This is a genomic window from Maricaulis virginensis (assembly GCF_027922185.1).
Lineage (GTDB): Bacteria > Pseudomonadota > Alphaproteobacteria > Caulobacterales > Maricaulaceae > Maricaulis > Maricaulis virginensis.
This window is the reverse complement of sequence record NZ_BSFE01000001.1, coordinates 617979-675649: the sequence shown is the minus strand read 5'-3', so window position 1 is coordinate 675649 and position 57671 is coordinate 617979. Positions and strand designations below refer to the sequence as shown.

The window sequence follows — 57671 nt, the reverse complement described above, 5'->3', positions numbered from 1 at the left end:
CCTCGGAATTGCGCGAGGAGACGCCCTGCCCGATCGCCCGTCCCTTCTCCAGCACGATCGTCTCGAAACCGCGCTGCACCAGGGCATAGGCACAGGCCAGCCCGACAGCCCCGGCCCCGATGATGATGGCGTCCGTATCGTGGGTCATGTCCTCTCGCCTCCCGCTGCGAAGGCCATGATCGGTGTTCCCGGCGACCGCGTAAATGGCCGGGCGTGACCGGCATCAGGCAAAGAAAAAGGCCGCCCCGCTCTTGCGCAGGGCGGCCTCATTCCTTTGCCGACGCGGGCGGTCAGCCTTCGGCGGCGCTGACCGGCGGGAAGATGCGGCCGAGGGGGCCGTCCTGCGGGATGGGCAGAAGCAGGAGCCGGCGCACCGGGTTCCACGCCGCGCCCAGCAGGACAACAATCCCGCCCAGCACCAGCAGCGTCACGGCGACAACCACGCCGGCACCCAGATCGGTCGAATTGACGATGACGCCGATCGACACGCCCGCGGTCACCAGGCCGGAGACGATCAGCGCGCGCCGGTTGATCAGCAGCGAGACCAGCGCAAACAGGCCGATCACCACCAGGGCTGTCACGGCGAGGCGCATCGCCTCGGCACTATCTGTCGCCAGGGCTGCAAACAAATTGATCGCGTCAGGATTCGCGAAATCGCTCTCGCCGAGCGTGAGGCCGACCTGCGCCATGTTGAGCACCGCGCCCAGCAGGATCGGGGCGGCAAAGAAATGCAGCCAGAAGGCCGTGCCGGACAGGCGCGTTTCGCGGCCCGGGTCGCGAGCATCGAACATGATCCCCGCCAGCAGCAGGGCAGCACCGGCGGCGACATTGATCGTCGGCATCCAGACAATGGCCGTATAGGGCTCGATGACGAGCAGGGTCAGCACGGCCGTCATCACCGTGCCGGCGCCGACCAGACCGCCGGCAAACGGCAGGCGATAGACGCGGTAATAGGCGATCATCGGCAGCACGAAGGCGAGGCCGAACACGACCGGCATGACGCGCACGGAAAGCGGGATCTGCGACACCACCGCCATCACCGCGTCGCGGCCGAAGGCCATGTTTTCGGCGCTCTCGCTGCCCAGCTCGAAACTGCTTTCGGAAATGCCCGTGACGTGGATCAGGAACTGGGCATAGCCCCAGACCAGCACGATGGCTGTCGCGACACCGAACACACCCGACAGCACGATGCCGGGCAGGATGCGGCGCTGCTTGCCGACCAGCAGGGCGGACAGGAACCAGGCGAACACGGCGATACCGCCGATCAGCGCCATCAATATGTTCTGCCAGGCCTGGCTGCCCTCGGCCATGTCGAGCCCGGCCATCACCTGGCCGGCGCCGGCGCCGAGCCCGCCCAGCAGGATCAGCACGCCGAGCGTGGTGAAGATGTCGTGGAAATTATTGAGGAAGGGCAGCATCTCGTCGGAAGGACGAGCGCTGCTGGCGCGCATTTCGCTGGTATCCGTCATATCGGTCCCCTGTGTCACCGTTACCCGTGTGATGCCCCCAAGCGATCATTCGGATGCAGAACTTCGCCGCAAGGGCGAAACTGCCGGACAATACTAGCGCCATTCGGGCAAAGGGGCAGCGGGAAACCGATGGCGCCCGTCCCGCAGTACGGTGCTTTCTTCCCCACTCGCGTGGGGAGGAACGTCAGATCACGCCCATCGCCTTGCCCACCTTGGTGAAGGCGGCGACGGCGCGGTCGATCATCTCCGGCGTGTGGGCGGCGGACATCTGGGTGCGGATGCGGGCCTTGCCCTTGGGCACCACCGGATAGAAGAAGCCGATCACATAAACGCCCTCATCCATCAGTTTCGCCGCCATTTCCTGGGCCAGTTTCGCATCGCCCAGCATCACCGGAATGATCGGATGCTCGCCCGGCAGGAGGTCGAAACCGGCCTCGCTCATGCCGGCGCGGAAGCGCTTGGCATTGTCGAACAGGCGCGCGCGCAGATCGTCGCCTTCGGCCACCATATCCAGCGCCTTCAGCGATGCGCCTGCAATGGCCGGCGCCAGCGAATTGGAGAAGAGATAGGGCCGCGAGCGCTGGCGCAACATGTCGACGATTTCCTTGCGCGCCGCGGTGAAGCCGCCCATCGCCCCGCCCAGCGCCTTGCCCAGCGTGCCGGTGATGATGTCGATCTCGCCGAAAACGCCGCAATGTTCCGGCGTGCCGCGCCCCTTCGCGCCCATGAAGCCGTGCGCGTGGCAATCGTCCACCATGGTCAGCGCGTCATACTGTTTCGCCAGCCGCACGATCTCCGGCAGATTGGCGATATAGCCGTCCATGGAAAACACGCCGTCGGTGACGATCAGTATGTGGCGCGCGCCGTCGGCCCGGGCCTGTTTCAGCTGGGTCTCCAGATCGGCCATGTCCGAATTGGCGTAGCGATAGCGCTTCGCCTTGCACAGGCGCACACCGTCGATGATCGAGGCGTGGTTGAGCGCGTCGGAGATGATCGCATCCTCCGGCCCCAGCAGCGGTTCGAACACGCCGCCATTCGCGTCGAAGGCGGCGGCGTAGAGGATGGCGTCCTCGCAGCCGGTGAATTCGGCGATCTTCGCCTCCAGCTGCTTGTGCAGGTCCTGCGTGCCGCAGATGAAGCGCACCGAGGCCACGCCGAAACCATGACTGTCCAGGGTCGCCTTGGCGGCCTCGATCAGTTCCGGCCGGTTGGCCAGGCCGAGATAGTTGTTGGCGCAGAAATTGATGACATGGCTCTCATCGCCATTCGCCCGCACATCGATCTCGGAGAATTGCTGCGAGGTGATGATCCGCTCACGCTTGTAGAGCCCGTCCGCCTCGATATTTTCCAGCTCGGCACGAAGATCGGCAAAAAAGGCGTCGGACATGGCGGGGCTCCTCGGGGATTCGTTGCCATGTTTCTATTGCTCCCGATTTCCATTGTCATCCCGGCGCAACGCCACCTCTCTCCCGCCGGGGAGAGGTCCGAGCGCAGCGAGGGGTAAGGGGCGCGCGTCAGCGGAGCGGGGGACAGGCGGCTTTTCCATCGAGCAGACGGCGCTTACCGTCCCGGTCTACGGGTCGTCACCCTGATGAAAGTCAGGGCCCAGATCACAAAGCGGGATCGTGCCAATCAGGTTCCGACCGAGTTCTGCGATCTGGGTTCCGGCTTTCGCCGGAATGACGATGGTGGAGGCGGGATTATTCTACCACTTCCCCCGGACGTGTTCCGGGGTCTGGCGTTGTCGACAACTTCGCACCACGGCCCGCGCCGCCAGGCCCCGGAATTCGCTCCGCTCCTCCGGGGAAAGCAGCTGCGAAAGTCCTACACCACGCTCGGCAGATCCAGCCCCTGCTCCCGCGCGCAATCCTTCGCGATCTCGTACCCGGCATCCGCATGGCGCATCACGCCGGTGCCAGGATCGTTCCACAGGACGCGGCCGACGCGTTTGGCAGCTTCCGGTGTGCCGTCGGCCATGACGACCTGGCCGGAGTGCAGGGAATAGCCCATGCCGACCCCGCCGCCATGATGCAGCGAGACCCAGGTGGCGCCGGAGGCGGTGTTGAGCAGCGCGTTGAGGAGCGGCCAGTCGGCGACGGCGTCGGACCCGTCCATCATGCCTTCGGTTTCCCGGTTGGGGCTGGCGACCGAGCCTGAATCGAGGTGATCGCGGCCGATCACGACGGGCGCCGAAAGCTCGCCCTTCGCCACCATCTCGTTGAAGGCGAGGCCCAGCTTGTGCCGTTCGCCCAGCCCGACCCAGCAGATCCGCGCCGGCAGGCCCTGGAACCGGATGCGCTCGCGCGCCATGTCGAGCCAGCGATGCAGGTGCGGGTTGTCCGGGATGAGTTCCTTCACCTTTGCGTCGGTCTTGTAGATATCCTCCGGATCGCCCGACAGCGCCGCCCAGCGGAAGGGGCCGATGCCGCGGCAGAAGAGCGGGCGGATATAGGCCGGCACGAAACCGGGGAAATCGAAGGCGTTCGCAACGCCCTCATCCTGGGCCATCTGGCGGATATTATTGCCATAGTCGAGCGTCGGGATGCCCATCTCCCAGAAGTCGAGCATCGCCTTTACCTGCACGGCCATCGAGGCCTTGGCGGCTTTTTCGACGGCAGCGGGATCGCTCTCGCGCTTCTCGTCCCATTCGGCCAGGCTCCAGCCGGCGGGCAGATAGCCATTGACCGGGTCGTGCGCCGAGGTCTGGTCGGTGACCATGTCCGGCTTGATGCCGCGCTTCACCAGCTCCGGGAACACCTCGGCCGCATTGCCCAGCAGGCCGACCGAGACGGCTTCCTTCTTCGCCACGGCGTCGTTGATGATGTCCATCGCCTCGTCGAGCGTGTCGGCCCTGCGGTCCAGATAGCCGGTCTTCAGGCGCATCTCGATCCGGCTCGGCTGGCATTCCACGGCCAGCATGGAGGCGCCCGCCATGGTCGCGGCCAGCGGCTGGGCGCCGCCCATCCCGCCCAGGCCGCCGGTCAGGATCCAGCGGCCGGCCAGATCGCCGTCATAATGCTGGCGCCCGGCTTCGACGAAGGTCTCGTACGTGCCCTGAACGATGCCCTGCGAGCCGATATAGATCCAGGACCCGGCCGTCATCTGGCCGTACATCATGAGCCCCTTCCTATCGAGCTCGCGGAAATGGTCCCAGTTTGCCCAGTGGGGCACGAGATTGGAGTTGGCGATCAGCACGCGCGGCGCGTCCTTGTGGGTGCGGAACACGCCCACCGGCTTGCCGGACTGGACCAGCAGCGTCTCGTCTTCCTTCAACCGTTTCAGGGTCGCAACGATCCGGTCGAAACTCTCCCAGTCGCGCGCGGCCCGGCCGATCCCGCCATAGACGACCAGTTCTTCCGGCTTCTCGGCCACTTCGGGGTCGAGATTGTTCATCAGCATGCGCAGCGGCGCCTCGGCCGCCCAGTGGGTGGCGTCGAGTTCACTGCCATGCCTGGCGCGGATGATGCGGGAATTGTCGCGGCGGGTATTCATAAGAGACTTTCCTTCAAAACGGGCCGTGGCGAATAAAGCGCGATAGCGGAGCGCCATCCTCCCCCTTGATGGGGGAGGAGGACCGCAGCTCTGCTGCGGTGGAGGGGGTGGGGGCGAGGTTTCTGCAAGCTATCGAGCACCGGGATTCACCCCTTCCGACCCAGCGCTGCGCGCTGGGCCACCTTCCCCATCAAGGGGAAGGATGACGCGCTCGCACCGTTTCGCTTGCCTTTCACCCATCGGAGAACATTCTTGCCCACAGCCCGGCGCCAACTACTTCACCTCTCCGGAATAGAGCATCGCGGCCGCCTTCAGGGCCGCCTTCATTGTGTCCTTGAGCGCCAGGCGCAGCCTGCCCGCCTTGTCTTCGCTGAATGTCCAGGGCTCGCCCTCGTCCATGTAGGCCGACTGGGCGAGTTCCATCTGCAGGGCATGCACGTTGAGCCCCGGGCGGCCATAGGCGCGCGTGATCCAGCCGCCCTTGAAACGGCCATTGACGATCGAGGCATAATCCTCGTGATCCATCATCGCCTTCACCGCCCAGCGCTCGATGGTCCGGTCACAGCTCTCCCCGCCATTCGTGCCCAGATTGAGATCCGGCAGCACGCCCTCGAACAGGCGCGGCACTTCATCGAGGATGGAATGGGCGTCCCACAGCACGACATAGCCGTGCTCCATGCGCACCTTGACGATCATCTCGGTCAGGGCGCGGTGGTAGGGATCGTAATAATCCGTGCGGCGCCGCTCGATCTCGTCCTCGTCCGGTTCCTCGCCCGGCCGGTAGACCGGCGATCCGTCGAACAGCGTTGTCGGCACCAGTTCCGTCGTCGCCTGGCCGGGATAGAGCGAGGCGCCTGTCGGGTCGCGATTGAGATCGATGACATAGCGCGAATGGGTGGCGCGGATCATGCTGGCGCCGAGCTCGCCGAGAAAATCGTAGAGCTCCGGCACATGCCAGTCCGTGTCCGGCAGGCCGCGTGCCGCCTCGGTCATCCGCTCGGCCATCCCGTCGGGCAGATGGGTTCCCGAATGCGGCATGGACACGATCAGCGGCGAGCTTCCGCGTTTCTCGAAGAAGACGTTCATCTAGGCAATCCCGGGCAATTCACCCGCTGCCGCGACGAGCCCCCTGCCCGTCACCAGGCGACGGGCGCTGGCGATATCGGGCGCAAAATAGCGGTCGTCGCCGTAGGCGGGAACCGCCTCGCGCAAACATCCCCGCACGGCCTCGAGCCGCGGCGATGAGGTCAGCCCGTCGTGGAACTCCATCCCCTGCACGGCGGACAACGTCTCGATCGCCACCACATTGTGCAGGTTCTCCGCCATTTTCAGGAGGCGGAAGGCGCCATGCGTCGCCATGGAGACATGGTCTTCCTGGTTGGCCGAGGTGGGAATGCTGTCGACCGAGGCCGGATACGCCTTCTGCTTGTTCTCCGAGACCAGCGCCGCGGCCGTGACATGGGCGATCATGAAGCCGGAATTGATGCCCGGATTGGGCGTCAGGAAGGCTGGCAGGCCGGAAACGGCCGGATCGGTCAAAAGCGCGATGCGGCGCTCGCAGATCGAGCCGATCTCGCAGGCGGCCATGGCGATCTGGTCGGCCGCGAAGGCGACCGGTTCGGCGTGGAAATTGCCGCCGGAGATGGCTTCGCCGGTATCGGTGAAGACCAGCGGATTGTCGGTGACGGCATTGGCTTCGCGTTCCAGCACCTGGCCGGCCTGGCGCAGAAGGTCCAGCACCGCGCCCATCACCTGCGGCTGGCAGCGCAGGCAGTACGGATCCTGGATCTTGTCGCAATTCTCGTGGCTGGCGAGGATGCCCGATCCCTCGAGCAAATCGCGCAAGCTCTGCGCCACATCGATCTGGCCGGGATGGCCGCGCAGCTGGTGGATGCGCGGATCGAAAGGCGCGACCGAGCCCTTGGCCGCCTCGACCGACAGTGCGCCGGACAGCAGCGCCGCCTGGAAACCGCTTTCCACCTCGAACAGGCCGGCCAGTGCCAGCGCTGTCGAAGCCTGCGTCCCGTTCAAGAGCGCCAGTCCCTCCTTGGGGCCCAGCCGGACCGGTTCCAGCCCGGCCTTTTTCAGCGCGTCCGCGGCCGGCAGGCGCTCGCCCTGGTACGTCGCCTCACCCGCCCCGATCAGGGCGGCAGACATGTGGGCCAGCGGCGCGAGATCGCCGGAGGCCCCGACCGAGCCCTGGGACGGGATCACCGGCAGCACGCCCGTGTCCAGCATCGCCTGGATCGCCACGATCGTCGTCCAGCGCACGCCGGAAGCACCGCGGGCCAGCGAGGCCATCTTCAGGGCCAGGATCAGGCGCACGACCGGTTCGGGCAGCGCATCGCCGACGCCGGCAGCATGCGACAGCACCAGCCTTTCCTGCAGCGTGGCCAGTTCCTCATTGGCGATGCGGGTCTGGGCCAGCTTGCCGAAACCGGTATTGAGCCCGTAGACCGCCCGGCCCGAGGCGATGAGGTCGTCGACAGTCTGCGCCGCGGCATCGACATCCGGCTTTGCGGCCGGGTCGATCGTCACGCCGGCACCGCGCCAGATTGCGGCCCAGTCGGCCAGGATCATCCTGCCGGGGGTTACGGTCACCGAACTCACAGCCATTCTCCTCCCAGGATACGGCCATGCAGGGGCCGTTTTCCGATCCATTGAACCAGTTCCGCCGGACGCTCGATGTCCCAGACGGCGAGATCCGCCATCTTGCCGGCCTCGATCGTGCCGATCTCGCCGGCCAGACCCAGCGCCCGGGCGCCCTCACGGGTAATGCCCGCGATCGCCTCCTCCACGGTCAGGTGGAAGAGCGTGCAGGCCATGTTGGCGGCCGTCAGCAGCGAGACGAGCGGCGAGGTGCCCGGATTGGCGTCGGTCGCCACGGCCATCGGCACACCGGCCGCGCGCATCGCCTCGACCGGCGGTCTTTGCGTTTCGCGCAGGGCATAGAAGGCGCCGGGCAGCAGCACGCCCACCGTGCCCGCCTTGCCCATCGCGGCAATGCCCGCCTCATTCGTGTATTCGATATGGTCCGCCGACAGGCCGCCGAACTCGGCGACCAGCTGGCCGCCGCCGGTATCGGAGAGCTGGTCGGCATGCAGCTTCACCGGCAGGCCGGCCGCCTTGGCGGCGATGAACAGACGGCGCGTCTCTTCCGGCGTGAAGGCAATGCCCTCGCAATAGGCATCGACCGCATCGGCCAGCCCTGTCCGTGCGGCCTCGCGCACCAGCGGGATGCAGACCTCGTCGATATAGGCGCCCGGGCGGCCCTCATACTCCACCGGCACGGTGTGCGCCGCCAGCAGGGTCGCGGAAATGCGCATGCCCGAGGCCAGACCAACCCCGCGCGCCGCCTTCAGCTGCGCCAGTTCGCTGTCGTGGGTGAGGCCATAGCCCGACTTGATCTCGACCGTGCCGGCGCCTTCCAGCGCGTAGGCATCGAGCCGCGACAGCGCTCCGGCGGCCAGCTCGGCCGCACCGGCCTTGCGCGTCGCCTCGACGGTCTTGCGGATCCCGCCGCCGGCGCGGGCAATGGCGGCATAATCCTCGCCCGCCAGCTTGCGCTCATACTCGTCCGAGCGGTCGCCGGCGAAGACGAGATGGGTGTGGCAATCGACCAGGGCCGGCGTGATCCAGCGCCCGTCCATATTCTCGGTGACGGCAGCTTCGCCCGGCACCTCGGCCACAGGGCCCGCCCAGGCGATCCGCTCGCCGGAAATCCCGATCGCGCCGTCCTCGATGGCGCCATAAGCGGTGCCGCCGGGCACCATTGTCGCCAGGCGCGCATTCGTGAGAAGACGGTCGAATTGCATGGGACGGCCTTTGCATGCGGCTAATTGTCTATACAATAAATTCCTCAAACCGAGTCTGTCCAGCGGGGTCATGCCGCCATGGCTGAATTTTACTGCCAGTCCGCCCTTCTGCCCGATGGCTGGGCCGATGGCGTCACCATCCGTGTCGACGACGCCGGCCTGATCGCCGGTATCGACACGGACACACAGCCCGCGAAGGAGGCGGCACGGCTGGGCACAGTCGTGCCGGGTCTCGCCAATCTGCACTCGCACAGCTTCCAGCGCGCCATGGCCGGCCTCACCGAGCGCCGCGGCGAGGGCGAGGACAGTTTCTGGTCCTGGCGGCAATTGATGTACGCTTTCAACGACCGCCTCACCCCCGACCATGTCGAGGCGATTGCCGCCTGGGTGCAGGTGGAGATGCTGGAGAGCGGCTTCACCTCTCTCGGCGAGTTCCACTATCTCCATCACGGTCCCGACGGCACGCCCTATGACGACCGCGCCGAGATGGCCGGACGGGTGTGCGCCGCCGCCGCTTCGACCGGGATCGCCCTCACCCTGCTGCCCGTGTATTACCGCTATGGCGGTTTCAACGCCGCCCCGGCCGGCCATGGCCAGCGCCGCTTTCTCAACGATCCGGACAGCTATGCCGCGCTTGTCGAAGCGGCGCAGGCGCATGTCGCAGCCCTGCCCCATGCCCGGCTGGGCCTGGCGCCGCACTCCCTGCGCGCCGCCCCCGTTAAGGATATTTCTGCCATTCTGCCACTTGTGGAAAACGCCCCGTTCCACATCCATATTGCCGAGCAGACACAAGAGGTTGAGGATTGTATCGCGGCGACGGGACGGCGCCCGGTCGCCCATCTGATGGACCATGTCGCGGTTAATGCCGACTGGTGCCTCGTGCACGCGACCCATATGGACGCCGGCGAAACAACCGCCCTCGCCCGCTCCGGCGCCGTGGCCGGCCTGTGCCCGCTGACCGAGGCCAATCTGGGCGACGGGCTGTTTCCGGCGCGCGATTATCTCGAGGCCGGCGGCCGGATCGGGATCGGCTCGGACAGCCATATCCGCATCGATCTCGCCGAGGAGCTGCGCCTGCTGGAATACGGCGTCCGCCTGACCGCCCGCCGCCGTAATGCGCTCGCCGCGCCTGGCCGCTCGACAGGCCGCACCCTGTTCGAAGCCGCCCTCGCCGGCGGGGCCCGGGCCCTGAAACAGCCCGCCGCCGGTCTCGCCCCCGGGCAGCGCGCCGATTTCGTCGAGCTGGACACCGAAAATCCGCACCTGACGGGACGATCTGCGGATGCTCTGCTGGACAGCTGGATATTCTGCGGCGACAAGGGGTGTGTCCGCTCGGTGCATGTCGGCGGACAGGCGCAGGTGACAGCAGGCCGCGCCCGGGCACGCGAAAGCGCACTGGCCGCCTATCGCACCGCCATTGCGGACCTGCTGCACGGAGGGGGCTGATGCCGCAGATCGAGGCCATCGAACTGGACGGGCGCGGGCCGGTCTACGACCAGATCAAGCGCGCCGTGACCGCGCAGATCCGGTCGGGTGCCTGGAAGCCGGGCGACCGCCTGCCCTCGGAAGCCGATCTCTCGCAATCGCTCGCCACGGCCCGCATGACGGTCAATCGCGCCCTGCGGGAACTGACCGAGGAAGGCCTGCTGGTCCGCCGCCGGCGCGCCGGGACCTTCGTGGCCCAGCCCGACGCGCCCGCCGCCCTGCTGAAAATCGTCGACATGGCCAAGGCCATTCCCGCCCGCGGCCAGGCCTATGGCTATGTCTGCGAGACCGACGACACCGTGCCCGCCTCGCCCGGGATCGCCCGGGCCATGCGCCTGCCGCCCGGCGCGCGTCTGCAGCATGTGGAGTGCCTGCACACGGCGGATGGCGAGATCGTCGAGTTCGAGGAACGCTGGATCAATCTCGCCCTTCTGCCCGGCGCCGCCCAGGCCGGTTTCCACACCGAAGGCCCCGGCGGCTGGCTGCTGCGCGCCGCGCCCTGGACCGAGGCCGAACACACGGTCTCCGCCATCAATGCCGATACGGAGCTGGCCCGCCGTCTCGGCGTCGAGCCCGGCGCGGCCTGCCTCGTGCTGGAGCGCCGCACCTTCCAGGGCCAGGACGTCGTCACCTATGCCCGCCTGACCCATCCCGGCTCGCGCCACTCGATGACCGAACGCTTCAGCCCGCAGGGTTAGACCGGCACTCAATCCCCGCTGGTCAGCGCGCCGAGGATTTCGGACCGCAACCGCGCAAACTCGTCCGCATCGATCATGCCGGCCTCGCGCAATTCCTCCAGCTCGCGCATGCGCTCGACCGTCGAACGCGGCATGGCGGGCGGCGCGGAGGCAGTCTGGACGGGCTGGCGCGCGGCAGCCTGTTCCGCAGCGGCGCCGCTCAGCCTTTCCTGCGGCGACGCGCCGGCCAGATAGGTCGCCAGCCGCCCGTCCGCACCGACAGCGATCCGGTCAGCGGCCTCGCCCAGAGCCAGGGCCAGCCCCTCCATCGCGATCACCGTCATGCTCTCGGAGTGATTGAAACCGAGCCCGCGATACCCGACATCGAACTCCCCGGTCCGGATCGTCGTGTCGAACAGCACCTCGCCCTCGAAACAGGCGGCCACGCCCAGCGCCAGCCGCGAGCGGATATTGGCGCCGAAACGGTGCGCATGTGTGAAGTCGACCCCGGTGACGGTCAGCGTCAGGGGCTGGGCCGCCGGATCGCCCGGCCCCACAGCCGCAACCGGTGCGAAATGCGCCGACAGCAATTGCGGTCCGGTGTCCAGCAGCGCCTTGCCGAAGGCGATATGTGCCGTGCGTCGCGACGCGGCGATAGAGGTCGGACGGCCCGACCAGATCGTGCCCAGCACTTCCGGCGAGAGCACCAGGCTCAAGGCCGCCGGCCGCGGCGTTCCGGCAGGCGGATTCTCCATCTCGGCCACATTGAAACGATAGGCGACATCTGTGATCAGGCCGGGCGAGATCCGGCTTGCCACCATCGTCTCGATCGCGGCCGCATCGACCCCGTGCGCCTCGGCCGCCGCATACAATTCGGTGCGGAAGGCACGAATGCCGGAATTGGCGCGGTCATCGTGCACCTCCCCGTCAAACCCGGCCTGGAAACCCGTCGCCGGGGGACAGGCGAGATGGATGTAGGGCTGCGGCGTGTTCTGCTCGGCCAGCGCGGCACGATAGGCATCGATCACCGCCTGCCGGCGCTCGCGCGCCCGGCGGCGCATATGCTCGGCCTCGACATATTCGTGCAGGTCGAAATAGGTCTGGAGATTCTGCCGCGTGGCGCGGTGGTAGAAATAATTGAACAACCGCCGCGGCTCGGGCTCATAGCCCAGGATCTCGCGCACCATCGCCGGATAGGAGCGGGTGTAGAGCCCGCCCACCCCGCCGCCATTGGAGGTGTAGTCGGTCGCGGTCAGCTCATCCATGAAGGGCTGTTGCATGAAGCGCTCGAACAGCTGCGCCTCGAAGGCCCGCGCCCGGATCTGGGCCTGCGACCCGACCGGCAGCGCATAGCTGGGCATGAAGGCATAGCTGTCATCGTCGATATAGCCGTAGAAGGGCTCGTTCAGCTGGTCGACCATCGGCGCGCGCAAGCGGGTGTATTCCGCTGCGACCTGCTCCTCCACCCAGCGATAGGAGTCGTGGTCGTAAAGCTGGGCAGCCCATTCATCGGTCACCCGGTCGATCTGCTGCGCGGCGCTCTGCACCAGTTCGATATACTGGCCGACGCCGGGCAGGTAGGCCGACAGGATTTCCGGCCCCGCCAGCTGTGCCGCCCCGCGCCAGTCGCGCTCCAGCGCCGCGGCGATGGTCTCGAACACCTTCTCGCCGGTCTCGCGCTCCAGCGCCGATCCGAAGACATGCTCGGTCGCCGCCTCGGCGGCCTCCCACAGCCCGTCCTCGACCGGCGAGCCGGACAGTGCCTTCAGCTCGTTCCACAACTCGTCGTCGGAGCGTTCCGCCGGCGCCGTTGCGGCCGGGACAGCCTGCCCGGCCGTCTGGGCCGCTGTCTGGGCCGAAACCTGATCCAGTCCTGCCGCGCCCAGGCACAGGGCCAGCGCCGTTGTCATCCACAAGCGATCCACGCCATCCCCCTGGCTCTGCCGTCATCGCAGCAGGTTGGGCGCAGCATGGCGCGATGCGCAATAGCACAAACGGACAGGTTGACCGGCGCTCGCCGCCTCTGACCCTACTCCTCCACCGCCGCCATCAGATGGCGGATGAATGCGCCGCGCTGGCCGGCATCGATCCAGCGGACGACGGCGACGATGTCGTGCTCTGGATCGATGAAGATCATGTTCGCGCCGGCACCCAGATAGGCAAAGCTTCCGGCCGGCGCCTCCTCCACGGCGATCGCCGCGCGCTCATCGCCGGGCGTGTTGAGGAAGAAGTTCATATAGCCGTAGGACGGCATCACATCGGTCGGCGTCAGCGAACGCTCATACCAGCTCTCGGACAGCAATTGCTCGCCATCCCAGTTGCCGCGATGGAGACCCAGCAGGCCGAAGCGCGCCTGGTCATAGGCCGAGATCATCATGCCGCCGCCCCAATGGCCGCCGCCGGAGACCGACCACATCTCTTCCCCGCCGATCTCGACATGACTGTTCTCATAGCCATGCCACTCCCAGGTGCCGGACGAGCCGATCGGATCCATGATCCGCTCGGCCAGCACATCCGGCAGCGGACGCTGCCAGACATGCAGTGCAGCCAGCGCCAGAGCATTCACGCGCACATCATTGTATTCCCATGCAGAACCTGGCTCCGGCGGACCCGCAACGAGATCGCGCGCAGGATTGTCGCGCGCCGGACGGTCGGCCCAGGCCGGCTTGCCGAACAGCGTGCCCCACCAGCCCGAAGTCTGGCGCAGCATCTGGTCCCAGGTGATCGGCGCATTGTGATCGGTATGAAAGCGCGAGTCCTCGACCGAGCCGGACACCGGCTCGTCGACGCTGGCGATCAGCCCGTCATCCACTGCCAGCCCCACCGTGTGCGACAGGAAGCTCTTGGAGATCGAGAAAGTCATGTCGACCCGCTCCGGATCGCCCCACTCGGCGACGATATAGCCGTCGCGCAGGATGATCCCCGCCGGGCCACCGCGCGGCCGCAGTTCGCCCACCGGGCTGGAAAAGGGTTCATAGGCCCAGGTCAGCGGCACCATGACGGACAGATCGCGCACATCGACCCCGGTCCAGCCTTCCGGCGGCGCCGTCTCGTTGGCGATGGCAAACTCCACGGCGGCCTGCAGGGCAACGGGGTCCAGCCCCATCTCCGCCGCCTCCCGCCGCTCCCAGTCCGCATCGCCCCGGGGCGGGAAATAGTCCTGGGCGGCAGCCGTGGCCGTGAGGGCCAGCGCGGCTGTGGCGGCGGTCAGAAAGTGTTTCATGCGGTTCTCCCGGTTGGCGACCTGATTGTGCCGGCACACGCCATCCTTCCCCTTGATGGGGAAGGGGGACCGCGCCGAAGGCGTGGTGGATGGGGTGGCGGCGAAGTGTCGGAGGTTTCCAGCAAACCTGTCGGCACCGGGATTCACCCCTTCCGGCCCCTCCTTCGCCAAGGCTACGGAGGGCCCACCTTCCCCATCAAGGGGAAGGATGGCGCGGTATCGCGTGGGTCTGCCTGTGTCGTGTCCGATGCCCCGAAATCCTACCCCGTCACCCGAATACCCACAGTGACATTACGCGGTTCGCCGGGGAAGTAGCGGGCATTGCCGAAGGCGTAGTCGGCGCGGTTGGCGTAGGCTTCGCCGGTGAGATTGCGGATGGCGCCGTAGAGGGTTGTGCGCTCGCTCACGCGGTATTGCGCGCGCAGGGTCAAAAGATCGTGGCCCTCATAGGTGTTGAGGTTGCCGGCATCGGTGAAATACGCGCCGACATGGGTCCATTCCAGCGACACATCCGCCTGCGGCAGGGGCGTCCAGGCCAGGCGGCCGGTCCACAGCCAGCGCGGTGCCGTGTCGACATCATTGCCCTTTGCGATGCCCTCGCTGGCCGCGCTGACGGGGCGGTCGAAGGCATAGGTGTGGCGGGCCCAGGTGCCGGTCAGGCCGGCTTCCAGCGTGCCGGTCAGCGGCCAGGCGATATCGAATTCGACACCGTGATGATCGGTGGCGCCGTCGGTGACGTTGAAACCGTCGGCATCGCGGAAGAAGACATTGGACTTTTCCATAGCAAAAGCCGTGATCTCGATCCGCCCGGCGCCGATATCCTGGCGCCAGCCCAGTTCCGCACTGTCCAGGGTTTCCGGCTCGATCCCGGCAAGCGTCTGGCCAGGCTGCAGCCGGTAGAGTTCGGCGGTCTGCGGCGCCCTCACCCCGCGTGCAACACGACCGAATAGTGAGGCATTTTCCGTAACTTCAAACAGAAATCCGAAGTCCGGTGCGAAGGTGGAAAAATCATCGCTGCGGTCGGCCAGGCGCAGATAGCGGCCCACCGATCCGTCCGGCAGACGGTTGTCGTAGTCAAAGCGCGTCGCCTCCCAGCGGGCGCCGGCGATCAGGCTCAGCCGCTCGCTCGCCTGCCAGCGGGTCCGGGCATAGAGCGCGGCCACCCGGGCGTCGACCGCATAGTCGTAATGATCGCCCTGGACGAAAGAGAAGCGGGTCGGGTTTTCCTGCGTTTCCGACAGCCAGCCGCGCGTCCATTCCAGATCGCTGCCCAGTGTGATCCGCCAGGCACCGCGCTCGCGATACAGCGCGCCCTGCACGCCCGCCGAACGGTGCCCGCTTTCCTCCAGAGGATCGGTCGGGAAGAAATGCATGCGAAAATCCATCGCATTGGCCCGCCAGTAGGGCGTCAGCGACCAGGTCCAGCCCTCCGGCGCCTGACCGCGCAGGGCCAGGCTCATCCGGCCGGCGAGGGCATCGCGGAAGGCTTCCGGATCGCCATTGGCCCGCGCCACGGCGCGGTCGCGATAATCCGCGGCATAACCGGCCGTCTCCTGATTCAGCTGCACCAGGGCGGCGGTAAAGCGCCAGTCGATGCCGCGCGCCTCGCCATCGGCCCGCACCAGGGCACGCACATGATCGAGACCGGCCGCCTCGCGCCAGCCATCCTCGTGACGGGCGGACACCGCGATGAGCGAGGACACCGTCTCGCCCGGCCGCGCCAGCACGACCTCGCCGCGATAGCGCCCGAAACGGCCCGCCTCGGCGACGAGACGCGAAGGCGTTGCGGCCGGGTCGGGCGTGCGTGTATTCACCAGACCGTGCAGGGCGTTGGAGCCGTAGAGCGACGGACCGGGACCGCGCAGCACTTCCACCGCACCGGCGAGCGGACCAATATCCTCGAACAGCCCGTTCACATTGGCAAAGCCCGGTGCGCGCAGGGCAATCCCGTCTTCCAGATAGAGAAAACCGCCCGCCCCGGCCCCGCCCGTCAGCACGGGCGAGCGGATCGCCGTGAGATGTTCCGCGCCATTGCCGCGATGAATGAAGACCCCGGCTTCCCGGTTGAGCAGTTCGGCCGGATGCTGCGCGGCAATCTCCGCGATCTCCGCCGCGCCGATCACGCCGAGCGACAGTGCCGCCGCGTCCCGCACCTCGCCGGCCCGGTCGCCGGTGACGACGATCACGTCCTGGGCGCTGGCGGGCACCGCTATGCCGATTGCAACGATCAGCGCAACAAGCCCGGTTCTGGCCATTTCACGCCTCCCCAAAGGTCAGACCCAAGGCTTCCCCTGCGTGAGCGGGGGAAGTGGCCGAGCCCGGCCTTTTGGGCCGGGTGAGGTCGAAGGGGGTGAGTCACAGGTGCGCGCTGGCACGCTCTGCGCCGCTTCGCGCCGCCCCCTCAGTCCGCTGTCGCGGACAGCTCCCCCGCAGGCGGGGTGAGCCCTTCCCGTCGCCCCGATCAGCTCCGCCCCGTCTTTTCCGCGCGCACGGCGTGGCGCTTGCGCAGCACGCCGACGACATCCTCGAGCGAGAGGTCGCGGCTTTCCAGCAGCACCATGAGATGGAAGAGCAGGTCGGCGGCCTCGGCCTTCAGTGCCGCCTTGCTTTCCGACACCGCGGCCATGGCCACTTCCACACCCTCTTCGCCGACCTTCTGGGCCGGGCGTTTCGGCGCCCGCGCCATCAGCCCGCCGACATAGGAGCCCTTGGGATTGTCCTTCTTGCGCTTGCGGATGATCGCGCGCAGATGCGCCAGGAAGCCCAGGCCCGGGGCCAGATCGTCGCCGAAACAGCTCACCGTGCCGGTGTGGCAGGCCGGGCCTTTCGGCTTCACCTCGACCAGCAGCGTGTCCTTGTCGCAATCGGCGGCAATCGAGATCAGCTTGAATGTGTGGCCCGAAGTCTCGCCCTTCTTCCACAGGCGCTGCTTGGAGCGCGAGAAGAAATGCACCTTGCCGGTCTCGACCGTCTTCGCCAGCGCCTCTTCATTCATATAGCCCAGCATGAGGACCTGGCGCGTGGCATGATCCTGGACAATGGCCGGAATAAGCCCGTCGGACTTCTGCCAGTCCAGGGAGTTCGCTTCAATCATGGTCTGACCCTGATTCCCTCGGCGGCAAGATAGGCTTTCAGATCGCCTATCTCCATGACCCCTTTGTGAAATACGCTGGCCGCCAGCGCGCCGTCGACATTGGCCAATTCGAACACGGATTTGAAGTGTTCTTTTCGGCCGGCCCCGCCCGACGCGATCAGGGGGGTCGAACAGATCGCCCTCACAGCAGCGAGCTGCTCGATATCATAACCGTCGCGAACGCCATCCATGTCCATGCAGTTGAGCACGACCTCGCCGGCACCGCGGTCGAGGCCCTCGGCGATCCAGTCCAGCGTACGGCGTTCGTCGGTGCGGGTCTTGTCCGGATCGCCGGTATACCGGTGCACCCGCCATTCGCCCTCGATCTTGCGGCTGTCCACGCCGAGAACGACACACTGGCTGCCGAATTCGTGCGCCAGGCGGTCGATCAGGTCCGGGCTTTCCAGCGCCGGGGAGTTGATCGAGATCTTGTCGGCCCCGGCGAACAGGCGCGCGCGGGCATCGTCGACACTGCGGATCCCCCCGGCGACGCAGAAGGGAATGTCGATCTCCCGCGCTACCCGGCTCACCCATTCCGGCTCCACGGTGGCTCCGCGGGCCGAGGCTGCGATGTCGTAGAAGACCAGCTCGTCGGCGCCGGCGGCGGAATAGCGGCGGGCCAGATCGACGATCGCGCCGACATCCTCGTGGTCGCGGAATTTCACGCCCTTGACGACGCGGCCATCGCGGACATCGAGGCAGGGGATTATCCGTCTTGCGAGCATATCAACGCCTCCGCAAGAGAAAACCGGCCTTCATACAAGGCCTTGCCGGAAATCGCCCCGGCAACACCCGCATCCCGCACCGCCGTGATATCCTCCAGGGATGAAATGCCACCGGAGGCCTGCCAGGCAATGTCAGGAAATTGAGCACTTATGTAGCAGTAAAGTCCCACATTCGGGCCAGAAAGGTCACCGTCACGTCCGATGTCCGTGACAAGTGCGTGGCGCAATTTCGCCCCGTCATACGCCCTGACGACATCGTCCAGCGTGGTGTCCGCCAGGTCCGTCCAGCCCTTCAGGGCCAGGCGATACTGCCCCCCGACCGCCCGCACATCCAGCGCCAGCGTGATGTGTTCGCTGCCATAGCGGGCCAGCCATCCGGACACTTTTTCCGGCTCCGTCACTGCCAGCGACCCGACGATCACCCGCTCGACATCCATCGCCAGGAGATCTTCCACATCCTCGGACGAACGCACCCCGCCGCCGGTCTGCACCCGCAATCCCGTGCGGCAGATATCGCGGATCGTATCGCTCTGCCGGCGCCGGCCGTCGCGGGCGCCGGACAGGTCGACGACATGGATCCAGCTGGCGCCGGCCTCGCCGAACTTTTCGGCCACGGCAACGGGGTCGTCGCCATAATCCGTGACGGCGTCGAATTCACCCTTGTGCAGCCGCACCACGCGGCCGTCGAGAAGGTCGATGGCTGGATAGAGGATCACGCCTTGATACCCGCAAAGTTGGAAAGGATACGCGCGCCCACGGCTCCGGAGCGCTCGGGATGGAATTGACAGCCGGAGACCTGCCCCTGACGCACAATCGCCGAGACCGGAACGCCGTAGTCGCACTGGGCCTGCGTCACCCGGCCGGCGGAAACGTAGTAGCCGTGCACGAAATAGGCATGGGATCCGGCCGAAATGCCGGTCAGCAACGGTTCCCCGACGGCGAACCCCTCAAGCGCATTCCAGCCCATGTGCGGCCAGACCAGCCCGTCCGGCCGTGGCAGGCGTTCGACCCGGCCCGGCAGCAGTCCGAGCCCGTCGACATCGCCCTCGGCCGAGTGTTCGAACAGGAGCTGCATGCCCAGGCATATACCCATCAGCGGCCGGCCGTCCTGCGGCAGCGTCTCGCTCCAGCCGCGCGCCTTGAGACGCTCCATGGCCGGTCCTGCCGCGCCGACACCGGGCAGGATGATGCGGTCGCAGTCCGCCGCACCGGCCGGTTCGGTGACCACGTCATGGTCCAACCCCGCCCGCTCCAGTGCAAACCGCACCGAGGCGATATTGGCACAGCCGGTATCGATCAGGGCGATGGTCATGCCAGCATTCCCTTGGTCGACGGCAGCGCATCGCCCTCGACCCGCACGGCCTTGCGCAGGGCGCGGCCGAAAGCCTTGAAACAGGCCTCGACCATGTGGTGGGCATTCTCGCCCTCGACTTTCACATGGATCGCCGCACCCAGGCTCTCCGCGATGGAGCGGAAGGCGTGCGCCGTCATCTCGACCGGGAATTCGCCAACGGTCTCGCCGGGGATCTCGCCCTCGAATTTGGCAAACGGCCGCCCTGAAAGATCGATCCAGACCGCAGCCCGCGTCTCGTCCATCGGCAGTTCGAACCCGAAGCGGGCAAGACCGCGCTTGTCCCGCAACGCCTCGCGCAAGGCCTCGCCGAACGTCAGGCAGACATCCTCGATCGTGTGGTGGGCATCGATGTGAAGATCGCCCTCCACCGCCACGTCCAGCGCGATCCCGCCATGACGGGCGACCTGTTCGAGCATGTGATCGAAATAACCCACACCGGTCGCAATCCGGCTGGGCCCGTCGCGATCGAGATTGACGGTCACGGTGACATCCGTCTCGGCTGTCTTGCGGCGTTTCGTGCCAGCGCGCGGACCGCCGGCCGCAGCCACACCCGGCTGGGCCCCGGCCCGTTCACGGCGCAGACGCATCGCTGTCGCGTGAGCCTCCAGCCCTTCCAGCGCTGCCAGACGCTCGACGGCGGGCGCCATCGCCGCCGCGCCCTCGGCCGTGGCACGCAGGATGGTCGTGGTCTTCTGGAAGGCCTCGACCGTCACGCCGCCATAGGCGCGCGCAGCTCCACTGGTCGGCAGGGTGTGATTGGGACCGGCGGCATAGTCTCCGGCCGCTTCCGGCGTGAAGGCACCGACAAAGATCGAACCGGCATGCCGCACCAGGCCGACCAGCCGCTCGGCCGCATCGGCCTGCAGGATCAGGTGTTCCGGTGCGTAGACATTGGCCACCTCGGCCGCCTCTTCCAGCGTGTCGCAGATCACCGTGCAGGAGCTTGCCAGCGCCGCCCGCGCGATTTCCGCCCGGGGCAATTGCGCCAGCTGGGCTTCGGTCGCCGCGATTACACGGTCGCGGGTCGCGCTATCGAAACACACCAGAACCACCTGGGCGGAGGGATCGTGCTCGGCCTGGCTGAGCAGGTCGCTGGCGACCAGTTCAGCGTCGGCGCGGTCGTCGGCAATCACCATCACCTCGCTCGGTCCGGCCGGCAGGTCGATCGCCGGCCCGCCCGGCAGTCCGGCGACATAGGATTTGGCAGCGGCCACATAGGCATTGCCGGGCCCGAAAATCTTGTCGGCGCGCGGCAAGCCTGCCGCACCCGTCGCCAGGGCGGCAATCGCCTGGGCCCCGCCGATCGCATAGACCTCGTCAATGCCGAGAATCTCCGCGGTGGCCAGAAGCGCCGGGTTCACCCCGCCCTCACCGGCCGGCGGCGCCACGACGACAATCCGCGGCACACCGGCCAGCTGGGCCGGCACAGCCAGCATGATCAGCGTCGAGACGAGCGGCGCACTGCCGGCGGGCACGTAAAGTGCCGCCACATCGACCGGCGTCGCCCGGCGCGAGGCCATGACACCAGGCCAGGTCTCGACGGAATAACCCGAATAACCCTGGCGGACGTGGAACCGCCGCACAGCGTCCGCAGCCGCTTTGACGGCTTCGATGTCGGCCGGGTCCATACCCTTTCGCGCTTCGCGCAGCGCTTCGGCCAGCACACGGAAATCGTCCGGCGCGTGGCCATCCAGACGGGCTGCGTAGGCGCGGACCGCCTCGTCGCCGCGCGCCCGCACGGCATCGACGATCTCGCGGGCCGCCGCGTCGGCGGTGCCGGTTTCGACCGGACGCGCCAGCGCCCGACGCCGTTGTGCCTCTGTGGCGTCTTTCCAGATCAGCGTGTCGAGCATGACGAACCTCAGGCGAGCATTTTCTCGATGGGCAGGACGAGGATGGCGCGCGCGCCCTCCGCTTCGAGCGCTTCCAGGGTTTCCCAGAACACCCGCTCGCGGCAGACCGCATGCATGGCCACGACATCGTCCCGGCCAGCGACCCGGGCGATGGTCGGCGCGTCGGCGCCCGGCAGGAGGTTGCGGATCGCTTCGAGCCTGTCCTTGGGCGCGTTGAGCATGATGTATTTGGTCTGCGAGCTGGCGATCACACCCTCGGCCCGGCGCATCAGCACGTTCGCCACCGCGTCGGTCCGGGGATCCCGGCCCGTGCTGCGCCGGATGAGAACGGCCTCGCTCTCCAGCACCGTCTCGAAGGCCGCCAGCCCGTTGGCCTGCAACGTCGCGCCGGAGGAGACAAGGTCGCAGATCGCATCGGCGATGCGCAGGCGGGGTGCCACTTCCACCGAGCCACGCATCTCGACGATTTCCGCCTCGATCCCCCGCTCGCGCAGATACTGTGCCGTCAGCGCCGGATAGGAGGTCGCGACCGCCTTGCCCGCCAGATCGGCAGACGAGCGGATGTCTCCGCCCTGGGCGGCTGCCAGTTTCAGCGTGCAGCCGGCGAACCCCAGGCGCAGCGCCACATCCAGCTCGCGGGCCCGGCCGCCGGCGGCCTGTTCCTCGCGCAGCACATTCTCGCCGACAATGCCGTAATCGCAGGCACCGGACGCCACGAAGTTGGGGATGTCATCATCGCGCACCAGCATCAGATCGACCGGCATGTTCTCGGCACGCTGGTGCAGCTTGTCCCGGCCATAGGCGAAACGAAGGCCGCAGCGCTTCAACAGGTCCATACCGCCCTCGGCGAGGCGGCCCTTGCTTTGAACGGCGATACGCAGACGCGGGGAGGTCACGATTTCGGCTCCTTGAGGCGGTCGAGAATGGTGCGGTAGCCCTGCCAGGGCTCCTGGCTGAGGAAACGGGCGACCCGGGTCACCGTCGTGGTGGAGGCGCCGGTCATTTCGGCAATCTCGCGATAGGAATGACCGCCCTCGTCCAGCAACCGCGCCACGCGCCAGCGTTCCACCAGCGTGCGGATCTCGCCCGGTGTCAGCAGGTCACGCAGGAAGCGGTCGGCCTCGCGCTCATCACGCAGGGCCAGCAGCGCCTCGCAAAGCGGCGCCAGATCCGGCGCCGAAGCGCGCGTGTTTTCAGACAGGTCGTCCATGGGTCCGGTCTCCTTGAGGGCCGATATAGCGTATTAGCGCGCTAACACAATAGCCCATTTCAGTTGATGGGCAGCTCGACGCAAGCCGCTTCTTCAATACGGCCAATACCTCGTCATCCCACGGTCACTGCGTCAGCAGGGATCCGGGGGACCTCCGCCAACCTGGCGAAGAGCCCGGTCATGACGTCGCGAAGCCAATGTCCAGCAGGAGGGTTGAGGTCCCCCGGACAAGCCGGCGGATGACGGTGTTTGGAGATGAACCTACTCCGGCCCCTTCCCCCACACCCCGCAATCACCTACACACCCCTGTAGCTACAAACTCCTGCAGGCACACCATGCAATACGACGACATGCGGCCGGTCGCCGAGGAGGTGTCCGAGATCATGAAGACCCTCGCCCACCCCAATCGTCTTCTCGCCATGTGCGCCATGGTGGAAAAGGAGCGATCGGTCGGCGAACTCGCCGAGGCGCTGGACATGCGGGCCCAGGCGATGTCGCAGCAATTGGCAATCCTGCGCAACAAGGGGCTGGTGCGGACGCGGCGCGACGGACAGACCATCTACTACGCCCTCGCCGACACGCGGCTGGAACACCTGATATCCACCCTCTACGACACCTATTGCCGGCCCGCCGGATAGGCTAGACAGTCGCCGCCTGCGACCGCGCGCCGCATAGCTTCATATTTGCATGAATATGCACATAACCTATATCGAGTCCGAGTAATCCGCCAGGAGCCCGCCACCATCATGACCCAGCTTGCCGTAAAGTCCTTCTTCGACCCGGATACTTTCACGATCTCCTATGTCGTGTCGGATCCCGAGACGGACCGCGCGGCGATCATCGACAGCGTGCTGGATTTCGATCAGGCCTCCGGCCGTACGGCGACCCATTCGGCGAACGCGATCATCGAGTATGTGAAAGCAGCGGGCCTGACGGTCGACTGGATCCTGGAAACCCATGTCCATGCCGATCACCTGTCAGCGGCGCCCTATATCCAGAGCCGGCTGGGTGGAAAGATCGGCATCGGCGGTCATGTGACGGACGTGCAGAAAGTGTTCGGCGACCTGTTCGATGCCGGTCCGGATTTCGCCCGCGACGGCTCGCAGTTCGGCCATCTCTTCCAGGACGGCGAGCGCTTCTCGATCGGCAATATCGAGGCCGAGGCCATCCACACGCCAGGCCACACCCCCGCCTGCATGGTCTATCATATCGGCGACGCCGCCTTTGTCGGCGACACGCTGTTCATGCCGGACTTCGGTACCGCGCGCTGCGACTTCCCGGGCGGCGATGCGCGCCAGCTCTACCACTCTGTGCAGAAGATCTACGCCCTGCCCGACGAGACCCGTCTTTTCATGTGCCACGACTACAAGGCGCCGGGCCGTGACTTCTTCGCCTGGGAGACCACGGTCGCCGAGGAAAAGGCCGGCAATATCCATCTCAATGCCCGGACCAGCGAAGACGAGTTCGTGGCCTGGCGGACCGAGCGCGATGCCACGCTGGACATGCCCCGTCTGATCCTGCCCTCGGTGCAGATCAATATGCGTGCCGGCAATCTGCCCGAACCGGCCGCCAACGGCCTACGCTACCTCAAACTGCCGATCGATGCGGTCTGACACACTCCTCGATCGCGCTGCCCGTTTCCTGCCGGGGCTCGGCTGGCTGAAAACCTATGACCGCGCGACGCTGGGCGCCGACGCGCTGGCGAGCGTGGTCACCGCAATCCTGCTGATCCCGCAGAGCCTCGCCTATGCGCTGCTGGCGGGGCTTCCGCCGCAGGCAGGCCTCTACGCGTCCATCGCTCCGCTGATCGCCTATGCCCTGTTCGGCTCCAGCCGCGTCCTGGCGGTCGGCCCTGTCGCCGTCGTTTCACTGATGACGGCAGCGGCTGTCGGCTCGCTCGGTCTGGACAATCCCGCCGACCAGATAGCGGCGGCCGGAGCGCTGGCCCTGCTGTCGAGCCTCTTTCTTCTTCTGTTCGGCGTGTTCCGCCTCGGCAGTGTCGCCAATTTCCTCAGCCGGCCGGTGGTCGATGCCTTCATCACCGCGTCGACCGTGCTGATCATCGCCAGTCAACTGCGCCATATGCTGGGGATCGACATGCATGGCGCGACCCTGCCCGAGCTGGCGATGACCTTTGTCCAGGGCCTTGCCGGTTTTGACGGGATCGCTCTTCTTGTGGGCGGTGCCAGCCTGGCTTTCCTGCTGATGACGCGGGGCGTCCTGCCGGCCCTCCTGCAGCGCATCGGTCTCGGCAAGGCCCTCAGCGACAGCCTGGTGCGCGCTGCACCTGCGGCTCTGGTCGCCGCGGCGACAATCGCGGCATGGACGCTGCACCTCAACGAGCAGACCGGCCTCGCGATTGTCGGCAGCCTGCCCTCCGGCCTGCCGCCCCTGCAATTCCCGACTGTCGATCTCCAGACCTGGCGCGCCCTGCTCGGACCGGCGGCCCTGATCTCCCTGATCGGGTTTGTCGAGAGCGTCTCGGTGGGCCAGTCACTGGCTGCCAAGCATCGCGAACACATCCAGCCCAATCGCGAACTTTTCGGCCTGGGCGCAGCCAATGCCGCGGCGGCGCTGACCGGCGGCTATCCGGTGACGGGCGGCTTCGCACGCTCGGTCGTCAACGAGACTGCCGGTGCCCGCACACCCTATGCCGGCGTTTTTACAGCGCTGCTCATCCTGCTCGTCGCAGCCTTCCTGACCCCGGCTTTCCATCACCTGCCCAAGGCCACGCTGGCCGCAACCATCCTGGCGGCCATCTGGAAGCTCGCGGACTTCAAGGGCGCCTGGCACGCCTGGACCTACTCCCGGTCCGACGGCGCGGCAGCCTTCCTGACCCTGTTCGGCGTGCTCTTCCTGGGTATCGAGTTCGGCCTGACGCTGGGCGTTGCCGTCTCGGTCGGACTGGTGCTCCAGCGCACGATGCGGCCGCACTGGGCGCGGCTGGGACAGGTGCCGGGCACGCACCATTTCCGCAATGTCGACCGGCATGACGTGATCGTCTCGCCGCATGTGGTCTCGCTGCGGGTCGACAGCGCGCTCTACTTCGCCAATGCGCGCTTCCTGGAAGAGCTGATCGCGCGGATCGCAGCCGGCGAGCCGGAGATGACCGATCTCGTCCTGATGTGCCCGGCGGTGAATTTCGTCGATGCGAGTGCGCTCGGCAGCCTGCGCACCATCAATGCCCGGCTTCAGGAGGCGGGCATTCGCCTGCACCTGTCAGAGGTGAAAGGCCCCGTGGCCGACGGGCTGATCAAGGCCGGCCTGTTCGACGAATTGTCCGGCCAGGTCTTCCTGTCCCACTACGCCGCCCTGCGCACCCTCGACCCGGCGACCACGCTGCGCGCCGAAGGCTGAACATAAACGATGACGCCCCGCCGTTTTGACGCGGCGCGGTTTCGTGTCAGTCTTCGTGTAACGCGGCTCGCAAAGACCGCGACCAACTTCACCGGGGAGCGCCCGTGCAGGCCAGGCACGCCGATCTTGTCTTCAGCACCGCCAGCAGCGACAGCGCCGTTGCGCGGTCCTTCGTGGCAGCATCCTGGTCGCGCTCGCTCAATTACCACCACCTCGACCCGGACACTCCGCAAGCGCCCGAACGGCTCACCGGCCGGGAACTCGATCAGGCGCGCGAGCAGGCCGGCCGGCTTCTGTCGATCGCCCGGCCGGCGATGACGCGGCTCCTGCAGACGGTCGGCGACAGCGGGTGCTGTGTTCTTCTCACCGATGCCGACGGCGTGGTGCTGGAACGGCAGGGATCGCCATCGCACGACCCCGCCTTCAACCGGTGGGGTCTGTGGACCGGCGCGGTGTGGAGCGAAGCGAGCGAAGGCACAAACGGGATCGGCACCTGCCTGGTGGAAAAGCGCGCCGTGACCATCCATCGCGACCAGCATTTTCACAGCCGCAATACCGGGATGAGCTGTATGGACGCGCCGATCTTCGACGAGCGCGGACGGCTGGCCGGTGCGCTGGACGTCTCGTCCTGCCGGCGGGACATGAATGAAAGCCTCACCGGTCTGATCGGGAATATCGTCACGGAAGCGGCACGGCGGATCGAGGCGGAACATTTCAGCGCCGCCTTTTCCGGTCACCGCATCCTGGTCGCCCCCGGCGACAGCGCCCGGGGCCCGGCCCTGCTGGCTGTCGACAGCGATGATCTCGTCGTCGGCGCTACGCGCGCGGCGCGGCAGGGGCTGGGTCTGGACGATGCCAGCCTGGCATCGCCACGGCCCGCGGCGGACCTGCTTTCGGCCGGCTCTGTAATGCCCGGTTTCGATGCTGCAGAGCGCAGCGAGATTCGCCGGGCCCTGGCCCGCAATAACGGCAATGCCAGCGCGACAGCCCGCGAGCTGGGGATCGGCCGCGCCACGCTTTACCGCCGCATGAAGCGCCTCGGTATCGAATAGCACCGCCGGACTGTCTCACCAGCGAGACAGTCCGGCATTCCGCTCGCCGCGACGGGGCAGACAGTCGCACACCCGGCTACGCAGACTTTCTCCCAGAGGCCCGCAAAGGGCTCGTTTCCATGGGAGGAAGACATGAACGTCATCACACAGATCGACCGCGACACCCGTGCGCCCTTCACGGCGCGCTATGACAATTTCATCGGCGGCAGCTGGCGCGCCCCCGCTGCCGGCCGCTACTTCACCAACACCTCGCCGATCAATGGCCGGCCGATCTGCGAGATCGCCCGCTCGGACGCGCAGGATGTCGAGGCCGCACTCGACGCCGCCCACGCCGCCAGGGATGCCTGGGGCCACACAGCCGTCGCCGAGCGCGCCGCCGCGCTCTACGCCATCGCCGACCGGATGGAAGCCAATCTCGAGAGGCTGGCGACGGCGGAAACCTGGGACAATGGCAAGCCGATCCGCGAGACCATGGCGGCGGACATTCCGCTCGCGATCGACCATTTCCGCTATTTCGCCGGCTGCATCCGGGCCCAGGAAGGCTCGCTCGCCGAGATCGATGCCGACACGGTGGCCTACCACTTCCATGAACCGCTGGGCGTGGTCGGCCAGATCATTCCCTGGAACTTCCCGCTGCTGATGGCGGCCTGGAAGCTGGCCCCGGCCCTGGCGGCCGGCAATTGCGTGGTGCTGAAACCGGCCGAGCAAACGCCGGCCAGCATCCTGGTCTGGGCCGAGCTGATCGGCGATCTGCTGCCGCCGGGCGTGCTGAACATCGTTTCCGGTTTCGGTCTGGAAGCCGGCAAGCCCCTCGCTTCCTCCAGCCGGATCGCGAAGATCGCCTTCACGGGCGAGACCACGACCGGGCGTCTGATCATGCAATACGCCTCGGAAAACCTGATCCCGGTGACGCTGGAACTGGGCGGCAAGTCGCCCAACATCTTCTTCAAGGACGTGGCCGACGCCGATGACGACTTCTTCGACAAGGCGATCGAGGGCTTTGCCATGTTCGCACTGAACCAGGGCGAGGTGTGCACCTGTCCGTCGCGCGCGCTGATCCATGAGGACATCTATGAGCGCTTCATGGAGCGGGCGCTGCAGCGCGTTGCCGCCATCAAGCAGGGCAATCCGCTGGACCCGGAAACCATGATCGGTGCCCAGGCATCCTCGGAGCAGAAGGAAAAGATCCTCGCCTATCTCGATATCGGCCGCCAGGAAGGCGCCGAAGTGCTGATCGGCGGCGGTGAAGGCCAGGTCGGCGACGACCTTGCCGGCGGACACTATGTCCAGCCCACCGTGCTGAAGGGTCACAACCGGATGCGGGTCTTCCAGGAGGAGATTTTCGGTCCCGTTGTGGCCGTGACGACCTTCAAGGACGAGGCCGAGGCCCTGGCGATCGCCAATGACACGCTCTACGGCCTGGGGGCCGGTGTGTGGAGCCGCAGCGCCAATACCTGCTACCGCTTTGGCCGCGGCATCCAGGCCGGACGGGTCTGGACCAATTGCTATCATGCCTACCCGGCCCATGCGGCGTTCGGCGGCTACAAGCAATCGGGCGTGGGCCGGGAGACCCACAAGATGATGCTGGACCACTATCAGCAGACCAAGAACATGCTGGTCAGCTACAGCGCGAAAAAGCTGGGCTTCTTCTGATCACCGCCCCGTGGCGGGGCCGGTTCGCCGGCCCCGTACGCATCGCAAGGAAACCGGCATGATCGACGAGACCCGCCACACACACCGCGTGACCGCAACGGACGACGCCCTCGCCCTGATTGCGGAAATCCGGCGCGACCATCCCGACATCCTGATCCACCAGTCCGGCGGCTGTTGTGACGGGTCGTCACCGATGTGCTATCCGGCCGGCGAATTCCGGATCGGTGAAAGCGACGTCCTGCTGGGATGGATCGGGCCTGTGCCGGTCTATATCGGCGGCCGCCAGTACGCGGCGTGGAAGCATACCCAGCTCATTCTCGACGCGGTGCCGGGCCGGGGCGGCATGTTCTCGCTCGACAATGGCCGCGAACGGCGTTTCCTCGTCCGCTCCCGCCTGCTCTCGCAGGCGTGATTGCGCGACGCGGACAACGCGTTATCGTGCACTCCAACAATCACAATCTGCCCAGAACGCGCGGGGAGTTCCCTCATGTCCCACCACGATCCCAACGAAATCTACCCGGTCCCGGAAGGCCGCGCCGAAACCGCGCTGATCAATGCGGAGCGCTATACGCAGATGTATCGCCGCTCGCTCGAGGATCCGGACGGGTTCTGGCGCGAGGAAGCGCGGCGGATCGACTGGATGACGCCTTTCACGGAAATCTCGGACGTGTCCTGGGACAAGGACGATCTGCACATCCGCTGGTTCGCCGACGGCAAGCTGAACGCCTCGGTCAACTGCATCGACCGTCACCTCGCCGAACGGGCCGATGAGACGGCGATCCTGTGGGAGGGCGACGATCCGGCTGACGACAAGGCGATCACCTATCGTCAACTGTATGAGGCCGTGTGCCGCCTGGCCAACGGGCTTAAATCGATCGGTGTGCAGAAGGGCGACCGGGTCACGATCTACATGCCGATGATCCCGGAGGCCGCCTACGCCATGCTGGCCTGCGCCCGGATCGGCGCGGTCCATTCGGTCGTGTTCGGCGGTTTCTCGCCGGATGCGCTGGCAGGCCGGATTTCCGATTGCGAGAGCCGGTTCGTGATCACGGCCGATGAAGGCCTGCGCGGCGGCAAGACAATCCCGCTGAAAGCCAATGTCGACAAAGCCGTAGAGAGCGCCGGCGATGTCGACCAGGTGATCGTCGTCCGCCGGACCGGCGCAGACGTGGCCTGGGACGAGACCCGCGATGTGGACTACGCCACGCTGGTCGCCGGACAGGATGCGAACTGCGATCCGGAACCGATGAACGCCGAGGATCCGCTGTTCATCCTCTACACGTCGGGCTCGACCGGCAAACCCAAGGGCGTGCTCCACACGACCGGCGGCTACATGGTCTGGGCGTCGATGACGCATGAATACGTGTTCGACTACCGGCCGGGCGAAATCTACTGGTGCACCGCCGATGTCGGCTGGGTCACCGGGCATACCTATATCGTCTACGGCCCGCTGGCGAACGGCGCCACGACGCTGATGTTCGAGGGTGTGCCGACCTGGCCGGGACCGGACCGGTTCTGGCAGGTGATCGACAAGCACAAGGTCAACACCTTCTACACCGCACCGACCGCCATCCGCGCCCTGATGCGCGAAGGGGACGAACCCGTGAAGAAGCATTCGCGCGCCTCGCTGCGCCTGCTGGGCACGGTGGGCGAGCCGATCAATCCGGAAGCCTGGTGCTGGTATTACCGCGTGGTCGGCGAGGAACGCTGTCCGATCGTGGATACCTGGTGGCAGACCGAAACGGGCGGCGCACTGATCACCCCCCTGCCCGGCGTGACCGACATGAAGCCGGGTTCGGCGACACGGCCCTTCTTCGGCGTCGAGCCCGCCCTGATGGATGCCGACGGCAAGCGTCTGGCCGACAATGGCGCGGCCGAGGGCAATCTGGTGATCGCCCGTTCCTGGCCGGGCCAGATGCGCACCGTCTATGGCGATCACCAGCGTTTCATCGACACCTATTTCACCGCCTATCCGGGCTACTATTTCACCGGCGACGGCGCCCGGCGCGATACCGACGGATACTGGTGGATCACCGGCCGGGTCGACGATGTGCTGAATGTGTCCGGCCACCGGCTCGGCACGGCGGAGATCGAGAGCGCGCTCGTCTCGCACGACGATATCGCGGAAGCCGCCGTGGTCGGCTATCCCCATGATGTGAAGGGCCAGGGCATCTATTGCTATGTCACCCTGATGGGCGGGCGCAAAGCCGAGGACGAGGATATCGCCGAGATCAAGGCCTGGGTGCGCCAGGAGATCGGACCGGTGGCGACGCCGGACCTGATCCAGTTCGCACCCGGCCTGCCCAAGACGCGCTCCGGCAAGATCATGCGCCGCATCCTGCGCAAGATCGCGGAGAACGACTTCTCCAACCTGGGCGACACGTCCACCCTGGCAGACCCGTCCGTGGTGGAGGACCTGATCGAGAACCGCAAGAACCGCTAGCCCCCTCGCCTCTCGCCGTTGCCGGGGAAACCGGCTATAGCGGAGGCGGGACGTTCCAGTGACCGGAGTTCAAGCCTTGCGTATTCGACTTGCCGTCCTCACCACCGGAGCCACCGCGCTGCTTGCCGGCTGTGCGACGGAGACCGTCCCCGCCTGCCGGGCGCCTCAGTCCTATGAACTGGCAGCCTTTTCCGGCGTGATCAGCCACAATCCCAACGCGCTCGCCGCGGCCACGGCACCCGGCGCGCTGCGCACGGCGCTGACCGGCGGAACACCGGCCGTGCGCGGACACTTGTGGGGCCATGACGGCATCACCGAGGGCACTGTGGTCGGCCTCCTGTCCCAGCCGCCGCTCTGCATCATCGACGATCCGTCAGCGCCAGACAGCGAGACAGTGCGTCAGGTCCTGGTCTATCCCCAGGCCAGCTACAGCCGTGTCGCACCGCCGCCCGAGACACCGCTCGCCGACGCCCCGCCGCCCTATGGCGTCTCCCGGCGTGACTATCTGTCCTGCCGTTTCGAGATGACGGCGGAGGGCTGGAAGCTCGCAGACCTGTGCGGATATACACGCCCGGTTGCAACGCCGGTGACCGGCTAGAATTGCGGGCTGTCTTGCACGGGCAAATGGCTGCAGCCCGGTCTTCCCCGACTCGGTTTGGCGCTGTTACCGACGATACTGCCCCTTGTGGCGTGTATCGTTTTGGTGAGTTCCATGCCCGTCATTCTGGAAGCCGGTTCTCCGGCCAGTCTTCTTCTTGTGCGTTTTTCCGGGACACTGGCGCCCGACGGGGCTGCCGAGGATCTGGCGCGGATTTCCGAAGAGAGCGCGGGCTATTCGGCCCTGCTCGCCGACTGGCGCGAGGCCGAGATTGCCCTTTCGACGATCGAGTTCATGTCGTTGACGGATGACTGGTTCCGCATGCCGGCGGCGCGTCTGAAAGCCGCCCATATCTTCCATGCCGAACGGCACAAGGACCAGGCCATGCTGTTCCAGACCAAGGGCTTCCTGGTCGGCGGCCAGTTCCGGGTGTTCTCCGAATACGGCGAAGCCCGATCCTGGCTTGATGCCTGGACCGGGCCCCGCGCCTGAGACGACCAACCGTCATCAGCTCTTGTTATTCACTCAGTCCTCGAACTCCATCAGACGCATCGGCGCCTTCAGTTCTGCCGTGATCCGGTCATAGGCCGGCAGGGTCAGGAATTCGGTGAACTCGTCCGACAGGACCAGGCCGGACAGGATGTCTGCCGCCGTCTGGATCCGGTCGCACAGCTCGTCCTGGCCGGGCACTTCGTCCTGGATGGCCGCACAGATGTCGGCGATCTTGTTTTCCAGGAAGGCCGCGGTGATCGCGGTGCCCTCTTTCGTGGACTTGTCGAAGCGACGCCATTGCCAGAGCTGGGCGCGGGCGATTTCGGCGGTCGCCGCATCCTCCATCAGATTGCGGATCGGCACGGCGCCGCGACCGCCCAGCCAGGCAGCGATATAGCGGATGGCGACGTCGATATTGTCGCTGACGCCATGATCCGTGATGTCGCCCTCGGGAGCCGCCAGCAATTGCTGGGTCGTCACCGGAAGCTCGTGCGGATCGGCCGGACGATCGATCTGGTTCGGCCCCTTCATGTGCTGGTCGAAAATCTCCATCGCGACAGGCACGAGATCCGGGTGAGCCACCCAGGTGCCGTCATGGCCGTTCTTCACTTCACGCAGCTTGTCCTGGCGCACCTGTTCGGTGGCCGCGGCATTCGCCTTTTTATCGCCCTTGACCGGGATGAAGGCCGACATGCCGCCCATGGCGTGGGCCCCGCGGCGATGGCAGACCGAGATCACCCGGCGGGAATAGGCCGCCATGAAGGGCACGGTCATGGTCACCGCCGAACGGTCCGGCAGGACATGTTCAGCACGTGAACGCAGGCGCTTGATATAGCTGAAAATGTAGTCCCAGCGGCCGCAGTTGAGACCGACGATATGGTCCTTCAGCTCGTAGAGGATCTCGTCGAGCTCGAAGGCCGCCGGCAGGGTTTCGATCAGCACGGTGGCGCGCAGCGTACCGCGCTCCAGGCCCAGCTCGTCCTCGGCATGCTGGAAGACCAGGCTCCACAGACGCGCTTCCAGCCGGCTTTCCAGCTTGGGCAGGTAGAAGTACGGCGCGGTGCCGCGCGCCTTCAGCGCCGCATGGTTGTGGAAGACATAGAGGCCGAAATCGAACAGCGAGCCGGACAGGGCGTGACCGTTGATATGGACGTGACGTTCGTCCAGATGCCAGCCGCGCGGACGCACGATGAGCACCGCCGCGTCATCATTGACCTGATAGCGCTTGCCGGATTTCTCGTCGGTGAAGTCGATCTCGCGGCGGATCGCGTCGCGCAGATTGATCTGGCCGTCCAGCAGATTGGACCAGAGCGGCGCGGTCGCGTCCTCGAAGTCGGCCATGAAGCATTTGGCACCGGAATTGAGCGCGTTGACCACCATCTTGCGGTCGACCGGTCCGGTGATTTCCACGCGGCGATCCTGCAGATCGGCAGGCGCGGGACGCACGGTCCACTCGCCGGCCCGGATATCGGCCGTCTCATGCGGGAACATCAGCAGTGCGCCCTGATCGAGCTCGGCCTGGCGTTCCTTGCGATAGCGCAGCAGGGACTGACGTCGCTTCTCGAACCGGCGGTGCAGGCCGGCGAGGAAGGTGAGCGCCTCGTGCGTGAGGATGTCGCCATAGCCGGGCTCGAGATGGCCCAGGACTTCGACGCCGGACGGTGCAATGAGAGTCATGGCTTGCTCCTGTGGGGTTGGAGGCAGATCCGGGGTGCGCCTTGGGGATGCGCACCCCGGTGTACAGGCTCGGGCAGGGCCTGCGCTCTATTCGGCAGCGTGGAACTGCGCGGTCTCGGTCGAAGCGCCCATCGCCGTCGTCGACGAGGTGCCGCCGGAGATGGCCAGGTTCACCTTGTCGAAATAGCCGGTGCCCACTTCACGCTGGTGGCGCGTGGCGGTGTAGCCATCGGCTTCGGACGCGAACTCGGCCTGCTGCAGCTCGGAATAGGCGCCCATGCCGCGATCCTTGTAGCCGCGGGCCAGTTCGAACATGCCGTGATTGAGCTGGTGGAAGCCGGCCAGGGTGACGAACTGGAACTTGTAGCCCATCGCACCCAGCTCGCGCTGGTAGGTCTCGATGGTGGCCTTGTCGAGATTGGCTTCCCAGTTGAAGGAGGGCGAGCAGTTATAGGCCATCATCTTGCCCGGATAGGCCTTCTGGATCGCCTCGGCGAAACGCTTGGCCTCGTCCAGGTTCGGCTTGGAGGTTTCCCACCACAGGAGGTCGGCGACCTTTGCATAGGCCAGACCGCGCTTGATGCAGTGATCGACGCCCATACCCTCTTTCAGGCGGAAGAAGCCTTCCGGCGTACGGCCGGCATCGAAGTCGATGAATTCATGATCGCGCTCGTCGATGTCCGAATTGATCAGCGTGGCCGATTCCGCGTCGGTACGGGCAACGGTGATTGTGGACACACCCATCACATCGGCCGCGAGACGCGCCGCAGCGAGATTGCGCTCGTGCTGGCTGGTCGGGATCAGCACCTTGCCGCCCAGGTGACCGCACTTCTTTTCGGCCGCAACCTGGTCTTCGAAGTGAACACCGGAGGCGCCCGCCTCGATGAAGGCCTTCATGATCTCGAAGCAGTTGAGCGTGCCGCCGAAACCGGCTTCCGCATCGGCGACGATCGGCGCGAACCAATCACGGCTCGGCTTGCCGTTTTCAGACACTTCGATCTGGTCGGCGCGCTGCAGGGTGCGGTTGATCTTCTTGGCCAGTTCCGGCGCGGAATTGGCCGGATAGAGCGACTGGTCGGGATACATGGCGCCGGCCGTGTTGGCATCGGCAGCAACCTGCCAGCCCGACAGGTAAATCGCCTTCAGGCCGGCCCGGACCATCTGCATGGCCTGATTGCCCGACAGGGCACCCAGCGCATTGATGTAGGGCTCGGTCTTGAGCAGCTCCCACAGCTTCACCGCACCGCGTTCGGCCAGCGTGTGCTGGATCTGCACGGAGCCGCGCAGCTTGGCGACGTCTTCGGGCGTATAGGGACGCTCGATACCGTCAAAACGGCCTTCCGGAGCACTCGGAACCAGATCCTTGAAAGTCGTCATTCTTGTCTCCCTGACGGGTTGGGGCAGATGCCTGTTGCGTTGCAACGAAGCTGTCAAACGGCAGGGATGGTGTCGATATGGCTTTTCCTATAAAGAGGATGCCGTGTATGATAATTACATTGTCATGATGTAATTTTGTAAATCTGGACACAAAAATGAATGACGGACAGGGCCTCGAGAAGATCTTTGCCGGCGCGCGCCTGCGCCGCCTGCGCCGCGAACGCGGGCTGACACAGGCCGAGGCTGCCGAGGCGCTGGGACTGTCGGCCAGCTATCTCAATCTGCTGGAACGCAATCAGCGACCGGTGACGGCGCGGGTCCTGCTGGCGCTCGCCGACGCTTTCGACGTCGATGTGCGCGCCTTTGCCAATGAGAGCGACCGCCAGCTTGTGGCGGACCTGCAGGAAGCGGCGGCAGATCCCGTCCTGTCAGGCATTGGTCTCGACCGGATGGAATTGTCCGAGTTTGCCGACAGCCAGCCGCGCGCCGCGGAAGCCTTTGCCCGCCTCTTCCAGGCCTATCGCGAAACCACGGCCGCCACCGCCGACCTTGCCACGCGCATGTCGGGCCCGGGCGCTGCGACCGGCGGCCCCGGTGCCGTGCTGGAAAGCGTGCGCGACGCGCTGGATGCGCGCCAGAACCATTTCCCCGAACTGGAGGAAGCAGCCGAAGCGCTCGTCGAGCGGATCGGTCTGCGCACCCACCGGCGCGAACAGCAACTGGCCGACTACCTGCAGCATACGCACGGTTTTACCATGCGCGTGCTGGACGAGGATATCATGGCCGGCGCGCGCCGCCGTCTCGACTTTCACGGCCGGCGCCTGCTGCTCTCCGAAGCCCTCTCTGCGGGCTCGCGCGCCTTTCACATGGCGGTCGTCCTGGCCAATCTGGAACTCGGCGATTTGCTGGATAAACTGTCTGCCGAGCCTCACCTGCCGGCCGAGGAAGGCCGCAAGCTCTACCGGGTCGGCCTGGCGAACTATTTCGCCGGCGCGGTTCACATGCCCTATGCGCCCTTCCTGAAGACCGCCGAGGACACGCGCTACGATATCGACCGGCTGCAGCGGCGCTTCGAGGTCAGCTTCGAACAGATCTGCCACCGTCTGACGACGCTGCAGCGGCCCGGCGCGCGCGGTCTGCCCTTCTTCATGATCCGTGTCGACAGCGCGGGGAATGTGTCCAAACGCTTCGGCGGCGGCATCATGCCGTTTGCGCGATCGGGCGGGGGGTGCCCGAAATGGAATCTCTACGACGCCCTGCACACGCCCGAGCGCCTGATCGCCCAGACATTCGAACTGCCCGACGGCACGGCGATGCTCTCCCTCGCCCGCGGCCAGCTATCGCCCGCCCCGGCCGGACACCCGCCGGTCGTCCATGCCATCGCGCTGGGATGCGCCCTCGAGCACGCGCCGAAGATCGTCCATGCCGACGCCGTGGCCGGCATCAAACCGGCGGCCGTCGGCATCACCTGCCGCCTGTGCGACCGGGAAGACTGCGCCCAGCGCGCCTTCCCGCCGCTCAACCGCAAACTCGTTCTGGACAGCCACATGCTGCGCGCCTCGCCCTACAGCTTCAACGAGGACTGAGCCGGTTTTGCGCTGCGAAATTCTGTCGGGAGGAGTAACCTCGACATCGACGGGAATCGGGGGGCGGCAATGAAGCCGGCAGGGCTATAGACACTCCAACGCGGATCGATGCGCGCCGGCAGGCCTATCAAGCGCCTCACACCATCGCACGCTTCACCGCCGTTGCGATGGTCCTGGTAACGCTGGGTTTCGTCTGGGTTGTCCTGTCCCTGGATGGCGCAAACCTTGCCGCAGAGCGGTCCCTTGCCCACGACAACGTCCTGCTGATGATCGACCGGGAGCCGTTCGATCTGGCCCCCGATGCCCCCGTGTCATTCAGCGGTATATCCGGCGCAGAACTGGTCATTCCAGCCGCCGACCTGGCAAAGGACCCCAGGCTGGAAACTGCACAGCGGCATCAGCTGGCAGCGCACCTTCGGGCGGGTTTATCTGCATCAGCGCGCTTCACTGACCTGTCCGGCATCACGCATACGCGTGAGGTTCGCCCTCGCCACGCAAGACTGAGCGATTTTGACGGCGGCGACTGGATGGGGCTGGCCAGTGCCCTCTTGGGCGCCCTGTTCGGCCTGGCTGTCTGGGCTTCCCGGCCACAGCTTCCGGCCGCCCTCGCCTATGGCATTGCCGGAGGCCTTCTGCTCGCATCCGCGCTGACATACCGGATGTATCTGAAGTTCGGCCTGCTTACACCGCCCGAGCTTGCGACCACGACAAGCGTGCTGAACGGAGCCGTGCTGCACGCCTTCGGTCTCGCATTCGTCTTCGTCTTCCTGCTCTTCCCGAAAGCTCTGCTCACGCCGCGAACGGCGGTAGCGGCCGCCGTGGCAAGCGGAATCGTCGCACTGAGTGTGGTTGCTCTTGGTCAGTTCATCGACGCCCGCATCTCCTATTCCATCCAGATGGTGGAATACCTCGCGCTTCTCGCGCTTGTCTGCATTCAGTTCTGGATCGGGCGCAAGGCCACCATCTTGCGCCCCTCGCTGATCATCCTTCTGGCGACCATTCTGCTGGGCATTGCGCTTTATGCCCTGACCGTTCTGCTTCCCGAATCGGGCCTGGTGAAAGTCACACTGGGCGAGGACGCCGCCTTTCCGCTGTTTGTTCTGATCTATTGCGGTATCGGCATTGCAATCGTGCGGACCAGCCTGCTCTCCCTCGACGGCTGGGTCAGAAACATCGTCCTGTCAGTTGCTTTTCTTGCGGCAATCCTGCTCGTCGACATCGCCCTGCTCACCTTCGTGACCCGGCAACAGGATGTCGCACTCGGTCTGGCTTTCGCCGGAGCTGCCCTGGTGTATTTCCCGCTGCGGGAATGGCTGGCGCGGCGCCAGGAGCGCAGGCGCCTGGCCGTGGTTCAGCACGCCCTCTCGCGGGCCGCCGATCTTGTCTTTGCCGCCAACGATCAGCAGAGATCGGAAAGCTGGCGTGCTGCCGTTGAGGCGAGCTTCCAGCCACTGGAAATCGAAACCGACCCTGCTCCCGTTAAGGTCCCGGCGATCGGACAGAACGGGACAATCCTTCGCCTGCCCTCGCTGGGCGGCGCCCCGGCACTCCTGTGCCGCCACGCCGATGGCGGGCGGCGCCCGTTTGCGGCGGGCGATCTCGACACGGCAGCTGCGCTGATACGCATGACGGAACGCCTCATCGCAACGCGTGACGCCTACCTGGCCGGCGTGACCGAGGAGCGGCATCGCATCGCCCGCGACCTGCACGACGATGTCAGCGGCCGGCTGATGATCAGCCTGCACCGTTCCGACACCGACGGCATGCGCCAGGATGTGCGTGAAGCCATGGCCGATATCCGGACCATCGTCACCGGATTGGCCGGAAAGCCGCGAGAACTGGCTGACCTCCTGGCTGACCTGCAGGAAGAGTCCCGCTCCCGCTGCGAGGCTGCCGGTTTCTCACTGGACTGGCCACCGGATGAGACCGAAACGGGCTGTCCGCTCGACTATGCCGTCTACCGGCACCTGCTTGCGCTGTTCCGGGAGAGCGTCAGCAACGCCATCCGTCATTCCGGCGGAGACCGCGTGACGATCCGGACCACGCTCAGCCACGGCCGTCTGTCGGCGCAGATATCCGACAATGGCACGGGCAAACAGGAAGACACCCTGCAGCGGAGCGATGGCGGACACGGTCTGGACAATTGCCGCCTGCGCGCCCGGTCGCTGAACGGTCACTTCGCTTTCGAGCAGACCCCGACCGGCAGTGACGCCCGTTTCGATATCGATCTGTCGGCGACGCCCGCTGCGACGGACCCGGGTCACTGACCCGGCAACGCCCGCCCTTCCCAGCCAGCCCGCGTCAGGCGCATCACCGTGCAGTCGTCATCCCCGAAACGGCGCGGTCCGACTTCCTCGAACCCCAGGCGCCGGTAGAAGCGCTGGGCGTCGGTATTCGTCTCGAGCGGATCGATCAGGATCGCGGTGACCTCTGGCGCCGCGAAACACCGTTCGATCGCCTGCGTCATCATCTGCGTACCCAACCCCTGCCCCAGGCAGTCAGGCTCGCCGATCCAGATATCGATGGCCCGCAGATTATGCTCGCAATCGCCCCAATAACGGGTCGGTTCCCCGGCCGGATCGATGATCTGCACAACGCCGACCGGACGCCCGCCTTGCTCGCCGATCAGCGTCTGGAAGGCCGGGCTCGTGAGGCCGATATCTTCGATCCAGTCCGGCGGCGCATCGCTGCCCGTGGCCGCGATAACGTGCGGCTGGGCGTCCCAATGCTGCAGGACGGGAATGTCTTCCGGCGTGGCCGGACGAAGCTTTACGGACATGCGGCACCTCCTCGCCGAGCATGTAGGACAGCGGTCCGGGTCACACCAGAGCGATCACGAAAAAGGGACCCGCAAGGGGTCCCTTCAGGCGCGCCGCGCCGGAAGCAGGCGAGTGTTTCCGGCAATACGGCGTCTGGCTTATTCGGCGGCGCCGGCGACCGCCTTCACATAGGCCGTGCGCACGTCCTGGTGACGCGTGTCCAGATCCTTGGCGATGGCTTCGTCCTGCTTGGCCAGCGTGTCGAGATCCTGGTCGGCATAGTGCAGCACACCCATATCCTCGTAGGCCTTGCGGATCTTCGGGCCCCACAGGCCGATATCCTTCACCACCGGGACGATGCGCTGGAACAGCATCGTCTTGAACAGCTTCTGGATCTCCGACTGGGCTGCCCAGGCGACGCATTCCTCGACCGGCAGGCCGAGCGTCTCGTAGACCTCACGCGCCTCGAACCGGTCGCGCATGTGATAGCAGGCCTCGACCAGGAATTCCTCGCGCTCGTCGCGCTCGGCCTGGGTGAGCTGCGGATAGTAATCGCGCAGGGAGAGACGGCCGAAGGCGACGTGACGGGCCTCGTCTTCCATCACATAGGCGTTGACCATGCGTGCCAGCGGGTTCTGGGCGAGATCGCGGATTGTGCCGAAGGCGGCAAGCGCGAGCCCCTCGATCACGACCTGCATCGCCAGATAGGTGAAGTCCCAGCGGCTGTCGCGCAGCGCTTCGTCGACGAGCTGGCGCAGCGGTTCGGTCATCGGATAGGCGACGCCGAATTTCTGCATCAGCTTCTTGTAGGCCTCGACATGGCGCGCCTCGTCCATCACCTGGGTGGCGGCGTAGAATTTCGCGTCCAGATCCGGCACCGACTCGACGATCTTCGCCGCGCAGATCAGCGCCGCCTGCTCGCCCTGCATGAACTGGGAGATATTCCAGGCCTGGGCATGACGGCGGAACTCGATCTTCTCCTTTTTCGTCATCTTCTCCCACATCGGGGAGCCGTGCAGCGCGACGCCCTCATCGGGCAGCTGCATCGGATTTTCGAAGTCGAGTTCCTGCGTCCAGTCGATGCGGTTGACCGCATCCCACTGCATGTCCTTGCCCTTCTGGTACAGGTGCATGAGCGTGGTGCGGCCTTCGTCGTATTCGAAGTCGAACGTGGCATCGAATTGCTGCGGAACCGACCAGTGCTTGTCGATTTCCGGCATCGGATACAGCTCGCGGAGCGTTCCCATGGCGCGTTACCTCCCCAGGTGCGACCAATCATTATCTTTAGTGAACATTGTTCACATGACCAACGTGATTCAAATTGCCGCACTTGGCAAGGGGGAAACGAAAATTGTGATGCCGCCTGCCCGCGCGCCGGCAACCGGCAGGCCTATAACCGCCCGCCCGGATGCGGCAAGGCGTGCTCGGCCAGTTCCCGGGTAATGTAGGCGAAGGCATCGTCGACGGAGTCGGTGCGGTAGATCAGGTCCAGATCCGCCGCGTCGATCGTGCCGAACTCGACCATGGTCTCGAGATTCATCACCTTGTCCCAGTACTCCGTGCCGAACAGCACCACCGGCACCCGCTTCTTGATCTTGCGGGTCTGCAAGAGGGTCAGCGTCTCGAACAACTCGTCCATCGTGCCGAAGCCGCCGGGCATCAGCACCAGCGCCTTGGCCAGATAAAGGAACCAGAACTTGCGCGTGAAGAAGTAGTGGAACTCGAAGCTGAGCGCATGCGTGACCCAGGGATTATTGCCCTGCTCGAAGGGCAGCGAGATGCCCAGGCCGATATTGTCGCCATGGGCTTCCGACGCGCCGCGATTGGCGGCCTCCATGATGCCCGGCCCGCCGCCGGTGCAGACCACGAAACGCCGGCCCGACTTGTCGCGCAGGCTCTTCGACCATTGTGTCAGGCGCGCCGCGAGTTCGCGGGTCGATTCATAGTATCCGGAGAGTTTGAGCTTGTTCAGCGCCGGCGTCTCGTCGTCGCCGGCCTTGCGCAGGGCGTCGAGTTCGGCCTCGGCCTCCTCGCGCGAGCGGATCCGGGCCGAGCCGAAGAACAGGATCGTGTCCTGCACATTGTATTCGGCAAAGCGGGCCTTGGGCTCGAGATATTCGGCGAGGATCCGCACCGGGCGCCCCTCGGGCGCATTGATGAAATCCTCGTCCTTGTAGGCCTTGGCGGGGTATTGCTGGGATTTTCCGGAAGACATGTGCACGTCCTTGAAAACAAAGGCGGCGGCGCATCATGCGCTGGCCCCGCGGCGGATGCAATCGGCAAATCGGCAGCGCAGATCAACTGCCGGGAAGGATCTGCTGCAGGGCCAGCCCGGCCGCCCCGCCCAGCACGCCGAGGCCGGTGACAACCGCGAGCGGCATGCCATATCCGCGGCCGCCCGCTGCCAGCGCCAGCACAGCCTTGGTGACCATATTGACCGCCACCGCAAGCAGAATGGCAGCAGCGGCGGTGCCGGCTGTCACCTCGCCACCGGCGAGCCGTGCCGTCGACAGGGTGATGGCGTCGACATCCACCAGCCCCGAAACCGCCGCGACAAGATAGAGCGTACCGGCTCCCAGCCAGTCCAGCAGCAGGCGGGAGGCCAGGGTCACGCCGCCCAGCAGGGCGCCGAAGCGGAGCACGCCTGCCAGGTCGAGCGGATTGTCCAGGTTCAGTCCCGGCGTCTTTGCGCCGGACTGGCTGCGCCGGATCAGCAGCCACGCCGCGACCAGGAAGATCACCACGACAGGCGCCATGGCAAGACCGAGCGGCCGGATCAGCTGCGGTGCCAGCGCCCCGCCGATGATTGCCACACGGCCGGCCGACAGCGCACCGGCGATGATCGCCCCGGCCGCAAGACGGCGGGCATTGTCCGGTGCCTTGGCCGCGAAACGCGCAAAGGAGAGCGTGGTGGCGGTCGACGACGCCAGGCCGCCTGCGGCGCCGGCAAACACGATGCCGCGCGACGGACCTGCAATACGGATCGCAGCATAGCCGGTGCAGGAAATCAGCGCGATCATCACGGTCAGGAGCCAGAGCTCGAACGGGTTCAGCGCATCCCAGGGATCGATCGTGCGGTTGGGCAGCAAGGGAAGGGCGATCAGCGTCATCGCCAGAAGCACCAGGGCCGCCCGCAATTCCAGCCAGGTGATCTTTTCAAGGAAGGCATGAGCGCTGCGCCGGGCTGCCAGCACGATCGCCACGGCCACTGCTCCTGCCCCGGCGATCTCCATGTCGCCGGAGACGGCAATGGCTCCAAGCACGAAGACCGCCAGCGCTGCCGTCACGCCGGCGAGGCTGAAATCCTCGACAATCTCGACCTCGCGCAGCCGCACGAAGGTCACAGCGCCACCGAACAGCGCCAGCAGCACGGCCGGCATGACAGGTCCGGTCAGCGCGTGCAGATGTCCCGCCAGACCGCCGAGCAGACCGGCCAGACCGAATGTGCGCACACCGGCACGGCGGATACCGTCATCGCGGTGCTCACGCTCCTGCCAGCCGCGCACGACGCCGACAAGAATGCCGATGGCAAGGGCGGCGGCGAGCCGCTGGACGGTTTCGATCAGATCCATGGGCTGATTTTGACCGGATCGCGTTGCGAGACAAGCATTTCGCGGCGTACCGTCAGAGCGGCCAGAAGGTCAGGACGGCGGGCACACCGACGGCAATGATCAGGATCTCCAGCGGCAGGCCCATGCGCCAGTAATCGCCGAACCGGTACCCGCCCGGCCCCATGATGATCGTGTTGTTCTTGTGCCCGATGGGCGTCAGGAAGGCACAGGACGCCGCCACGGCCACCCCCATCAGGAAGGCGTCGGGATTGACCTCCAGCGACCGCGCGATGTTCAGCCCGACCGGGGCGGCGATCAGGGCGGTCGCGACATTGTTGAGGAAGTCCGACAGCGTCATCGTCACCATCATCAGGATCGCCAGGATGGCCCAGACCGGCAGGGTGCCGGTCAGCGAGAGAATGCCCTGCGCGATCAGCTGGGTACCGCCGGTCTCCTCGAGCGCCAGGCCGAGCGGGATCAGCGAGCCCAGCAGCACCAGGACCGGCCATTCCACCGATTCATAGACTTCGCTGGGTCCGACGATATTCAGCAGGGCGTAGAGGATCACCACGGCTGCTAGCGCAACGACCAGCGGCACGAGTCCCATGACGGCCGCGGCCACGGCCGCGACGAATATGCCGATCGTCATCAGCGCCTTGGAACGCTGGACGACGCTGTGGCGCCGCTCCGCCAGTGGCAGCACGCCCAGCCATTCGGCGGCGTCATTCACCCGGCTTTCCGGCCCGAGCAGCAGGACGAGATCGCCGGCCCGGATCGGCAGTTTGCGGACACGCTGGCGGAAACGGCGGCCCTGGCGGGAAATGCCCAGCAAGGTCACGCCGCGCCGGTAGAGCAGCCGCAGATCGGTCGCCGTCCGGCCGACAATGCGGGCATCGCGCGGCACGATGGCCTCGATGAGCGCCAGCGACTTGCCCGTCAGACCTTCGTGCGCATCCGCGCCCGGCGGGTTGAGTTCGGCGGCGCCGATGAAAGCCTCGATCGAGGCCGGATCGCCTTCCAGAACCAGATGATCGCTCTTGCGGATTTCCTCGCCGGCGGCGAACCCGCCCAGGCGCTTGCCGCGCCGGACCAGGCCGAGAATGGTGACATCATGGCTGTCGGCGAGCGGATAGAGATCGGCCGGCGTCTGGCCGATGGATTTCGAATCCGCCTTCACCCCGGCCTCGGCGACAAAGACACTGCCCGCGCCCTCCCCGGCCATGGTGCGCGCTTCGCCCTTGGGAATCAGGCGCCAGCCCACCAGGGTGACGAAACCGATACCGACCACGGCACAGATCAGGCCGACGGGCGAAAAGTCGAACATCGAGAAGGGCTCGCCCAGCGCCCGGTCGCGGAACTGCGCCACGACGATGTTCGGCGGCGTACCGATCAGGGTGATCATGCCGCCCAGAATGGTTGCAAAAGAAAGCGGCATCAGGCTCTGGGCGACCGAGCGCTTGGCCTTGCGTGCGGCCTCCATGTCGAGGGACATCAGCATGACCAGCGCGGCAACATTGTTGATGATGGCGGACAGCGCCGCGCCAACGACCGAGATCAGACCGACATGGGATGGCAGGGAGCGGGTCGAGGACAGCACGAAGCGGGCGACGAGTTCGACGGCACCGGCATTCGTCATCGCCCGCGACACGATCAGCACCAGGGCGATGATGATCACCGCCTCGTGTCCGAAACCGGCAAAGGCATCCTGCACCGGCACCACGCCGCCGATCACCGCAATCACCAACCCCGCAAAGGCGACAAGATCATAGCGCACCCGCCCCCAGACCAGCATCGCGAAGACAATGCCCAGCAGGACAAACAGGAAGATCTGGTCATAGCTCATGCGTTGGCACTCTCCGGCAGCAACAGGTTGTACAAGACCTAACGCGACTCAAGGCGAAAGGAAGCAGGCTTTTGTCCGCACTCCGCTCCACGTCACCCGGCCCCGGAACACGTCCGGGGAACGGGCTCGCTACCTTTCTTCCCCACCTCGTGGGGAAGTGGGCCCTCCATAGCCTTGGCGAAGGAGGGGTCGAAGGGGCCGGCGCCGAGCGCCGGTGGGCGGTGGAGCCTGTCGCTGACACATCGCCGCTGATGCAGCACCCCTCCGTCCCCACTCTCTCCACTTCCCCCGGCCCCTGTGCCGGGGTCTGGAGGAGCCTCCTCCCGAAATGCCACTGGGCCCCGGAACAAGTCCGGGGAAAGCGGTACTCTGTGGCCCTCACCCAGCACAAAACCCTCCACGGGCGGAACCCTGGAGCGATGAGAGGGGTGCGGGATGCACGGCGGACATCGTGTCCGATTTGAAGTGTTGGTGGTGATGCCCGAGGCATCCCGCACGCGGAGATTTACCCGGGTCCCTTGCGGGCCCCGTCTCGAAACCTGCAGGCACGGGCCGGTCGAGCTTTGTGCCGGTGTCCCCGCAGATGGCCACGCCGGAGCCTGATGCTGTCACCCACCAGGCGCGGACGAGCTCCGCACGCTCCCGGGCACAAGGGACTGAGCTCATGCCTCCCATCCCGGAAACCGCTGACGAGCATACGCGCAGTTGAGCGGGCGGGGATAAGTTTCCTAACTTCACCCCACGCACCGTCATCCTGACGAAGGTCAGGACCCAGATCGCAAAGGGAGATTTTCGCCAGGCGGGCTCGGCCTGGGCGGTGGTGATGTGGGGGATAAGTGCGAGATCGCGGCCACCGCGCCTCACGAACTGGGCCCTGACTTTCGTCAGGGTGACGGTGGTTGTGGGAGCGTTGGTGCCTTCTCTTCCAACCGCCTCATTTTCTCCCGGACGGAGGCCTGCGCAGGCAGGCCGCAGATCCGGGATCTACCGAAGATCACTTCAAGCGATGAGCTTCCCGTAGGTCCCGGCACTTTGCCCGGCCTTCGCCGGGCGTCCGGCCGGGAAAAATGGCGTGGTCTTTAGGGTGGAGGTTGCGCCGCCGCCCGCTACTCCGCGGCTTCGGCGGGGGGCTGGTCGGGCTGGCGGGTCTGGCGGGCCTGCCATCTGGCCAGCAATTGCTTCGATGTCGCCCGTGATCCGTCCGGCGACCAGCCCGGCGGGGCGAGGAGATACAGGGCGGCATCGCGCAGCGAGCGGGCATGGCGGATGTCGTCGATAATGCCCCACCATTCATGCAGGCTGATCTTCAGCGGATTGTAGGTGCCCAGATTCTTCACGATGCCGTAGCGGCACTTCTCGTTCTCCAGCTCGGGCTGGAACGTGCCGAACATCTTGTCCCAGACGATGAAGACACCGGCATAATTCCGGTCGAGATAGATCGGGTTGGTGGCGTGGTGGACCCGGTGGTGCGAGGGCGTGTTCATCACCGCCTCGAACCAGGCCGGGCATTTCCTGATCGCCTCGGTGTGGATCCAGAACTGGTAGATCAGGTTGAGCGAGCCCACGAAGGCGATCATCGCCGGGTGGAAGCCCAGCAGGATGAGCGCCGAGCCCAGCCAGAGGAATTTCAGCGTCAGCGGGTTGAGCCAGGGTTGGCGCAGCGCGGTTGTCAGATTGTAGTGCTGGGAGGAGTGGTGAACCACATGGTCGGCCCAGAACCAGCGCACGGTGTGGGCAAAGCGGTGCGACCAGTAATAGACGAAATCGTCCAGCACGAAGGCGATAATCCAGGCCCACCAGGCAAAACCGATGTCGAAGAGCCGGTGCTCGTAGACGAACATGGACCAGATCGCCAGCACGCTACCGAACAGCACGGCCGACACGGTGTTTCCCAGCCCCATCACAAGACTGGCGGCGCTGTCACGCGCCTCGAAACGGGCACGGCCGGTTGATCGCGCAAAAATCATTTCTGCGAACACCGCGATCACGAAGAGCGGGATGGCGATCCAGATCGGATCGAAATTTTCCACAAAAGCCGGCACGTCCATGGCTCACCCCTTCAGTGCGTTGAGCCTGTCGGCCCAGGATTGCGCCTGGTCGGCCGAACTGAAATTCAGTCGGGCCGGCGCGAAGGCAAAATCGTTGAGACGCAGCAGCAGCGAGCCGTCTGCATCGGCTTCGGCGGCGCGCACACTGCCCGGGCCGAGATAGCGGATAACGAAATCGCTGCCGCGCGCGACCAGCAGGCCGATCGTGTGCCCGTCGCGGGACGGTATGAGCGCGCTGAGACCATCGGGCGTCACCAGACCACCCTCGCCTGCCTCATAGCCCACAGAATCGGTATCGAGCCGGGCCACCGCATCTTCCAGATCGCGGAGCCGGGCCGGCTCGGACAGGCCGAGCCACATGTTCAGTACCACCATGGCGGTGATACCGACGACAGAACCGGCCAGAACGATAAAGAGCATGAAGCGCCCCGGACAAAAAACAACGGGCGAAGGCTAACCAGCCTTCGCCCGCCGTCAAAGTCATTTTTGAACAATGTTCACTAGCCGCCATCTTTCTTCCCCACATCGTGGGGAAGTGGGCCGCAGTGAAGCTGCGGGTCGAAGGGGCCCGGCGCACTGCGCCGGGAGGGCGGTCGAATCTGTCGCTGACCTTCCGCCTGCGCTTCGCTCCGGCGGCCCCTCCACCACGCCTCCGGCGCGGTCCCCCTCCCCGCTGACGCGGGGAGGAAAGACCTTGTTCACTAGCCGCGGATGCGGAGGGTCACACCGTAGGTCTGCGGATCACCCGGGTAAGCATTGTAGCTGGCGCCCAGATACCCCACCGACGGGAAGCCACCCTTGGTGTAGTCCTCGTCGAAGATGTTGCGGCCCCAGAACTGGACCGCCCAGCTGTCGCTGTCCGACCCGATCGTGACCGAGGCGTTGTACAGCGTGAACGCGTCCTGGGTCGCGAAGGGACGCGGATCCTGTGACGTCGTGTGCTGGAACTCAGAGACGTAGGTCATCTCGCCGCGCCAGTCGATTTCCCAGCCATTGTTCAGCGGCGTGGTCAAGGTCGCGGTGAGCGATCCGACCAGTTCCGAATTGCCGCGATCACGGCCCGTCAGATCGTTGAACAGCGCGGTGACGCCGGCATCATTGGTCCGCTCATTGCCAGGTTCGCACAGGGCGAAGGCCGGATCGCCGGCATCCCACACCCCGGAACCGTCAACATAGGTGTCCGGGCACGGTGCGAACTCGTAATCGCCGTACTTGCTGTCGATCAGATAGGTGAAACCACCCGTGAAGAGCAGGTTGTCGACCGGGGACCACTGGCCCTCGAACTCGATACCCGACACTTCGATCGAACCGGCGTTTTCAAGCGCGAAGCCATTGCCGACGAAGTTGTTCGTCTGGAAGTCCTCGATCTCCTGGTTGAAATAGGCGATCGCATAAACCATGCGGTTGTCGAACAGCGAGCCCTTGGCGCCGATCTCGAAGGAGCGCGAGATCTCTTCCTCGAACTCGAACACGCCGGTGAAGGCCGCATTCGTCGAGACGTTGAACCCGCCCGGCTTGAAGCCGGTGGCATAGCTACCATAGAGGTTCAGCGTGTCGGACACGTCATAGGACAGGATGATATTGCCCGAGAAGTTCGTGTCGGTACGCGAGGTCGGGAAATCCGCCGCGCTGACCGGCTCGAAGTTCTGGAAAGCCGAGAATCCCAGCAGCGGATTGAGCGCCGCCATGCGCGCCTGAGCTTCGCTCAGCGGCTGGGTCGGGTCGATCGGCACACCGGCCTGGGCCAGCAGCGCCGGCACGAGATAGGCACACGCATCGCCGCCGATGATCGGGAAGAGCGTCGGATCGCATGTCGTCGGCGTGACCAGACGCAGATCGCGCGCCAGATCGACGAAGGAGAACGCCGACATCGGATCGGGCTGATCGATGGTGGTCACCATCTCCTTGCTCTCGTCCGAGTAGCGGCCGCCCAGCGTCAGCGTGAAGCGATCGGTCAGGTGGAAGTCGAGCTGGCCGAACACCGACCAGGCTTCCGTGTCATACTGGTAGTCTTCCAGGATGAGGCCGTGCGACGTCGCGATGAAGCCTTCAGCCGGCGTCGTCGGCAGAGCCGCATTGCCGGATGCGAGCGGGACGAAATTCCCCACACCGGCTGCCTGGTTCATGTTCAGGAAGAATTCCAGCAGATCGACACCGCCGGACCCCGGCGGCAGACCGAAGGCCGAAATCAGCTGCTGGGCCGTCGGATCGGCGGCAGACGCCGCATCGAAGAAGTTCCGGGCATCAGCGCCGTACGGCGTCGAGTTCGAGAAATGGAGGCGGTTGTTGTAGTAGAAAGCGCCACCCATCCAGTCCATGAAGTTGTCGCCGGTCGAGGTGACCCGGAACTCCTGGGTGAAGCTGTCATAACGGTTCTCGATATGACGCAGGCTCACCAGGTCGAGATCCGAGAAATCGGCATCGAACAGCTGGTCTTCGTCATAGCGGCGAACCGCCGTGATCGAGGTGAAGGTGAAGGTTTCGAAGTCGTGATTGACCTCGGCCGAGAGGCCGCTGGTCGACAACTGGGTGTTCAGATCGCCGTCGATCGCGATCCGGTCACCGCCCTCCGGGTCGGCCGGAACGGCCGTGCCGCCAAGGCCGACAAGCGCGGCCTGGTCAATCGGGTCGTAGAAGGCGAACGGGGCCGCACAGCAATTCTCGTCGATCCCGCCGTAGTCGGCGATGATGCGGACCTCGGTATTGTCGCCCGGATTCCACAGCAGCTGGCCGCGGAAGGTGTGACGCGACCGGTTATTGGCATCGCGACCGTCAACGACGTCGATATAGCCGTCGCTCTGGTGCATGGAGCCATCGAGGCGCAGCGCCATCGTGCTGTTGATCGGACCGGTGACGGAGGCACGCGCAATGTGCGTGTTGTTGTTGCCGATCGTCAGTTCGCCCACATAGCCGAACTCGTATTCCGGCTGCTGGGTGATGATCGACACCACGCCGGCCGGCGTGTTGCGGCCGAACAGGGTGGACTGCGGACCGCGGATAACCTCGACACGCTCGATCGAGATCAGGTCGTTGATGGCCGAACCGGAGCGCGGACGATAGACGCCGTCGATGAAGACACCGACCGACGGTTCCAGACCCGGGTTGAAGCTCGACGTACCGATGCCGCGCAGGTTGAATTCGGTGTTGGTGGACGTGGCGAACTCGGCCACGCGCAGGGACGGAACCAGGGTCTGCAGGTCGGCCGCGTCGCGGATCTGCGACTGCTCGATCTGCTCGCCGGTGACGGCCGCAACCGAGACGGGCGCTTCCTGCAGCGTCTGCTCGCGCTTTTGTGCCGTCACGGTGATGACGTCGACCTGTGCCAGTGCGCCGGACGCACCGATCAGGCCCGACAGAATGGCGGTCGTGCCCAGAACGGCCGCCTTGTTCAGCTTTTTCATGGAATTAACTCCCCTCTTCACGCGGTTTGTATGTGCCAACCGATCCGCGTTTCACAATTGTTATATGAACACCGCTCATGGCGGCTGTCAGCCGGTTTCTCCGATTTGCACAAAATTCTTGTCGGAATTGATGCAAGCAAACCTCACCGGTGTTTTTCAAACACAGCCTTTCCGCGACCTCTTTTCAAGCCGCCCAACTGTGCTTAGGCTGCCGAGTGAACAGCGTTCATAAGGCTGTCGTTGGGGAGAAAAATGAAAAAACTTATCATGGGGTTGGTCGCTATACTTGGCGTTCTCGCCCTCTCTGCCGCCGGTTGGTTCTTCCGCCCGTGGTCCGAATATTCACCGGCTGAAATCCAGGCTGCGACACAGCCGGAAAGCCTTCCGGACACGTTTCGCCACATGGACGAGGTTTTCCCCTATCGCACGATAGAACCGTCCGAATCGGCAACACCGCTGCCGCGCGAAACCGATCAGGTGAATGTCGCCTACACCTTCAACGGCGCCGAACGGACGGTCGATGACTGGCTCTCGGACTCGCGTGCAACCGGTCTTATGGTGCTGCACAATGGCGCCGTGGTGCACGAGCAATACCTGCTGGGTTCGACGCCCGAGACCCGTCACACCTCCTGGTCGGTCGGCAAGAGCTATGTCGCCACGCTGATCGCCATGGCGATCCATCAGGGCCGCATCGCCAATCTCGACCAGACGGCCGAGATGTTCGCACCGCAATATGGCGGCACGGATTATGGCCAGACCACGCTGCGCCACCTTCTCATGATGTCGGCCGGCGTGGACTTCGAGGAAGACTATGGCGCCCCGGATTCCGATATCCGCCGCCTCTTCTTCGGCGCCAATATCTTCGGCCGCGATATCGACGCCATGGTCGCGGAAGTCGAACGCAACCGTCCGGCCGGTGAAGACCTGCACTATGTCTCCGCCAATACCCAGGTGCTCTCGGCCGTCGCGCGCGGCGTGTGGAATGCGCCGCTGGCCGATATCGTCGAAGCGGAGATCTGGCGCCCGATCGGCATGACCGGCGAGGCCTACTGGAACCAGAATGTGCCCGGCGAGCGCGGTATGGCGATCGGCTATTGCTGCCTCAATGCAACACTCGAGGACTATGCCCGCTTCGGCCAGTTCTACCTGCAGGACGGTGTCTGGAACGGCGAGCGCCTGGTGCCGGAAGGCTGGGTGGAGCAGGCCACGCGCCCCAACGCCCCCTTCCAGGAAGCCGGCCCCGACGCGGTCTACGCCCATCGCGGTTATGGCCTGCACTTCTGGGTGCCCGAAAACCATGACGGCGAATATTTCATGGCCGGCGTCTACGGCCAGTATGTCTGGGTCGATGAGCGCCGCAATATCGTGATCGCCCGCACCGCCGCCGACACGGAATGGGGCGGCCGCACCGCGGAGTCGCTCGCCGCGATGCGGGCCCTCGCCGCCCACTACAGCGACGATCCGGACACGCCGGCCATTCCCGAAGAAGCCGCCGCATCCGAGACCGGGGAGCCCGGCGATGAGTGATCTGGAATTCGACTATGTCATCTGCGGCGCCGGTTCGGCCGGCTGTACGGTCGCCGAACGCCTGTCGCGAGATCCCGGTGTCAGCGTCCTCGTGCTCGAGGCCGGCGGCAGCGATAACAGCCCCATCATCCGCACGCCGATGCTGCTGCAATACGCGGTGACGGGCGAGCAGTTCAACTGGGGCTACTGGACCGAGCCGCAAAAACACCTCAACGACCGCAAACTGCTCTGGCCGCGTGGCAAGACGCTGGGCGGCTCCTCCTCGATCAACGCCATGCATTACATGCGCGGCGCCAAGGAGAATTACGACGAGTGGGAACAGGTCTATGGCGCTAAAGGCTGGGGCTGGAAGAACGCCCTGCCCGCCTTCAAGGAGGTACAGCACCAGACCCGCGGCGAAAGCGAGCTGCACGGTACGGGCGGCCCGCTCTGGGTGTCGGACATTGCCCCGCTCAACCCGCTGACCGAGGATTTCCTCAAGGCCGCCGACCAGCTGCAATACAAGCGCAATGCCGACTTCAACGGCCCGGCCCAGGAGGGTTTCGGCCCCTACCAGGTCACCCAGAAGAACGGCAAGCGCTGTTCCGCCGCCGACGCTTTCCTGCGTCCGGCGCTGGAGCGTGAGAACTGCTCGGTGCGCACCGGCGCGATGGTGCGCCGGGTGGTGCTGGAAAACGGCCGCGCCACGGGCGTCGAGGTCGACCTGGACGGTGAGACAACGGTCATCACGGCCCGCAAGGAGGTGATCCTGTCCGGCGGCGCGATCAACTCGCCCCAGACCCTGCTGCTCTCGGGCATCGGTCCCGCCAACGAGCTGCGCGAGTCGGGCGTCTCGGTCGAGCACGACCTGCCCGGTGTCGGCAAGAATTTGCAGGACCATCTCGATGTAACGGCACAGGTCTGGACGAAGTCCGCGACCTCGATCGGCAATTCCCTGCGCTCCCTGCCCCAGCACATGTACATGGTGCTGCGCTGGGCGCTGCGCGGCGACGGGCCGTTCACGGTGAACCCGGTCCAGGGCGGCGCCTTCATCAAGTCGGCCTATGCCGGCGACCTGCCCGACCTGCAGCTGGTTTTCATTCCGGCCATCTCCAATCCGCACGGTATGGAGAAGACAAGCGGCCACGGCATCACCCTGCATGTCTGCCAGCTCTATCCGAAGAGCCGCGGCGAGATCACGCTGAAATCGACCGATCCCCACGACCACCCGGCCATCCAGCCCAATTATCTGGAAGAGGAATGGGATCTCGATGTGATGACCGACGGGCTGGCCAAGGTCCGCGACATTCTCAACGCGCCGGCCTTCGACCATGACCGCAAGGCCGAGCGCTATCCGGGCCCCCATGTGGCCACGATGTCGGATTTGCGCGACGATGTGCGCGCACGGGCGGAAACGCTCTACCATCCGACATCGACCTGCGCGATGGGATCGGGCGAGCTGGCCGTCACCGACAGCCGCTGCCGCGTGAAAGGCATCGACGGTCTGCGCGTGGTGGATGCCTCGGTCATGCCGCGCCTCGTTGGCGGCAATACCAACGCGCCAACCATCATGATCGCAACCCGGGCCGCAGCGATGATCGCCGAAGACAATGCCTGACAACACTGACCGACCGGCCAAAGGAGGCTGACATGAGCGAAGCCGAAGCCAAGCAGATCGAACGCATGAAGGCGGTGCTGGAAGCCCAGAAGGCGGCCTTCCGGACCGAGCGGCACCGGCCGCTGGACAAGCGCAAGGCCGATCTCGACCGGATCGCCGGCCTGTGCCGCACCAATGCCGACGCGATCGCCGAGGCGATCTCGAAGGATTTCGGCAACCGGGCGCGCGAGGAAAGCGTGATCGCCGAGATCGCCTTTGTCATCCAGGACGCCGAACACACAAAGAAGCATCTCGTCAAATGGGCGAAGACCCGCAAGGTCGGCGTGCCGATGACGCTGATGCCGGGCAAGGCGGAAATCCGCCGCGAGCCCAAGGGCGTCGCCGGCATCGTTTCGCCCTGGAATTATCCTTTCCAGCTGGCCATGGCTCCGCTCGTGGCGGCACTGGGTGCGGGCTGCCGGGCGATGATCAAGCCATCCGAATACACGCCCGGCACAGCCGAGCTGATGAAGCGCCTGCTGGCCGACGCCTTCGAGGAAGACCATGTCGCCGTGATCACCGGCGGCCCGGCCGTTGGCGAGGCTTTCACCAAGCTGAAATTCGACCATCTCTTCTACACCGGCTCGACCCAGGTCGGCCGTCTGGTGGCCAAGGCCGCCGCCGAGAACCTGGTGCCGGTGACGCTGGAACTGGGCGGCAAGTCGCCGGCCATCGTCACGCCGGACTATCCGCAGGACGCGGCCGCCAAGTCCATTGCCTGGGGCAAGCTGTTCAATGCCGGCCAGACCTGTGTGGCCCCCGACTATGTATTGGCGCCGAAAGGATCCGAGCGCGATCTGGGCGAGGCGATCATCAATGTCGCTGCGCACCAGTTCCCCGACGCCTCGAGCGATGATGCCTACACGGCCATCGTCTCGGACCGGCACTATGACCGTCTCAACGCCATGATCGAGGAAGCCCGCCAGGGCGGTGCCGAGATCCTGCAGCCCGGGCATGACGCCCAGGCCGCACAGGCTGCGCGCAAGATCCCGCCGACCGTGGTGCTCAACCCGCCGGCCGATGCCGCGGTGATGACCGAAGAGATTTTCGGTCCGGTCCTGCCGATGGTCGGCTACAGTGAACTCGACGCGGCGATCGATTTTGTCGGCGACCGCGACCACCCTCTGGCGCTCTATGTCTACTCGACCGACAAGACGCAGGCGCAACGCGTGCTGGACGAGACGATGTCCGGCGGCGCGGCGGTCAATATCAACCTCCTGCATCTCTCGGTGCCCGACCTGCCCTTCGGCGGCGTCGGCGCTTCCGGCCAGGGGGCCTATCATGGCGAGGCGGGTTTCCTCACCTTCACGCATGAACGCTCGGTCTTCTCGACCGGCAAATGGCACCCTTCCCGCCTCCTCGCCCCGCCCTACGGCAAGATGTTCGAGACGGTGGCGAAACGGCAGATGAAGTAGCGCCATCGTCTTTCCTCCCCAACCCTGTTGGGGAGGTGGATCGCCGCGTCAGCGGCGAGACGGAGGGGCCGCCGCGCACGGCGGTTTGTTGACGGCACACCTGGCCTCCCGCCGGCTCCGCCGGCGCCCCTTCGACCCGATGCTGCGCATCGGCCCACTTCCCCACATCGTGGGGAAGAAAAGCACCTTGTCTTGGCCGCATCTCCAACTTGCGCTAGCACGCGTCATCCCCAATCACACCACGTACAGGCCCGCCCATGTCACTTCCCCTCACCGGAAAACGCGCACTTGTCACAGGCTCCAGTCATGGCGTCGGCCTCGCCGCCGCCCATCTGTTTGCCGCCCAGGGCGCGGAAGTCGTGCTGCACGGCAATGCCAATATGGCCGATGCCGACAAGGCGGTGCAGGACATCGGACCGGCCGCGCTCGGTGCTGTCCAGGCTGACCTGTCGCGCCCCGGCGGCGGACGTGAACTCTACGATGCCGCGCTGCACCTCGCCTCGGGCCGGCTCGACATCATCGTCAACAATGCCGGTATCCACCCTGCCAGCCCGCTGGACGCCAGCGACGCGGAATGGGAAGCGGTCTGGGCGCTGACGCTGCAGGTCAATCTGATGGCCATGGCCGATATCTGCCGCGCCGCCATTCCCGAAATGGCCGCCAGCGGCGGCGGATCCATCATCAATATCGCCAGCCGGGCCGGCTATCGCGGCGAAGACCGCAATCACATGGCCTATGCCGCCTCCAAGGGCGCCGTTCTCGCCCTCACCAAGACGATCGCCCGGCAATGGGGCGCAAACGGCATCTATGCCTATGCCCTCGCCCCCGGCTGGATCGACACCCGTATGGGACCGCAGCACGAGGCCGACCGGGCCCGCGCGAAGGCCGAAATCCCGATCGGCGACCTCGCCCAGCCTGAAGAGATCGCTGCCATGTGCGCCTTCCTCGCCTCCGGCGCCTGCCGCAGCGCCACCGGCAGCTGCATCGACATCAACGGCGCGAGCTATGTGAGATAGGCCCTCGTCCAAGTCCGTTTTCCGCGAGCGGCGGGCTTTGCGGCTTCCTACATGTCCACCCGGAACTTGCGATTTCGAGGAGGATTGTCGCATGACGCAGGGAGATCTCGCCCGCCGCTTTGCCGCACTGCACGTGAAGGGCGCGCCGCTGGTGCTGTACAATATCTGGGACGCCGGGTCGGCCGGTGCCGTGGCGAAAGCCGGGGCCAAGGCGTTGGCAACCGGCAGTGCGTCCGCCGCCGCGGCCCAGGGCTACAAGGATGCCCAGGCCCTGCCGCTCGACGCCCTGCTGGCCACTGTACGGCGCATTGTCGAGACGAGCGAACTGCCGGTGAGCGTGGATTTCGAGGGCGGCTATGCCGAAGCGCCCGACGCGCTGGCCGCCAATACGGCCCGCCTGATCGCGACCGGCGCGGTGGGCATCAATTTCGAGGACCAGATTGTCGGCGGCGACGGTCTCTATCCCGTCGAGGTCCAGGCCGACCGGATCCGCGCGATCCGCAAGGCGGCCGACGAGGCCGGCATCCCGCTCTTCATCAATGCGCGGACCGATCTTTTCCTGAAGGAACGCGATGCGGACCGTCAGGCGGCCCTGATCGGTGAAGCCGGGACCCGCGCCGCCGCCTATGCCGGGGCCGGGGCGAGCGGTTTCTTCGTACCGGGGCTGGCCCGGGAAGACCTGATCGGGCAGATCTGCACGGCTTCGCCCTTGCCCGTGAATGCGATGATGATGCCGGGCATGCCGGATCGCGAACGCCTCGCAGCCCTGGGCGTCGCCCGCATCAGCCACGGTCCCTTCCCTTATCTGGCGATCATGAACGCCCTCAAGACGGCGGCGGCCGAAGCGATCGGAACGCCGGTCCCGGCCTAGCCGGGGCCGCCATCCGGCATCGAGTCGGGATCGAGCCCCATGGCGGTCATCCGGTCACGCCAGCGCTGGCGGGCGAGGATCTGCATGTCCTCGACCGTGTCCGCCTCGTCGGTGATTTCCAGGCCGAGCAGGGTCTCTACCACGTCTTCCATGGTCACCAGGCCGCGCAGCGTGCCGAACTCGTCGACCACGACCGCCAGATGCCCTTTCGACCGGGTCAGCCGGTCGAAAGCGGCTGAAGCGCTGATATCGTCACGCAAGGTGATGATCTCGCGGCTGAACTCGGCAATATTCCGGTCGAACTCGTCGCGCGCCTGGGCCAGCAGCAGGTCGGACTTGAGAACATAGCCGCTGACATGATGTGCAGTACCGTCGAAGACGGGCAGCCGCGAGAACGGCGTCTGGGCGTGCGCCTCGAAGAAGGCACGCACTGTCTCGTCGCCATTGACCGATACCATCACCGAAGCCGGCGTCATGATGTGCTCCACCTTCAGCCGGTGCAGGCGCATGAGGTTGGAGACCACCGCCAGTTCCTTGTCGTCGAGCACGCCTTCGCGGGCGCCGATCTCGGCCATGGCGCGCATCTCGTCGCGCGAGAAGGTGAAAGCGCTTTCGCCCGAGCGCGCGATGAAACCGGTCAGCTTCTCGGAGAACCAGACAAAGGGCGTCATCAGCCGGGTCAGCCAGAGCACCATCCGGCCGACGGACGGCGCCAGGGACTGCCAGTGCACGGCGCCCAGCGTCTTGGGGATGATCTCCGACAGGACCAGGATCAACAGCGTCAGGATCGCCGAGGTCAGGCCGACGAATTCATTGCCGAACACAACGATCGCCTGGGCACCGACGCCGGCGGCGCCGACCGTGTGGGCGACCGTGTTCAGCGTGAGAATGGCAGCCAGCGGCCGGTCGAGATTGGCCTGCAGGGTCTGCAGG

General features: G+C 65.8%; 46 protein-coding genes (2 of these 46 cut by a window edge). 18 read left to right on the top strand and 28 right to left on the bottom strand.

Going from position 1 to position 57671, the window contains the following annotated elements:
* The 7 genes from PKE71_RS03240 to hutI all read right to left on the bottom strand — a co-directional run.
* Positions 1 to 148 carry the 5' end (the start) of an NAD(P)/FAD-dependent oxidoreductase gene (locus PKE71_RS03240; RefSeq protein WP_271185519.1) on the bottom strand. 962 nt of this gene lie to the left of the window's left edge, so only the first 148 of its 1110 coding nucleotides appear in the window; its start codon is at positions 146 to 148; its stop codon lies beyond the left edge, outside the window.
* Positions 149 to 290: 142 nt separating this feature from the next.
* Entirely contained in the window at positions 291 to 1469 is a 1179-nt protein-coding gene (locus PKE71_RS03235; RefSeq protein WP_271185518.1) for a hypothetical protein, read from the bottom strand.
* A gap of 184 nt (positions 1470 to 1653) precedes the next feature.
* Entirely contained in the window at positions 1654 to 2856 is a 1203-nt protein-coding gene (locus tag PKE71_RS03230) for a glycine C-acetyltransferase (RefSeq protein WP_271185517.1), read from the bottom strand.
* Positions 2857 to 3293: 437 nt separating this feature from the next.
* On the bottom strand, positions 3294 to 4961 hold the full coding sequence (hutU, locus tag PKE71_RS03225) for a urocanate hydratase (protein WP_271185516.1): 1668 nt from the start codon (positions 4959 to 4961) through the stop codon (positions 3294 to 3296).
* Positions 4962 to 5234: 273 nt separating this feature from the next.
* Positions 5235 to 6047, bottom strand: coding sequence for an N-formylglutamate deformylase (hutG, locus tag PKE71_RS03220; RefSeq protein WP_271185515.1), 813 nt, complete (start codon positions 6045 to 6047; stop codon positions 5235 to 5237).
* Positions 6048 to 7577 (bottom strand): histidine ammonia-lyase, encoded by a 1530-nt coding sequence (hutH, locus tag PKE71_RS03215; protein WP_271185514.1) that lies wholly within the window; start codon positions 7575 to 7577, stop codon positions 6048 to 6050. It abuts the gene before it with no gap.
* The gene (gene hutI, locus PKE71_RS03210) at positions 7568 to 8776 is read right to left on the bottom strand and encodes an imidazolonepropionase (protein WP_271185513.1); all 1209 of its coding nucleotides are present in this window, start codon (positions 8774 to 8776) and stop codon (positions 7568 to 7570) included. The genes hutH and hutI overlap by 10 nt, the downstream gene beginning before the upstream one ends.
* A 78-nt stretch (positions 8777 to 8854) precedes the next feature.
* On the opposite strand from hutI, the gene PKE71_RS03205 reads away from it, so the two are divergent.
* Both PKE71_RS03205 and hutC read left to right on the top strand, forming a co-directional pair.
* Positions 8855 to 10222, top strand: a complete 1368-nt coding sequence (locus PKE71_RS03205; protein ID WP_271185512.1) for a formimidoylglutamate deiminase — start codon at positions 8855 to 8857, stop codon at positions 10220 to 10222.
* Entirely contained in the window at positions 10222 to 10959 is a 738-nt protein-coding gene (hutC, locus tag PKE71_RS03200) for a histidine utilization repressor (RefSeq protein WP_271185511.1), read from the top strand. Before PKE71_RS03205 ends, hutC begins: the two co-directional genes overlap by 1 nt.
* 8 nt (positions 10960 to 10967) lie before the next feature.
* Here hutC and PKE71_RS03195 read toward each other — a convergent pair whose 3' ends face one another.
* From PKE71_RS03195 to PKE71_RS03150, 10 genes are all read right to left on the bottom strand, one after another.
* Positions 10968 to 12863: an SHOCT domain-containing protein gene (locus PKE71_RS03195; protein ID WP_271185510.1), complete on the bottom strand. Its 1896-nt coding sequence runs from the start codon at positions 12861 to 12863 to the stop codon at positions 10968 to 10970.
* A 104-nt stretch (positions 12864 to 12967) separates the two neighbouring features.
* Positions 12968 to 14161 carry a serine hydrolase domain-containing protein gene (locus tag PKE71_RS03190; protein ID WP_271185509.1) on the bottom strand — a complete coding sequence of 398 codons (1194 nt, stop codon included), beginning with the start codon at positions 14159 to 14161 and terminating at the stop codon, positions 12968 to 12970.
* Positions 14162 to 14421: 260 nt separating this feature from the next.
* Positions 14422 to 16416: a TonB-dependent receptor gene (locus tag PKE71_RS03185; RefSeq protein ID WP_271185508.1), complete on the bottom strand. Its 1995-nt coding sequence runs from the start codon at positions 16414 to 16416 to the stop codon at positions 14422 to 14424.
* A 206-nt stretch (positions 16417 to 16622) separates the two neighbouring features.
* Entirely contained in the window at positions 16623 to 17255 is a 633-nt protein-coding gene (hisIE, locus tag PKE71_RS03180; RefSeq protein ID WP_271185507.1) for a bifunctional phosphoribosyl-AMP cyclohydrolase/phosphoribosyl-ATP diphosphatase HisIE, read from the bottom strand.
* A complete protein-coding gene (hisF, locus tag PKE71_RS03175; protein ID WP_271185506.1) occupies positions 17252 to 18019 on the bottom strand; it encodes an imidazole glycerol phosphate synthase subunit HisF in 768 nt (255 codons plus the stop codon). Before hisF ends, hisIE begins: the two co-directional genes overlap by 4 nt.
* A complete protein-coding gene (hisA, locus tag PKE71_RS03170) occupies positions 18001 to 18735 on the bottom strand; it encodes a 1-(5-phosphoribosyl)-5-[(5-phosphoribosylamino)methylideneamino]imidazole-4-carboxamide isomerase (RefSeq protein ID WP_271185505.1) in 735 nt (244 codons plus the stop codon). Before hisA ends, hisF begins: the two co-directional genes overlap by 19 nt.
* Positions 18732 to 19331, bottom strand: coding sequence for an imidazole glycerol phosphate synthase subunit HisH (gene hisH, locus PKE71_RS03165; RefSeq protein WP_271185504.1), 600 nt, complete (start codon positions 19329 to 19331; stop codon positions 18732 to 18734). Before hisH ends, hisA begins: the two co-directional genes overlap by 4 nt.
* A complete protein-coding gene (gene hisD, locus PKE71_RS03160; protein ID WP_271185503.1) occupies positions 19328 to 21226 on the bottom strand; it encodes a histidinol dehydrogenase in 1899 nt (632 codons plus the stop codon). Before hisD ends, hisH begins: the two co-directional genes overlap by 4 nt.
* A gap of 8 nt (positions 21227 to 21234) precedes the next feature.
* Complete coding sequence (gene hisG, locus PKE71_RS03155) at positions 21235 to 22122, bottom strand: ATP phosphoribosyltransferase (protein ID WP_271185502.1); 888 nt, start codon at positions 22120 to 22122, stop codon at positions 21235 to 21237.
* The gene (locus PKE71_RS03150; RefSeq protein WP_271185501.1) at positions 22119 to 22436 is read right to left on the bottom strand and encodes a YerC/YecD family TrpR-related protein; all 318 of its coding nucleotides are present in this window, start codon (positions 22434 to 22436) and stop codon (positions 22119 to 22121) included. The genes hisG and PKE71_RS03150 overlap by 4 nt, the downstream gene beginning before the upstream one ends.
* 335 nt (positions 22437 to 22771) lie before the next feature.
* On the opposite strand from PKE71_RS03150, the gene PKE71_RS03145 reads away from it, so the two are divergent.
* The 9 genes from PKE71_RS03145 to PKE71_RS03105 all read left to right on the top strand — a co-directional run bounded on the left by PKE71_RS03145 (position 22772) and on the right by PKE71_RS03105 (position 32031).
* Positions 22772 to 23074, top strand: a complete 303-nt coding sequence (locus PKE71_RS03145; protein ID WP_271185500.1) for an ArsR/SmtB family transcription factor — start codon at positions 22772 to 22774, stop codon at positions 23072 to 23074.
* Between the two features lie 108 nt (positions 23075 to 23182).
* Positions 23183 to 24049 carry an MBL fold metallo-hydrolase gene (locus tag PKE71_RS03140; RefSeq protein ID WP_271185499.1) on the top strand — a complete coding sequence of 289 codons (867 nt, stop codon included), beginning with the start codon at positions 23183 to 23185 and terminating at the stop codon, positions 24047 to 24049.
* Complete coding sequence (locus PKE71_RS03135; RefSeq protein WP_271185498.1) at positions 24039 to 25793, top strand: SulP family inorganic anion transporter; 1755 nt, start codon at positions 24039 to 24041, stop codon at positions 25791 to 25793. The genes PKE71_RS03140 and PKE71_RS03135 overlap by 11 nt, the downstream gene beginning before the upstream one ends.
* A 104-nt stretch (positions 25794 to 25897) precedes the next feature.
* Positions 25898 to 26845 carry a sigma-54-dependent Fis family transcriptional regulator gene (locus tag PKE71_RS03130; RefSeq protein WP_271185497.1) on the top strand — a complete coding sequence of 316 codons (948 nt, stop codon included), beginning with the start codon at positions 25898 to 25900 and terminating at the stop codon, positions 26843 to 26845.
* A 132-nt stretch (positions 26846 to 26977) separates the two neighbouring features.
* Positions 26978 to 28498, top strand: a complete 1521-nt coding sequence (gene adh, locus PKE71_RS03125) for an aldehyde dehydrogenase (protein WP_271185496.1) — start codon at positions 26978 to 26980, stop codon at positions 28496 to 28498.
* Between the two features lie 58 nt (positions 28499 to 28556).
* Positions 28557 to 28910 (top strand): DUF779 domain-containing protein, encoded by a 354-nt coding sequence (locus PKE71_RS03120; RefSeq protein WP_271185495.1) that lies wholly within the window; start codon positions 28557 to 28559, stop codon positions 28908 to 28910.
* Positions 28911 to 28985: 75 nt separating this feature from the next.
* On the top strand, positions 28986 to 30941 hold the full coding sequence (acs, locus tag PKE71_RS03115; RefSeq protein ID WP_271185494.1) for an acetate--CoA ligase: 1956 nt from the start codon (positions 28986 to 28988) through the stop codon (positions 30939 to 30941).
* Between the two features lie 76 nt (positions 30942 to 31017).
* The gene (locus PKE71_RS03110) at positions 31018 to 31539 is read left to right on the top strand and encodes a hypothetical protein (RefSeq protein ID WP_271185493.1); all 522 of its coding nucleotides are present in this window, start codon (positions 31018 to 31020) and stop codon (positions 31537 to 31539) included.
* Positions 31540 to 31653: 114 nt separating this feature from the next.
* The gene (locus tag PKE71_RS03105; RefSeq protein WP_271185492.1) at positions 31654 to 32031 is read left to right on the top strand and encodes a hypothetical protein; all 378 of its coding nucleotides are present in this window, start codon (positions 31654 to 31656) and stop codon (positions 32029 to 32031) included.
* A gap of 33 nt (positions 32032 to 32064) precedes the next feature.
* Here PKE71_RS03105 and aceB read toward each other — a convergent pair whose 3' ends face one another.
* Both aceB and aceA read right to left on the bottom strand, forming a co-directional pair.
* Positions 32065 to 33708, bottom strand: a complete 1644-nt coding sequence (aceB, locus tag PKE71_RS03100) for a malate synthase A (RefSeq protein WP_271185491.1) — start codon at positions 33706 to 33708, stop codon at positions 32065 to 32067.
* 87 nt (positions 33709 to 33795) lie between these two features.
* On the bottom strand, positions 33796 to 35085 hold the full coding sequence (aceA, locus tag PKE71_RS03095; protein WP_271185490.1) for an isocitrate lyase: 1290 nt from the start codon (positions 35083 to 35085) through the stop codon (positions 33796 to 33798).
* A 155-nt stretch (positions 35086 to 35240) separates the two neighbouring features.
* On the opposite strand from aceA, the gene PKE71_RS03090 reads away from it, so the two are divergent.
* Both PKE71_RS03090 and PKE71_RS03085 read left to right on the top strand, forming a co-directional pair.
* Positions 35241 to 36671, top strand: a complete 1431-nt coding sequence (locus tag PKE71_RS03090) for a helix-turn-helix domain-containing protein (protein WP_271185489.1) — start codon at positions 35241 to 35243, stop codon at positions 36669 to 36671.
* A 167-nt stretch (positions 36672 to 36838) separates the two neighbouring features.
* Positions 36839 to 38938: a sensor histidine kinase gene (locus PKE71_RS03085; protein WP_271185488.1), complete on the top strand. Its 2100-nt coding sequence runs from the start codon at positions 36839 to 36841 to the stop codon at positions 38936 to 38938.
* Here the strand turns inward: PKE71_RS03085 and PKE71_RS03080 are convergent.
* The 8 genes from PKE71_RS03080 to PKE71_RS03045 all read right to left on the bottom strand — a co-directional run bounded on the left by PKE71_RS03080 (position 38932) and on the right by PKE71_RS03045 (position 50273).
* Positions 38932 to 39450 carry a GNAT family N-acetyltransferase gene (locus PKE71_RS03080; protein WP_271185487.1) on the bottom strand — a complete coding sequence of 173 codons (519 nt, stop codon included), beginning with the start codon at positions 39448 to 39450 and terminating at the stop codon, positions 38932 to 38934. The genes PKE71_RS03085 and PKE71_RS03080 overlap by 7 nt on opposite strands.
* Positions 39451 to 39588: 138 nt before the next feature.
* Positions 39589 to 40677 (bottom strand): ferritin-like domain-containing protein, encoded by a 1089-nt coding sequence (locus tag PKE71_RS03075; RefSeq protein WP_271185486.1) that lies wholly within the window; start codon positions 40675 to 40677, stop codon positions 39589 to 39591.
* Between the two features lie 143 nt (positions 40678 to 40820).
* Positions 40821 to 41645, bottom strand: a complete 825-nt coding sequence (locus PKE71_RS03070) for an LOG family protein (protein WP_271185485.1) — start codon at positions 41643 to 41645, stop codon at positions 40821 to 40823.
* 82 nt (positions 41646 to 41727) lie between these two features.
* A complete protein-coding gene (locus PKE71_RS03065) occupies positions 41728 to 43002 on the bottom strand; it encodes an MgtC/SapB family protein (RefSeq protein WP_271185484.1) in 1275 nt (424 codons plus the stop codon).
* Positions 43003 to 43054: 52 nt separating this feature from the next.
* Complete coding sequence (locus PKE71_RS03060; RefSeq protein WP_271185483.1) at positions 43055 to 44824, bottom strand: SLC13 family permease; 1770 nt, start codon at positions 44822 to 44824, stop codon at positions 43055 to 43057.
* A gap of 1106 nt (positions 44825 to 45930) precedes the next feature.
* Positions 45931 to 46872: a sterol desaturase family protein gene (locus PKE71_RS03055; protein ID WP_271185482.1), complete on the bottom strand. Its 942-nt coding sequence runs from the start codon at positions 46870 to 46872 to the stop codon at positions 45931 to 45933.
* A gap of 3 nt (positions 46873 to 46875) precedes the next feature.
* A complete protein-coding gene (locus PKE71_RS03050; protein ID WP_271185481.1) occupies positions 46876 to 47292 on the bottom strand; it encodes a hypothetical protein in 417 nt (138 codons plus the stop codon).
* Between the two features lie 281 nt (positions 47293 to 47573).
* Positions 47574 to 50273 carry a TonB-dependent receptor gene (locus tag PKE71_RS03045; protein WP_271185480.1) on the bottom strand — a complete coding sequence of 900 codons (2700 nt, stop codon included), beginning with the start codon at positions 50271 to 50273 and terminating at the stop codon, positions 47574 to 47576.
* Positions 50274 to 50525: 252 nt separating this feature from the next.
* Between PKE71_RS03045 and PKE71_RS03040 the strand changes: the two genes are divergently transcribed.
* The 5 genes from PKE71_RS03040 to PKE71_RS03020 all read left to right on the top strand — a co-directional run bounded on the left by PKE71_RS03040 (position 50526) and on the right by PKE71_RS03020 (position 56738).
* Positions 50526 to 51800 carry a serine hydrolase domain-containing protein gene (locus PKE71_RS03040; protein WP_271185479.1) on the top strand — a complete coding sequence of 425 codons (1275 nt, stop codon included), beginning with the start codon at positions 50526 to 50528 and terminating at the stop codon, positions 51798 to 51800.
* The gene (locus tag PKE71_RS03035) at positions 51793 to 53397 is read left to right on the top strand and encodes a GMC family oxidoreductase (protein ID WP_271185478.1); all 1605 of its coding nucleotides are present in this window, start codon (positions 51793 to 51795) and stop codon (positions 53395 to 53397) included. The genes PKE71_RS03040 and PKE71_RS03035 overlap by 8 nt, the downstream gene beginning before the upstream one ends.
* 32 nt (positions 53398 to 53429) lie before the next feature.
* Positions 53430 to 54851: a coniferyl aldehyde dehydrogenase gene (locus tag PKE71_RS03030; protein WP_271185477.1), complete on the top strand. Its 1422-nt coding sequence runs from the start codon at positions 53430 to 53432 to the stop codon at positions 54849 to 54851.
* A gap of 257 nt (positions 54852 to 55108) precedes the next feature.
* Positions 55109 to 55867 (top strand): SDR family NAD(P)-dependent oxidoreductase, encoded by a 759-nt coding sequence (locus PKE71_RS03025; RefSeq protein WP_271185476.1) that lies wholly within the window; start codon positions 55109 to 55111, stop codon positions 55865 to 55867.
* A gap of 91 nt (positions 55868 to 55958) precedes the next feature.
* Entirely contained in the window at positions 55959 to 56738 is a 780-nt protein-coding gene (locus PKE71_RS03020) for an isocitrate lyase/PEP mutase family protein (RefSeq protein WP_271185475.1), read from the top strand.
* Here PKE71_RS03020 and PKE71_RS03015 read toward each other — a convergent pair.
* A protein-coding gene (locus PKE71_RS03015; RefSeq protein ID WP_271185474.1) for a CNNM domain-containing protein crosses the window boundary here: on the bottom strand, positions 56735 to 57671 show its 3' portion. 137 nt of this gene lie beyond the right edge of the window; 937 of the gene's 1074 nt are visible here — the last part of the coding sequence; its start codon lies off the right edge, out of view; its stop codon occupies positions 56735 to 56737. The two genes, PKE71_RS03020 and PKE71_RS03015, sit on opposite strands and share 4 nt — an antisense overlap.

What these genes read in the sequence shown, in the direction of transcription:
- PKE71_RS03235 (WP_271185518.1), bottom strand. Translation starts at nt 1,469, where the DNA reads ATGACGGATACCAGCGAAATGCGCGCCAGCAGCGCTCGTCCTTCCGAC.
- PKE71_RS03230 (WP_271185517.1), bottom strand. Translation starts at nt 2,856, where the DNA reads ATGTCCGACGCCTTTTTTGCCGATCTTCGTGCCGAGCTGGAAAATATC.
- hutU (WP_271185516.1), bottom strand. Translation starts at nt 4,961, where the DNA reads ATGAATACCCGCCGCGACAATTCCCGCATCATCCGCGCCAGGCATGGC.
- hutG (WP_271185515.1), bottom strand. Translation starts at nt 6,047, where the DNA reads ATGAACGTCTTCTTCGAGAAACGCGGAAGCTCGCCGCTGATCGTGTCC.
- hutH (WP_271185514.1), bottom strand. Translation starts at nt 7,577, where the DNA reads ATGGCTGTGAGTTCGGTGACCGTAACCCCCGGCAGGATGATCCTGGCC.
- hutI (WP_271185513.1), bottom strand. Translation starts at nt 8,776, where the DNA reads ATGCAATTCGACCGTCTTCTCACGAATGCGCGCCTGGCGACAATGGTG.
- PKE71_RS03205 (WP_271185512.1), top strand. Translation starts at nt 8,855, where the DNA reads ATGGCTGAATTTTACTGCCAGTCCGCCCTTCTGCCCGATGGCTGGGCC.
- hutC (WP_271185511.1), top strand. Translation starts at nt 10,222, where the DNA reads ATGCCGCAGATCGAGGCCATCGAACTGGACGGGCGCGGGCCGGTCTAC.
- PKE71_RS03190 (WP_271185509.1), bottom strand. Translation starts at nt 14,161, where the DNA reads ATGAAACACTTTCTGACCGCCGCCACAGCCGCGCTGGCCCTCACGGCC.
- PKE71_RS03185 (WP_271185508.1), bottom strand. Translation starts at nt 16,416, where the DNA reads ATGGCCAGAACCGGGCTTGTTGCGCTGATCGTTGCAATCGGCATAGCG.
- hisIE (WP_271185507.1), bottom strand. Translation starts at nt 17,255, where the DNA reads ATGATTGAAGCGAACTCCCTGGACTGGCAGAAGTCCGACGGGCTTATT.
- hisF (WP_271185506.1), bottom strand. Translation starts at nt 18,019, where the DNA reads ATGCTCGCAAGACGGATAATCCCCTGCCTCGATGTCCGCGATGGCCGC.
- hisH (WP_271185504.1), bottom strand. Translation starts at nt 19,331, where the DNA reads ATGACCATCGCCCTGATCGATACCGGCTGTGCCAATATCGCCTCGGTG.
- hisD (WP_271185503.1), bottom strand. Translation starts at nt 21,226, where the DNA reads ATGCTCGACACGCTGATCTGGAAAGACGCCACAGAGGCACAACGGCGT.
- PKE71_RS03150 (WP_271185501.1), bottom strand. Translation starts at nt 22,436, where the DNA reads ATGGACGACCTGTCTGAAAACACGCGCGCTTCGGCGCCGGATCTGGCG.
- PKE71_RS03145 (WP_271185500.1), top strand. Translation starts at nt 22,772, where the DNA reads ATGCAATACGACGACATGCGGCCGGTCGCCGAGGAGGTGTCCGAGATC.
- PKE71_RS03140 (WP_271185499.1), top strand. Translation starts at nt 23,183, where the DNA reads ATGACCCAGCTTGCCGTAAAGTCCTTCTTCGACCCGGATACTTTCACG.
- PKE71_RS03135 (WP_271185498.1), top strand. Translation starts at nt 24,039, where the DNA reads ATGCGGTCTGACACACTCCTCGATCGCGCTGCCCGTTTCCTGCCGGGG.
- adh (WP_271185496.1), top strand. Translation starts at nt 26,978, where the DNA reads ATGAACGTCATCACACAGATCGACCGCGACACCCGTGCGCCCTTCACG.
- PKE71_RS03120 (WP_271185495.1), top strand. Translation starts at nt 28,557, where the DNA reads ATGATCGACGAGACCCGCCACACACACCGCGTGACCGCAACGGACGAC.
- acs (WP_271185494.1), top strand. Translation starts at nt 28,986, where the DNA reads ATGTCCCACCACGATCCCAACGAAATCTACCCGGTCCCGGAAGGCCGC.
- PKE71_RS03105 (WP_271185492.1), top strand. Translation starts at nt 31,654, where the DNA reads ATGCCCGTCATTCTGGAAGCCGGTTCTCCGGCCAGTCTTCTTCTTGTG.
- aceB (WP_271185491.1), bottom strand. Translation starts at nt 33,708, where the DNA reads ATGACTCTCATTGCACCGTCCGGCGTCGAAGTCCTGGGCCATCTCGAG.
- aceA (WP_271185490.1), bottom strand. Translation starts at nt 35,085, where the DNA reads ATGACGACTTTCAAGGATCTGGTTCCGAGTGCTCCGGAAGGCCGTTTT.
- PKE71_RS03090 (WP_271185489.1), top strand. Translation starts at nt 35,241, where the DNA reads ATGAATGACGGACAGGGCCTCGAGAAGATCTTTGCCGGCGCGCGCCTG.
- PKE71_RS03085 (WP_271185488.1), top strand. Translation starts at nt 36,839, where the DNA reads ATGGTCCTGGTAACGCTGGGTTTCGTCTGGGTTGTCCTGTCCCTGGAT.
- PKE71_RS03080 (WP_271185487.1), bottom strand. Translation starts at nt 39,450, where the DNA reads ATGTCCGTAAAGCTTCGTCCGGCCACGCCGGAAGACATTCCCGTCCTG.
- PKE71_RS03075 (WP_271185486.1), bottom strand. Translation starts at nt 40,677, where the DNA reads ATGGGAACGCTCCGCGAGCTGTATCCGATGCCGGAAATCGACAAGCAC.
- PKE71_RS03070 (WP_271185485.1), bottom strand. Translation starts at nt 41,645, where the DNA reads ATGTCTTCCGGAAAATCCCAGCAATACCCCGCCAAGGCCTACAAGGAC.
- PKE71_RS03065 (WP_271185484.1), bottom strand. Translation starts at nt 43,002, where the DNA reads ATGGATCTGATCGAAACCGTCCAGCGGCTCGCCGCCGCCCTTGCCATC.
- PKE71_RS03060 (WP_271185483.1), bottom strand. Translation starts at nt 44,824, where the DNA reads ATGAGCTATGACCAGATCTTCCTGTTTGTCCTGCTGGGCATTGTCTTC.
- PKE71_RS03055 (WP_271185482.1), bottom strand. Translation starts at nt 46,872, where the DNA reads ATGGACGTGCCGGCTTTTGTGGAAAATTTCGATCCGATCTGGATCGCC.
- PKE71_RS03050 (WP_271185481.1), bottom strand. Translation starts at nt 47,292, where the DNA reads ATGCTCTTTATCGTTCTGGCCGGTTCTGTCGTCGGTATCACCGCCATG.
- PKE71_RS03045 (WP_271185480.1), bottom strand. Translation starts at nt 50,273, where the DNA reads ATGAAAAAGCTGAACAAGGCGGCCGTTCTGGGCACGACCGCCATTCTG.
- PKE71_RS03040 (WP_271185479.1), top strand. Translation starts at nt 50,526, where the DNA reads ATGAAAAAACTTATCATGGGGTTGGTCGCTATACTTGGCGTTCTCGCC.
- PKE71_RS03035 (WP_271185478.1), top strand. Translation starts at nt 51,793, where the DNA reads ATGAGTGATCTGGAATTCGACTATGTCATCTGCGGCGCCGGTTCGGCC.
- PKE71_RS03030 (WP_271185477.1), top strand. Translation starts at nt 53,430, where the DNA reads ATGAGCGAAGCCGAAGCCAAGCAGATCGAACGCATGAAGGCGGTGCTG.
- PKE71_RS03025 (WP_271185476.1), top strand. Translation starts at nt 55,109, where the DNA reads ATGTCACTTCCCCTCACCGGAAAACGCGCACTTGTCACAGGCTCCAGT.
- PKE71_RS03020 (WP_271185475.1), top strand. Translation starts at nt 55,959, where the DNA reads ATGACGCAGGGAGATCTCGCCCGCCGCTTTGCCGCACTGCACGTGAAG.